The organism is Paraburkholderia acidicola, assembly GCF_002362315.1.
In the GTDB taxonomy this organism is placed as follows: domain Bacteria; phylum Pseudomonadota; class Gammaproteobacteria; order Burkholderiales; family Burkholderiaceae; genus Paraburkholderia; species Paraburkholderia acidicola.
Genome location: NZ_MTZV01000002.1, coordinates 1,033,476 through 1,090,196, shown reverse-complemented (window position 1 = coordinate 1,090,196; position 56,721 = coordinate 1,033,476). Strand labels below are relative to the sequence as shown.

Genomic DNA, 56,721 nt, shown 5'->3' with positions numbered 1-56,721 from the left:
GTTGCAGGTTTGCGCGAGCGCCGCGGCGGGTACGGTCGCGCCGATCACCGCACAGGCCGCCAAAGATCGAATCGTGTTCACAGTTGTCTCCTGATTTGTTTTTCGCTGTCCGGCCAATGCGGGTTGGATCGCATCGGTCGACTGCACTGTAGTGCTCAGGAAACGCTGTTCACCACTTCAAAAGAATCTTCGCAGTGGTACTTTTTGCGCAGCTTGGCGCTGCGTTGCACAAATTGTGTCGGTGGATTTTGAAGCCGGATGCAGGCTGCGCCGGCCGGCTTACGACGCGCCGCTATCGCTGCGGCGGCTTTGCTCGAAGCGCTCGATGATCTCGATCGCGGCCCTGCATTGATCGGCGTCGAGCTGATGGATGGTGCACTGGTCTTCGTCGATCTTCATTTCGCCGGCGAGCCATCGATAGCCCTTGGCGCGCGCTTCGAAGACATTGCTGCCGTCACGGCGCACCTTGGCCTTCACCATCGGTTCGAGCGCGGCATGCAGCCGCGCCTTCCAGTCGCGCAGCTCGGCGTTGGCGAGGCGGCCGAGCGGCACGCGCCGCGTGCTGCGCGGGAAGATGCCGATCCATGCCTCGCACGGCGTGCAGATCCATAACGGACCGTGATCGTCGCGGTAGGGATAGCCGTCTTCACCGGAGCTGACGAAGCGGGCTTTTGCGCCGCAGTAGTCGCAGACGGGTTGTGGCAGCGAGGGGACGGGGCGGCCGACGCGCATGGTGGCTGGGGTAGGAAGGTGGTGAGGTAAGGGGGCAATATAGCAAAACCGGGGGTGGGGGCCGGCGCCCTTCATATCGCTCATGTCGTTCGACGCGGCGTAGCGTGGCACTGAGAAATTATCTTTCGGTTAGCTTTCCGTTCGCCATTCTGTGCGTGCGACTCTGCAAGGCAGGCCGACGTTGCCACGCGACGATTGCTAAAAGAACTAAAAAAATTCCTGTGGCGCTGTCGATTCCTGTCCACGCCGTTCGTCGTCGGGTAAACACGACTTTTCCACCGAAGGTGACGACGATGGCCTTGAAACTCTACGCACACCCGTTTTCCTCGTATTCCCAGAAGGTTTTGATCGCACTCTACGAAAACGGCACGCCGTTCGAATGGCGGCAGTTGTCGCACGAGAACCCCCAACTGCTGGAAGACTTCGCCGCGTTGTGGCCTATCAAGCGTTTTCCGCTCATCGTGGACGATGGCCGCGTCGTGACCGAGGCGACGACGATCATCGAGTACCTGGGTCTTTACCATCCGGGACCGGTGCCGCTATTGCCCGCCGATCCCCGTGCCGCACTCGAAGTGCGCAGCATGGATCGTTTCTTCGACAACTACATCTCGACGCCGCAGCAGAAAGTCGTGTTCGACTCCCTGAGACCGGAGACCGAGCGTGATCCTCGTGGCGTCGTCGACGCGCGCGCGATGCTCGACACGGCATATGTATGGCTCGACAAGCAGATGGCCGATCGCGAATGGGCAGCCGGCGAGCGCTTCAGCCTCGCCGATTGTGGCGCCGCACCGTTCCTGTTCTATGCCGACTGGACCCATCGCATCGACCCGTCGTTGCGCAACGTGATTGCTTACCGGCAGCGGTTGCTGGCGCGGCCGTCGGTGGTGCGTGCGGTCGATGAAGCGCGTCCGTACCGCCCGCTGTTTCCGCTCGGCGCACCCGATCGCGATTGATCCGGCATTCAGCTTTGCAACGAATTCATTCACTCACAGGAGACTGACATGACGAATGATTCACCCCTCGTCCCCGCTGTCGAACTGGTGAAGCGCAACGGTGTAACGTTCCCGAACGAAAGCGCGGACTATCGTCGCGCGCGCAATGCGCTGCTCGCTGAAGAGATCGAATTGCGCCGGCACATCGAACGGGTTGCGGCGCAGCGTCGCGCGCTTCCGCCAGGCGGGCAGGTGACCGGCAACTATCGGTTCCAGGGCGAGGCAGGCGGCTTGCTCGATCTCGCTGGCCTGTTCGGCGACAAAGAGACGCTGGTCGTCTACAGCTATATGTTTGGTCCGCAACGCGAGCGCCCGTGTCCGATGTGTACGTCGCTACTCGGTGCATGGAACGGCGAAGCGCGCGACATCGGGCAACGCGTGGCGCTTGCGGTGGTGGCGCGTTCACCGATCGAGCGTCTTGTCGCGTTCAAGAAAGAGCGCGGCTGGCGCGATCTCAAGCTGTATTGCGATATCGACGGCCAGTACAGCCGCGACTATTACGGGCTTAACAGCGAGGGTGGCGACGATCCGGCGCTCAACGTGTTCACGCGCCGCGACGGTACGGTGCGCCACTTCTGGAGTGGAGAGATGGGCTCCGACATGGCGGATCCTGGCCAGGATCCGCGTGGTGCGCCCGATCCGATGCCGATCTGGACCATCTTCGATATGACGCCGGAGGGTCGCGGGACTGACTGGTATCCGCGGCTTGAGTATCCGGATTGAAGCAGGCCGCCCGAGCTACACAAACGCATCGACAATCTTCTGCCGGAACCAGGCATTAGCCGGGTCCGCATCCGCGTTCGCATGCCAGTAGAGATAGGCATCGGCGGATGCGCCATCGAGTGGACACGGATGCATTACGTTGTCGAACAGTTCGTTGAGCAGTTGGGCGTAGCGCCCCGGCATCGTCAGCAGCAGGTCGGTCTCGCTCACCACGCGGCAGGCCGCGAAGTAATGCATGCAGCGCAGCCGCACCTGCCGCTGCAAGCCGAGCTTTACCAGTTCCATGTCCTCCATGCCGAGCCCGCGGCGTCGGCTCGTGACAAGCACATGCTGCGCGCCGACATAGGTATCGAGCGTCAGACGCCGGCCTACCTGCGGATGACCGCGCCGGCTTAGTACGACGAGACCGTCGGAGGCGAGGTGGGCGGTGCGCACCGTCTGCGGCACCGGCAACAGCGCGTCGATCGCGGCATCGAAAGTCCCGGCCAGCAGATCGGCCTCCAGCGTGCGGCGATCGTGCTGCGCGGTGGCGACGTCGAGCGACGGGCTCGCATCGACGATCTGTTTCATCACCGGCGGCAACACGACCGCTTCGAGCACATCGCGCACCCCAAGAGAAAAACGCCGCACCGTCGATTCGACATCGAAGCGATCGGTTTCGTGCAGCGTGAGTTCGAGCGTGTGCAGTGCGTCGCGCACGCGCCCGATGATCGAGCGCGTGAACGGCGTCGGCACCATCGCGTGACCGTGCCGTTCGAACAGCGGGTCGCCGAGCAGCTCGCGCAGCCGGTTCAGCGCGTGACTGACCGCCGACTGGCTCAAATTCAACTGATCCGCCGCGCGCGTGATCCCGCCCTGCGCATAGATGCTTTCGAGGACCACGAAGAGATTCAGGTCGGTTTTGGATATATGCATGAAATGGGTTGAAGTGGATTCAATCTATTCATTTGACGCATTCTACCTGCCTCCTTAGTCTGTCGATAGGAGGCGGTACATGGCACAGCTTTTACTTATCAGGCATGGGCAGGCGTCGTTTGGCAGCGACGACTACGACCGCTTGTCCACGCTCGGCTTCGCGCAGGCCGGCACGCTCGGCCGCTGGTTCAGTGCCTGCGCGCTGCCGGTGGACCGCGTGGTGAGCGGCTCGATGCGCCGTCATCGCGAGACGGTCGAAGGCTGGGCGCGGCAGTTGCTCGAACCCGCAAGCGATGTCGTTGTCGCGAGTACCGTCGACGAGCGCTTCGACGAATTCGATCACGAGGATGTGTTGACGGTGTACCAGCGCGCGATCGGTGCGTCCGACATCGACACCGCGCCGGCCGCGTTGCAACGCACGTTCCTCAGTGCCGTGACGCGCTGGACGAGCGGTGAGCATGACGCCGATTACGTGGAGTCGTGGCGGCACTTTCGCGAACGCTGCCTCGATGGCTTCGCCTCGATTACCGACGACACGCAGCCCGCGAAATCGATCGTGCTGTTCACCTCGGGTGGCGTGATCGCGACGATCTGCCAGCACCTGATGCATCTGACCGACGAAGCGATGGGCCGGCTGAACTGGTCGCTTGCGAACACCAGCGTGACGCGCGTGCGGTTTACACGCGGCCGCCGCAGCCTCGATTCGCTGAACTGCACGGCACATTTCGACTGGGCGCGCGATCCGGCGTTGCTCACTTACCGCTAGGCGCTTCCACGCACGGCAATGTGCGGGCGCTTGACCAACACATTCGAACCATTCCAGGAACACGACAATGGACAACACGCTGTTCGATCTGACCGGCCGCGTCGCGCTGGTCACAGGTGCAAGCCGCGGCATCGGCGAGCAGATCGCCATGACGCTCGCCGCGCATGGCGCGCACGTGATTTTGAGCAGCCGCAAGGCGCAAGCATGCGAAGCAGTCGCCGAGCGCATTCGCGCCGCCGGCGGCAAGGCCGATGTCTACGCGTGTCATATCGGCGATCTTGAACAGATCGAAGGGCTGTTCGAGTTTCTCGACAGCCGCGGCCTCGCACTCGATGTCCTCGTCAATAACGCAGCGGCTAATCCGTACTTCGGCCCAACGGTCGACACCACCATCGACGCATTCAACAAAACCGTCGACGTGAACATCCGCGGCTACTTCTTCATGTGCGCGCGTGCAGCGAAACGGATGGCGAAGCAGGGGCGCGGCAGCATCATCAACGTTGCGTCGATCGCGGGCGTCGTGCCGGTTCCGATGATCGGTATCTATTCGATCACCAAGGCTGCGGTGATCTCGATGACGAAGACGTTCGCTGCCGAATGCGGCGCGCAAGGTGTGCGTGTCAACGCACTGCTGCCCGGTCCGACCGCCACCCGCTTTGCGTCTGCGCTAGTCGACGATCCGCAGGCACGCGATGAAGCGCTCAAGCGCATCCCGCTTGGCCGGATCGCCGCGCCCGATGAAATGGCGGGCACCGTGCTGTACCTCGCGTCGGATGCCTCTGCCTTTACGACGGGCGCGTGCATCAACGTCGACGGCGGCTTTCTCGCAACCTGAGGCCCAGCTATCCATGGAAGATCTCAAGAACAAGGTAGCCGTTGTTACGGGTGCGGCGAGCGGCTTCGGCCGCGAACTGGCGATTCTCTGTGCCGCTGAAGGCATGCGGGTCGTGCTCGCCGATATCGACGAAGCCGGTTTGAAGCACACGCATTCGCTGTTGCCCGATGGCGCGCAGGCACTCGAAGTGCATTGCGATGTATCGAAACAGGAATCCGTCGATGCACTCGCGCAAGCGTCTATTGCGCGTTTTGGCGCGGTGCATCTGCTGTTCAACAACGCGGGCGTCGGCACGACCGGTCCGTTGTGGAGCACCACGCTCGACGACTGGCAATGGGTACTCGGTATCAATCTGATGGGTGTTGCGCACGGCATCCGCAGCTTTGTGCCGGGCATGCTGGCGGCGGGCGAACCGTGTCACGTGGTCAATACGGCTTCGGCGGCGGGGCTCGGTGCGTATGAAGGATCGGGTGTCTACTGCGCGAGCAAGTACGGTGTCGTTGCGATCTCCGAATGCCTGTACCACGAACTGCAGACGCATGCGCCGCACGTCGGCGTGTCGGTGCTCTGCCCGGCGTTCGTGAACACCGGTATCGCCGATGCGGAAGACCGCCGGCCCGCCGAATTCGGTGAACGCAATCCCGGTGCCGCGCCGTACGCAGATCGTGCGCGTCAGGCGATCCGCGCAGGGCGGTTGAGCGCGGCCGATATCGCGCGCATCACGCTCGATGGGGTGAAGGCAGGAAAGTTCTACATCCTGACGCACCCGAAGATCAAGGCGTCGATCGAAACGCGGATGCAGGACATTCTGCTCGAACGCACGCCGACTCACGTCGCTGGATAACTTGATCCGTAATCGTATGACCGACGCTCTGCCTCTTGCCGCGACTGTAGACCCCGCACACCGCCTCGATATCGCGGCGCTCGCGACGTATCTTGAGCAACATCTCGACGGCTTTAAAGGGCCGCTCGAATACAGCCGCTTTTCGGGCGGCCAGTCGAACCCGACCTACCTGCTCACCACGCCATCGCGTCGCTATGTGCTGCGCAGAAAACCGGCGGGCCAGTTGCTGCCGTCCGCGCATGCCATCGATCGCGAATACCGCGTGCTATCGGCGTTGCGCGATACGGCAGTGCCGGTGCCGGAGGTGTTCTGCTATTGCAACGACGCGTCGGTGATCGGCTCCGAGTTCTATGTGATGGCCTGTGTGGACGGGCATGTGAACTGGCAAAACCGTTTGCCTGATGCAACGCCCGCGCAACGCAGTGCGATGTTCGACGAACTGAATCGCGTGATGGCCGCGCTGCATACGCTGGACGTGAGCGCACTCGGCCTCGACGATTACGGCGCGAAGGGCAACTATTTCGTGCGGCAGATCAAGCGCTGGACGCATCAGTACCGCGCGTCCGAAACGCAGCGCATCGAATCGATGGAGCGGTTGATCGAATGGCTGCCCGCCCATGTGCCGGCTAGCGAGCGCGTATCGGTCGTGCACGGCGACTTTCGCATCGACAACGTGATCTTCGATCCGGTCGATCCGCGCATCGTCGCCGTGCTGGACTGGGAACTGTCGACGCTCGGCGATCCGCTCGCTGACTTTTCCTATCTGTGTCTTGCATGGCATCTGCCTGCCGATGGCTTTCGCGGCCTCGGCCCGATCGACGATGCGCAGCTGCAGGCGCTCGGCATTCCGCTCGAACGCGATTTCGTCGAGCGCTATTGCGAGCGCACCGGTGTGCCCGCGGTGAGCGAAGCCGAATGGAATTTCTACCTTGCCTACAACCTGTTTCGCGGCGTGGGCATCCTGCAGGGAATCATGAAGCGGGCCATCGATGGCAACGCGAGCAGCCGGCATGCACGCGAAGCCGGCGGACGCGCTGCACAACTCGCCGATGTGGCCTGGCGTTGCGCGGAACGCGCAATGGCTGCCTGACCTGACTACACACACGGCCGACGCACGCTGCGCCAGCCGCGACCACTCAACCTCACCAGACAACGAGAGCAGACGATGAACTTCGAACCTTCCGCAAAAGTGGCCGCACTGCAGCAGCGCGTGTCGGCATTCATGAACGAGTACGTGTACCCGAACGAAGACCGTTACCTTCGCGAAATCGACGAGGGTGACCGCTGGCAGCCGATCGCGTTGATCGAAGAACTGAAGGAACGCGCCAAGGCGGCCGAACTGTGGAACCTGTTCCTGCCCGAATCCGCACACGGCGCAGGTCTGACCAACGCAGAGTACGCGCCGCTGTGCGAGATCATGGGGCGGGTGGTCTGGGCGCCGGAAGTGTTCAACTGCTCGGCACCCGACACCGGCAACATGGAAGTGCTGGCGCGTTACGGCACAGCCGAACAGAAGCGCCAATGGCTCGAACCGCTGCTGCGCGGCGAAATCCGTTCGGCGTTCGCGATGACCGAGCCGCTCGTGGCTTCCTCGGATGCGACGAACATCGAAAGTTCGATCGTGCGCGACGGCGACCACTACGTGATCAATGGACGCAAGTGGTGGACCTCGGGTGCGAGCGATCCGCGCTGCAAGGTGTTTATCTTCATGGGCAAGACCGACCCGCAGGCACCGCGCCATCGTCAGCAGGCGATGATCCTCGTGCCGCGCGACACCCCCGGTGTCACCGTGGTGCGGCCGCTGCCGGTGTTCGGCTTCGACGACGCGCCACACGGTCATGCTGAAGTGCTGTTCGAGAACGTACGTGTACCCGCCGACAACATGTTGCTCGGCGAAGGACGCGGCTTCGAGATCGCACAAGGGCGCCTCGGACCGGGCCGGATTCACCACTGCATGCGGCTGGTCGGGCTCGCCGAGCGCGCGCTCGAAGTGATGTGCAAGCGCAGTCTCTCGCGGGTCGCGTTTGGACGTGCGGTCGCGGAGCAGAGCATCACGCTGCAGCGCATTGCGGATGCGCGCATCCTGATCGACGAGACACGCTTCCTCGTGCTGAACGCCGCACACCGCATGGACACGGTCGGCAACAAGGTCGCGACGCGCGAGATTGCGATGATCAAGGTCGCGGCGCCGAACATGGCGTGCCAGGTGATCGACTGGGCGATCCAGGCGTGCGGCGGCTTCGGCATGCAGGACCGTTTCCTCGCGCATGGCTATGCGACGGCACGGTCGCTGCGCATCGCGGACGGTCCCGACGAAGTGCACCGCAACCAGATCGGCAAACTGGAACTCGACAAGTACCGCGTGCGCGAGGATGCTGTCTGATTCTTGCGCCATGACCGGCCACTACTAGAAGGAGCACGTATGACGCAGCGACCGTGGATCGATTCACTCGAACATCACTTTGCCGACGTGAACGGCACGACGCTGCATTACGTGAGCGCGGGCGAGGGGCCGACGCTGCTCTTCATCCACGGCTTTCCGGAGTTCTGGTTCGGCTGGGAGGCGCAGCTGCGCGCGCTGTCGGAGAGCTACCGCGTTGTCGCAGTCGACATGCGCGGCTACAACCTCTCCGGAAAATCGCCGGATGTTGCCTCGTACCGGTCGCGCGTGCTGGTCGAAGACCTGCAGCAGTTCATCGCGCACCTCGATGCGGGACCGATCTTCGTCGTGGCTCACGACTGGGGCGGCGTGATCGCATGGGACCACGCTGCGCGGCATCCGCAACAGGTGCGCAAGCTTGTCATCATCAATGCGCCGCATCCGTGTCTGATGTACCGCGAATTGAAGGAAAACGCGACGCAGCGCAAGGCGAGTGAGTATGTGCTCGTGTTTCGCCAGGAACGCGCCGAGGCATTACTGTCGGAAAACCGCTATGCGCGGCTACAGCGGATGTTCGATACGTGGGGGATCGATGGTCGCGAGGTGAGCGACGCGACACGCGACGCTTACGTCGAAGCGTGGTCGCAACCGGGTGCGCTGACCGGCAGCCTGAACTGGTATCGCGCGACGCCTCTGCATGCGCCGGGTCCGGACGACGCGGGTATCGATGGCTTTGAGATGAAGCCCGGCAACCATCACGTCGATGTGCCGACGCTCGTGATCTGGGGCACGCAGGACACGGCGCTATTGCCGGGGCTGCTGAACGGGCTCGATGAGTACGTGCCGGATCTGCGCATCGAACGAATCGAAGAAGGGTCGCACTGGGTGCATCACGAGTTCCCCGATCGCGTCAATGCACAGCTGCGTGCGTTTCTGCGCGACTGAGATTTGCCGTCGTTCCATTTATCGCCGACGGCGCCGCTGTGAGCGCTTTAACGTGATCGCGCAACCAGCGGTGCGCCGGATCGGTATCCATACGGCGATGCCACGCGAAGGCGACCGGGATCTCCGGCGTATCGAACGGTAGATCGAACACGGCGATGGCGAGCTGCAGGCGCTCGGCCCGGCGCGCCAGGTCGTCGCCGACCACCGCTACCAGATCGCTGTTTGCCGCGGCCAGCAGGGCCGCATTTGCGTGTTGCACGGCGAGCGCGATCGAGCGGGTCAGACCGAGTTGGGCTAACGCGGCATCGACGGGACCCGGCGTGCGGCCCCGGCGCGTAAATGAAATATGCCCCGCTGCGGCGAATTTCTGCGCCGTGATCGAACCCGCGAGCATGGGATGATCTGCCCGCACCACACCGACCAGATGCTCGACGTAGAGCGTCTCGGAACGAATCTCCGGCGCCACGTCGCCGAGCACACCGATCTCGAGATCCACCTCGCCGTCGCGCAGCGTGTCGACGGTGTCTTCGCCGTGCGTGACGAATTGCAGCGTGACGTTCGGCGCTTCGGCGCGAATCCGCTCGGCGAGCCGCGGCCCGATCGTTGCCGCGGTGGCATCGGTTGCGCGCAGCGTGAACACGCGGTTGAGCTGCGTGAAGTCGGCCGCGGTCGGGACCAGCATGCGCCGCGCTTCTTCGAGCAACGCGCGCACTTGCGGCCGCAGTTCTTCTGCGCGCGGCGTCGGCACGAGCCGGCTGCCGGCGCGAACCAGCACAGGGTCGCCGACCATCTCGCGAATCCGGCTCAGCGTGCGGCTCATGGCGGGCGGGCTGAGATGGACTCGCGCTGCTGCTGCGACGACGCTTCCTTCTTCGAGGAGGACATCGAGAGCCTGTAACAGGTTGAGATCCAGTGAGTGCATGAGGCAATCCTGCGCAAAGGTCGGTGCTGCAGATGCTGAGGCCGCGGTGGCTTCCGCGGCAGGCGACACAGCCGTGAAGCACGGTGTGCGTTCATTTTTTACAGGGCGTCGGGCCCTGCGTTCAACTGGTTGGTGTTTTCATTTTGCTCAGGTGCCCCGTCAGCGGAACGATGTCGCCTTACTTTGAGTGGTAAGGTCCCAGCCGTTTCCCGGCTTCTGCCGATATTCCCGAAATAACGAACTGAAATTATTTAACCCCGGCCGCAAATGTGACTCACCAGAAGAATTAGTCCAGATTGCTTTGTTTCAGGTCACAATCCTGGCGTGTTTTGATGCGATAAGCAAGACCATCTAGCGACGTTTTATAAAATATAAGTGACACCGGCGCCCGATGACGGGTTGCAGCGAGGGGAATGAGTTATTCAAGTAATCGCACTGGCGATGTTCATGCTCCTTCGCTACCGTGCGATCTGTAGATAAAGCGGTCGATTTTACGTGCCTGCTTTGAGCCTGCGCTGGGATCGGCTCGTGAAAGCACGCTGGACGTGGCTTCCGGGCTTGGCGCGTGAGCAACGTGAAGGCGCCCGGAAGCCATGACTGACAAGGCTCGACGCAGCCGGCTGTCCTGGAAGATGAGAAATGAGACTAATCGTTCTAGTTTATTGCAGGTGCCTGCAATGAAGGTCTCGTCCCGATCCCGTCAACTGAGATTCCAGATTCCCGGAAATTTCTACATCTGTATCAAATAAAGTTAGATTTAGGCGCTCATCAGGTTTTTGAAAATATTGGATCGATGGTCGTTATTGTTTTCAGATTCATCTTGAGACAGGCGGACGAGTCATCAATGTCATCGTTGAAACTTCGTCGGATGTGGGATTGTTAATTTTTTACCGGTAGTACGTCGACACCGCCGATGCCGGGTTTGCGGATCCTGCTTCCTGGCAAAGGCGTTCGGAACGAACAGGCTAATTACAACTTGGGGAAAAAGATGAATCCAAAGATCGTTGTGGTTGCAGCATGTCTGGCGCTGGCCGCCTGCGGGGGCGATGGCGTCAGTGACGGCTCAGGTTCGGGCAGCAGTCATACGGGAGGTGGCACGTCTGGCACCGGCACGTCGGGAACCGGCGGCACCGGCCCGACATCGGGCAACGGGTCTGTACGGACGATGACGTATGAAGCGCTGGCGGCTCCCAGCGACGCAACCTCGTTCCTCGCCCAGCTGAATGCGGAAGGCGCGAGGGGCTACCGCTATATCGTCGAGCAGGGCTTTTCGGGTGCCGTCACGAATGTCTTCATCAACGACGGTGCCAACACGTATAGCTACGAGTTCCAGAGCGCTGACAACACGCAGGCGGGTTTTCTTGCGCAGGCAAACCAGGAAGGTGCGAAGGGTTTTCGTTATGACGGCCCGGCGAGTTTTGGCAGTCTCTATCGTCACCAGGGCAATTCGTCTGCGACGTATACTTACGCCGCGGCAGCCCAGCCGACGAGTTCGGCTGCTTTCCTGACTCAGGCCAATGCGCAAGGCCAGAACGGATACTGGTACTACGGGCCGATCCAGCTGAATTCGGCGTTGACATCGCTCTATATCAAGGACAATTCGTCGGCTTCGACCTACACGTACGATGCCGTGACTCCACCGCAGAGCATCGGCGACTTCGTCACGCAGGCTAACAATGAAGGCGCGAAAGGTTATCGCTTCAAAGGGCCCCTGGGTTTCGGTACTGACGCGGCGGCGGTTTACGTGAAGGATCAGACGCAATCGCCGACGTTCACCTATCAGTCGCAGGCTTCACAGACGACGAGCGCCGCATTCATCCAGCAGGCGAATGCGCAGGGTGCGCAGAGCGAAGCGTACCTCGGTGACCTTGCGTTCGCCTCGACGCCTTCGTCGCTGTACTTCCTCGCTACCGGGTGCACGGGTTTTCTGTGCTCTTCGCTTAATACGTTCACTCAGAACTAGGCGGTTGCAGGCGGTGAATCGGCAACCACACGCCAACCACTCGCCAGTCTCGCGAACTGATTCAGTCAGATCGCGAGACTGGCGTCGTGTCGTTTAAACAGGGAGAAGCGATCATGCAGCGGACTTTGGCGCTCAAGCGGCGGCGGCTGATTGTCGGTGGTGTTGCGCTGGTATCGATGGCGAATTTCCGTTTTGTCGCTGCGCAAACGGCTGGGCGGGCTGCGTTTCACTTCAATGGGGCAGACTACTTCTTCCGCTGGAGCAACGACACGCTGTTTGAATTCACGCCGCCGGGGCAGACGAATCTCGACACGTGGACCGACATGGTGTCGGTCGTTGTCTTTCGCGGTGTGAAGACAGCGGATGATCTTGCCGGTGCCGCGAACTCGCTGCTCGATTCCACTAAATCGAAAGGCGCGGTGCTGAAGACCCGTTCAGTTCCGAGGACACCGGATCGTCCCGCCGAGCATTTCATCGCATCGATGATGGCGGGACCCGGTGTGGTCGAAGGCGTCTTTACGCGCTTCGTGCTGATGGATGGAATGGGCTATACGCTGATCTTCTCTCATCGGTTCTATGGCGAGGACCTGCATAAAGCCGCCCAGTTGCTCGGTGACTGGGAGAACGCGCATGGCGCGGATACGGAGAAGGCGTTGATGAGTTTTGCGCCGGTGCCGGGGGTGGGGGTGCTTGAGAAGTGGAGGGCGGTGGGTCCGTCGAAGGATTAGTGGAAGTGCCTGGCAGGCAGGAGCGAAGACCGCAAAGGTAAATCGCTCAAGATGCGATCAGCTTGACGAATACAAGCTCTGAATCTCCAACCTCGAGATTCTCGATGCGACCGCTCTCGATATAACCCAGGCGGTCCAGAAGACCACGCACGGGCATGTTCGACGCGTTCGTCGATGTAAAAACCTTGCTCCCGCAACATTGAGCTTCGAGCGCTTTGATAAGGGCCGTGGCGACACCTCGGCGTCGGACGTTTTCCTTTACCACTACGAGTGCGATGGAATTCTGTTCGAAGAAGGAGTGGTTCAAGATGCCGTAACCGAGCAGCAATGCTTGATCGTCTACACCTGTGGCGATCCAGCAATGTCCCGCCATGATTGCCTGTTCTATGAATGTCTTTCGACCTTCATCTCGCGGGGCTATCGGATCCAGTTGCGCCAGTTGGGCGATCCCGGCGCTGTTGGCAACTCTGGTATCCCGAACTCCCTTGCAGCGGTTTTCGCGAAGTCATCGGGATTCGAAAACGTGCTACGGAGTCTCTGCAATCGGTGCCAGGTACCACGTTACTACTTTAGCGCCGCCCTGAAGGTCGGCGTTGTCAATTGTTTACAGATGGCGATGTCAGCGGTGCTAGCGTGATGTGATGGGAGGGCGGGGTAGCCGTTCCCTGATAACGCATCCGTTAGAGGTTTAAATGGACCGACTTGTTGCAAAGGGTGACCGCACGTCGACGGGCGGCTGGGTCATTAGTGCGAGTTCTATGATGTTCGATGGGGGTAAGCAAATTGCCTCGAAGGGCGATCATGCGACCTGTGGCAAGTGCGAAGGATCTTTCCAGATTTATGGCACGGCTACCACATGGCTTGACGGAGGGACGCCAATGGTCAAGGACCGTGACCGCGTGATGTGTCCGTGCGGGCAAAACTATGTGCTGGCTGGTCCGGGCGTCGCACTCTTTATTGGCGACAGGGCTGACTCTAGACAATCGAGCGCTTCGATTCGATCCACCGCTGAAGGTAGCGCTCAAGTATCGGCGTTGTTCAACGATCGCTTTCAACTTGTTTCTGGCGATACCGAGGCGCCGTTAGCCGGCATTGAATATGCAATTGTTCGCGAGAGCGGAGCGATCGAACATGGCACGACTGACGCGAACGGATGCACGCACCTGTTATCGTCGACCGAATCTTCCGAAATTGTCGAAATTTTCATGTGAAAATGGCTAAAACCGAAACCGTAAAATCATCTAGCGGTAAGATCCTCAAGAGTGCGGGGAAAAAACCACCACGCCAAAAATGAACTCAAAGGCAAAAATAGTATTTGATGCTGACTATCAAGCATCCCGTCTTGCTGAGGGCAAAATTTATCTAAAACAACCTAACATGCAGGCCTTTTTAAAGGCGATCGGGGATGCGGAAGGCGCAGATTATAATCTGAAATATGGCGGCGTTAAGGGAAAGGTTCACGATAAATATTCTTTTGCCGACTTCTCGACACACCCAGGAGCGGGGTACGGTGGAAAAGCAACCCCCGCCGGGATGTATCAGATTACAAACGGGACGTGGGCAGATATCGGATCGAGAATCGGGTTGACGGATTTTTCACCGGATACCCAGGATTTAATGGCTGTCGAAATTCTTAGAATTATAAATTCGGCCGATGACATAGTTGCGGGAAATATTACCTCCGCATTGTTATCTGCATCACGCCGCTGGGCCGCCCTCCCCAAAGGCCCAGGCTTACCAAGCCGCTACAATCAACCGTATATGGAATATGAGCAATTCATAGCAAAGTATCATTCCTATGGTGGATTAGGGAAATGAGAAAACTAGCTTGGGCTGTTCTTCTTGCATGTGTCCCGATTCTGGCATATGCGTATATTATAAAAAACGGGATGACTCTTGCCGCGGCACGGTCAAGCCTATTTCATGATGGATGGAAGCCCATCGTCACAAAAAAATTGAATGCAAGAGATTCAGGTAACGAATTGATCGGGATTGAAAAAACGATAAGACGTGAAGGATTTAACGAACTGGAAGCTTGTGCAGTCGACAGATCACAATGTATTTTTAATTATAAAAAAGGTAAAAAATGTATCAGAATAGTGACCCAAGGTGAAGACATCAGCAGGCTGATGGTTCTATCGTGGACCAACGATTGCCCCGATTAGGCGCGCGTTGTGTAGGTGGTTTGAAAAGAACAGAATTATGATTGAATTGGTCAACCGGATTATTTGGAAACGATACCCCACCTGTCGGCATTACTTCGATCAAGGCATGGACATCGTCGCAGCACGACTAACCAGCGTACAGCCGCACGTCGCAGGGTGCCCATGCAATGCCGCCTGACCGCCGTTGAACAGACTGCTTTCGTCGCCTTCCGCAATAGTCTGAGCGCCGTGTTCGCTGCACACGACCGTATCGCCCTTACGCGCAATCGGGCTGCCGTCGACGAGGTCCGTGTTCGAACCTGCCGTCACGGTCCCACCATATGGGGCCAGCGTATCGCCCACCACAATGACCTGACGAACCATTTATCCCTCTCATCGAGTTGCGGTTGTTGTTTGCCCGCCGTCCGCTTACAGACCGATCGCGTAGATGCCAGGCATCCCCGTCTCCACGTTCGGGCTGCCCAGCCACGTCCAGTGAAGATCTGTTGCTGCGATGTCGACAAAGTGTGCGGTGGGGCTGGGGAAAACCTGGCCCTTCTCGACGAAGACCTGCCGGTCCCAGCGGTTAACCAGCACGGCCTTCGGGTGGTCTTCAGCCACGCGACCTTCCCATATTCCCGTCTTCGGACAGCGTCGATCCCCGGTGCAATGCAACGTTGATGGCGGTGGCGATATTTCTCGCAGCATCCTTGCGCGGATCAGGTTCGCCATGAAGTCCGCGCGCTGTGGCGGCAGCGGGTGTGCTTCGCCCAGGTAATGCCATTGCACCCGGTCTGGCGACAGCCAGTCGTATGCGGCCGGTTCGAATCGTTCGCCAGCGTCGTAGCGTTCGGGCAGTCCGGCGCGAGCGATCAGGCGCACATCCGGTTCCAGCGACGTACCGTGCAACGCGAGCCAGTAGCCCGTTTTCGGTACCCATTGATCGCCAGTGACCGCGAGCGTGCTGCTGTCGAGCGTAGCGACCGCATGGCCGTCCGGGATGAACGAGCGCCCCTCCTGCATGCTGCTTTTTAGTGGCGTAACCGGCAGGGTCACCGGTTTCGCGGCGTCGATCAGCGTGGTTACATTGCCATCCCATTTCGGAAGCGGAGCAGGCGGCAAGGGCAGAACCTTGTCGAGGTTCGGCAGTTTCAGACGTCCCTGATAGTGCTCGAGGACGTCTCCAATCTTGCTGTAACGCTCGGCGCGTGCCTTGTCGATCGCGGGAACCAGACCGGTACCGTCCGTGAGATACATGCCGTTAAATTCGACCGACAACTTGTTCGCGCATTTGTCGCAGCCGAGCTTCACGCCTTCGTGAAGCACGCGCAGGGCGCGAAGTTTGTCTTCCGGGGTATTCGAGCGCTTGTAGATGAATCCAAGCTTGTAGGCCGCCGGCCCATAGCCTTGGGCGACCGCGCATTCCAGCATCGGGATCGCGACGGGAAGGTTTCCCCAAAACTCGCCGTCCGGATCGTCATACGTGCCAGCGAGTTTTTCTCCGAGGAAGGTCATCGCCGATGGACTGCCCATGTCAGCGGCACGTTGAAAAAACGCGTAGGCGCTGGTTGCGTCGCCACCCTTGATCATTCCATTCTGGTGATAGGTACCCATCATGTCATAGGCATCGGGTACGCCTGCCTGCATCGCTTTCTCGACCCAGCCGATCGCTACTTCAGGATCGTGCTGCGGCACGCCTGGGTAGTTGCTCAGGATAAGTGAGGCGAGATTGAGCATGGCTTTCCAGTGACCGCGGTCGGCGGCCTGGACGTAGAGCGCGTAAATCTTTGCGTAGTCCCGCTTCTGGTAGTACACATCGGGATCGTCGAGTGCGAGGGCCTGCTGGAACCATAGCTCCGCCTGCGGATCAACCGGCGGCACATGCTCGCTCTGGTAGAGGCACGTGAAACCCTTTCGATGTGGGTCGAGCAGCGGCAGTTTTTGATTGCGTGGAAGATCAGACATGGCGACGGTAAGCCTGGTAGTGAGCGAGGGTAACGATCCGGCATACGCGCTGGACGTTAGCAAGCCCAGAACAACAACGATGGTCCGGAAGAAGAATGTGGCCGACTTCATAGAGAGTCTCTTCATGCCGTATTCGCAGTTTCGGTAGACGAAGGTGTGTCGATGGACGCGTGCAATACGGTTTTGCTCCGCTGGTCCATAAACGGAAGCAGGAACCCTTCCATCGGTTTCTGGTGTTGCCGTAGATCGTCGTTATGGTCCATCAGGTCGTTCCATGCCTTGAACACATCAGGGATGTGATCCCTGTCACAGGGAGCACTGATCTTGCCGTTCGACATCAGGGAGAATACCCGCTCACGCAGGCCCGATGCCAGTGCCTGTCCCGTCACGCCGACATTGATCTCGCTATCGACGGACATGCTGCGCTGGTCCATGTTCGCACTGCCCACGGTGACAAAGACGTCGTCGACGATCATCAGCTTCGCATGAATATAGATCTCGCGATACGCCATCTGACCACTGACCATGCCGCTCGTGCGCAGCCGCGCGATCGTGACTTTCAGGCCGATCGTATCCTGTAGCTCCTGAAGACTCTGCGGATGGAACGTGTTTTCGCCCCGGTCGTTCTTGTAGGTTTGATAGACCTTCTTCTTGCTGACCAGATCGCTTTGCCCCTTCATCGCATCGCTATGACCGAGTTCGGCTAACGAGTCATAGGTACGCGGGATCATGCCCGGGTCCTGCGGGTGCGGTATGACGACGAACAGATGCAACATCGGCGCGTCCTGCTGCGGTTTGTTCGCGAGCTTCGCCCACGCATCGTGGAATTTCTGCCGTTCCTGCTTCACGTGCCGGGCGAACTCAGGATAGAAGAAGTACTGGTTCTCCATGTAGATATAGTTGCGCGCGAAACTGGTTGCCTGATAGTAGAGCTTCTTGATGGTCTTTTCGCGCTCGTGCGCCTGGGTACGCACAATCTGCACTTGCTGCGCGGGGTTGTCCTCCCCGCTCGGAATTCTGGACGGCAGGTCCTTCAGTTCCGTTGCCTGCAATTTGGGTGGTGCGAAAAGATTCCAGCCCCCTACGAAATTCTGGTGCAGTCGCTTCAGTGCCTTGCCGACCAGCCGGCACGCATAGTCCTGGTAAGGATTCGTCTGCGAGTAAACGGCCGTGCTGAGCGGGCCTTTCGGGTCCTGGGTTTCCTGCTCGTGTTTGAGTTCGCTATCGACATACGACGGCTTCCAGGTCTCCCGTAGCGGGTCGTCGATCTGGTGAGCAGTTCGATCCCAATAGTCGGTGATCGAGTTCAGACCCATGACATAGCCGACTGCCTTGCTGCCGTCGTCGTAGTCGTAGTCGATCAGGATCGGCTTTTGATGATGCGATGGATACTCTTCGAGCAGCTTCTTCTCACTGACACCGCCAAGCCACTCGGTCGTTCCTTCCGTGTGCGTGCTGGGGGCGTCTTGCTCCTTCGGATCAGCCGCTATCAATGCCTGAACGTCCGCCTTCGAAATGCTGCGCAGGACAATCTGCAGTCGCGGATTCGACCCGCCGCCGCTCTTGCCGTCAGGCAAGTTCCGCTTCCACCAGTCGATGCAATATTGATTCCGTGTCGGATTCGTATAGGGAGGATCCTGTTGCATGCCGAGTCGCTGGATCGGATGCCATACACCGGAGACCGGCACATCGGTGAAGCCGGGCATGCTGTTCTGTACCTTGGACCCATCGCCGTCGTACCAGAGCAGAAGCCGTACCGTGACAGGATTGTCCGCACGCTTCGTGATCTCTTCCAGCAACGCGCCGTAGACGATTCCACGTGGCCAGACGCCAGGGTAAGGTTGCGCGCTGACGTGCGGGTCTCCGGCCCAGCACGCAGTCGGAGCGCTCATGCTGCGCACCAGCTCCATACCGGGATCAAACCCCCAGCAGCAGATGTCGACCGATTTTTTCGCCGCGATGAGGTCGTTGGCGATCGATTCAAATCCTTCCTGACCACAGACCAGGAATTTCACGTCGTTACCTGTGGTCGGCATGGCATCTTTGTCGATGTCTTTTTCAAGCAGCCATTGAACGGAACCTTGCGCGCTCTTGCCGGCTTCGTCGATCGCGACGTCCATTGCGCGGTGAGAGTCGAGAGTATCTGTCACGTTGTTTTTCCCTGGTCGTTGTGAAATGCGCCGCTATCCGGATCAGATCACCCGCTCGCCGCGGTTGGTGCGCTGGTCTGCATGATCGGGGTCGCCCTGAAGCGCGTCTTTCACTTTCAGATCGAACTGTCCACCGTTGATAAGTTTGACCTTGTAGGCCGGTGTACCGGACTGGTGATCTTTCACCACGACACGGCCGAATTCATCCGTGACGCCCTCACCGATCTTGGCGCCGCCCTTGTACAGTTCGTAGGGCTCGCTCACGTATTGATGCGCTTCGCCCGGCAATGCGCTCAGTGCAAAATGCAGTTGCTGTTTTCCCGGCGGCAAGGACGGAATGTCCGGCGTACTGACGCTGTCAGGCGCGACGAACATCCGCGTTGCCGAGTGAACCTCGAAGCTGCCCGCTGTGCCGCTCTTGATCTGCGCCGCGCTCCAGCGCGTGTAGCTGCCACCGCCGTTAATCTCGACCTCCTGCTGCGCACTGATCGTGATCTTCGTGGCCGTCACCGTCACGTTCAGCTTCGCCAGCAGGTTGATGTTGTCCTTCAACGCCTTCACGTCGATGTCGCCTGCCGCAGCAATGAGCCGCATACCCGCTTCGGAGACGAACAGGCGCAACGCTTTTTGCGCGCTGGCGAAGAAGCCGCCACCGGTGCTGACCGATACATGCTCGCCCGATGTCAGCGAGGTGGTCTTACCGCTGCTGAGATGAATGATTTCCGGTGTGCTCGCGGCCACACCTGCGGGACTGGCCAGCACGAGCTGCGGATTCTTGAACTGCTTGAGCGAACCGCCGCCCTGAATGTTTTTAGCCTGCGTCTTCAACGCAGCGGCGACCGCCTGCTGTTCTCCATCCTGCGCACCCGCCGACTGTGCCGATTGCGCGAGACCTGCCGCCGTATCCTGGGCATTCGCCAGTTGCAGGTTCACCTCGTCGACACTGAAAGCATCTCCGGTCGCGCCGGGGCGCGGGTGGGTTGTCAGCAGCAGCCCGCGTGCGCCGCGCACGGCAGCGTTTCCGTCGGTGCGCAGTTCCACCCCTTCGCCGCGCTTCTCGCCACGACCGGCCGGCTCGCTCACACGCGTGATGTAGCCCGCATGCAAACCCGATTCAAGGTGGTCGCTGCGAATCTGCGTCTGCACCTGTCCTTGTGTGTCGTCCTTGAGCCAGACGTTGTTCTGCGCACCACCGATTTCCTTGCTCACGAATCCGGACAGCATGTGCTGGTCGGGCAGATTCCACTGCGGTTTGTTCGCACCGTTACCGACGCGCGCTGTGATGAGGGGCCGGTCCGGGTCGCCATCCAGAAACGACACGACGGCCTCGTCGCCGACTCTCGGCAACTGGATGCCGCCGAAGCCGCCGCTCGCCCACGGTTGTGCCACCCGCATCCAGCACGAACTGCGCTCGTTGCGCTGGCCAATGCGGTCCCAGTGGAACTGCACTTTCACGCGGCCCATCGGGTCGGTGTAGATTTCCTGCTCGCCCGGTCCCACCACGGTCACTGTCTGCAACTGCATGACCGGCTTGTGATGTTCGAACGGACTATGAAACGGTACGGATTTGCGCTGCGTTTCAATCTGGACAACGAAGACACCCGTTGAACCGTCCGGATGCGTGACGCGGTTCGCGTTGCTTCCCTGACTGTCCGTCGCTTCGGCGAGCTCACCTTGCAGGCTGTGCGGAAAATTCGCGTGATGACTGGAGCCCGGAAGGTTGTTCTCGATCAGCCACACCGTTTCGATGATCGCGAACTGGCGTCTGTCTTCAGCATCGCGATCATGCTCCGGGTGCCCGGCCAGCTCGAACCATCGACCGGCATCGGCTGCTCGCAGACCACCCGTGCCATAGAACCGTTTCGCACGCGACTCCCATTCCTCCATGCGAACTTTCGACAGGTGGTCGCCGCGGTCCTGCTTCAGATAGCTATAGGGCCCGGTGTATTCGTAGACTTCAAGCTGCTCGGGCAGCTCCTGCGACACCGTCGGCACGCTCGTGCCCTTCGGATTGACGAGGGACGACGGGCTCTTGTAGTCAAATGTGCGGGTCGTGAGCGCAGCGCTGTGCAGCGTGCGGGCACTTGACCAGTGAACGAGTGCGTCCACTTCGTTATTCGTGCCGTGTCGGGAAAACTGCACCGTCTGAGGGGCGAGCGGCTCACAGGTATCCAGGCGGTCCGTGATGGTCAGGGTGTGAGATTTGCCGTCGCCGGCCTGTGTCCAGATGCCGTAGAGACCCTCGACTTCCATCAACCTGTGAACGAAGCTCCAGTCGTCCTCGTACTGTGTGCAATACGACCGCAGTTCAAGCGGTTTCGAAATCGCAAATTTGAACTGGCCTTTTGCCTGGGGGTGGGCGTTGAGTACATCGGTCAGGATGGCATCGACGGACTTGTCCTGCCAGATGCGCTGGTCGCGGCGGAACTTGAGGAAATTCATCCACGACGCAAAGCGGATCTGATAACTGGTGAGCCCGCCTTCCGATCCCAGACGCCGGACCGAATAAACGTAGCCGTGATGCGGGAGATAGGATTTATCGGTTTGCTGGAGCCAGAGCGTAACGGGCTGACCGATCAGCTGTTTAAGCTTGATATTGCCGTGGGTCGACAGGACATCGAGCGTGAATTCAAATTGACGGCCCATACGCGACGAGCCCGCGGCACGTTGTGGCAACAGCACGTCATGGCCCAGCGGCGTATCGAGTTTCAGCAACCGGTCCTGCTGGATGAGCCCGCCTTGAATGGCTCTGATGAGATCCTGCGCGCCCATTTCAGCCCTTTATGACTTTCTGCTCGCGGATGTCACCGGCATGGCGTGGGCGCGCGCGATCCTACGGACTACTCCGCTATCGATGGCGCTCCGTGCAATATGCCCTCGCGTGGCAAGTTGAAATACCCGGTGTCATTCGCGTGCTCTAGTTATCAAATGTCACGAGTTCGACCAAAGAGGAACGAACGACATTCGTGACATTTCAACAAGGCTGGAGCAGGTGGAATGGCCCCTCGACGCGAGATGGGGGCGGTCTGCTGCGATCGGGTCGGTCCGATCGTGAGACGGCGAATGGCGTTATTTGATGGATTTTGTCGCAGTAAACGGCAAAGGGTTACGCAAACGCGTAACCCTTTGATAAAACTGGTGGCGAATCAGGGATTCGAACCCCGGACCTGCGGATTATGATTCCGTCGCTCTAACCGGCTGAGCTAATTCGCCATATGAGAGGCGAGATTATGAAGACGACGCCGGGGGCTGTCAACCCCCGGCCGTCACATTGCAGAACTCCGCTCCGGGCCGCAGCCCATCGCCTTGGTCTCAATCGCTGGCGTAGATGTTGGAGTCCTTGGTCTCCTTCACGAAAAACAGGCCGATCACGAAGGTCGCCAGCGCGATCACGATCGGATACCACAACCCCGAGTAAATATTGCCCTTCGCCGCGACGATCGCGAACGCGGTTGCCGGCAGGAAGCCGCCGAACCAGCCGTTACCGATGTGATACGGCAGCGACATCGACGTATAGCGAATGCGCGTCGGGAACATCTCCACGAGCATCGCCGCAATCGGTCCGTACACCATCGTCACGAAGATCACGAGGATCGTCAGGATCACCACGGTCATCGGCCAGTTCAACTGGGCCGGGTCGGCCTTCGCTGGATAGCCTGCGGCCTTCAGCGTGGTGCCGAGCGTCTTGTCGAATGCCTTGGCCTGATCCTTCGCGTCGGCGGCCTTGCCGTCATACGTGTTGACGACCGTATCGCCCACCTTGATCTGCGCCAGCGTGCCCGCCGGTGCGGCCACGTTGTCGTAGTTCAGGCCGGCCTTCGAGAGCGCGCCCTTGGCGATATCGCATGAACTCGTGAACTTCGCCGTGCCCACCGGGTTGAACTGGAACGAGCACTCGGTCGGATCGGCGATCACGACGATCGGCGATTGTTGAGTCGCGGTTTCCAGCGCCGGGTTTGCATAGTGCGTGAGCGCCTTGAACAGCGGGAAGTAGGTCAGCGCCGCAATCAGGCAGCCGGCCAGGATGATCGGCTTGCGCCCGATGCGATCCGACAGCGAACCGAAGAACACGAAGAACGGTGTGCCGATCAGCAGGCCCAGCGCGATCAGGATATTGGCGCTGGTGCCGTCCACCTTGAGCGTCTGTGTCAGGAAGAACAGCGCGTAGAACTGGCCGGTGTACCAGACCACCGCCTGGCCGGCGGTCAGCCCGACCAGCGCCAGAATCACGATCTTCAGGTTCTTCCATTGGCCGAACGCTTCGCTCAGCGGCGCCTTCGACGTCTTGCCTTCAGCCTTGATGCGTGCGAACGCCGGGGATTCGTTCAGCTGCATCCGGATCCACACCGACACGCCGAGCAGGATGATCGAGGCGAGGAACGGCACGCGCCAGCCCCATGCGCCGAACGCCTCTTCGCCGATCGAGGTGCGGATGCCGACGATCACCAGCAGCGACAGGAACAGCCCGAGCGTAGCGGTCGTCTGGATCCACGACGTGTAGAAACCGCGCCGGTTCGCCGGTGCATGTTCGGCGACGTAGGTCGCCGCGCCGCCGTATTCGCCGCCCAGTGCGAGACCTTGCAGCAACCGCATCGCGATGAAGATCACTGGCGATGCAATGCCGATCGTCGCGTAGCCCGGCAGGAAACCGACCACGAAGGTCGACAGGCCCATGATCACGATCGTCACGAGGAAGGTGTACTTGCGTCCCACCATGTCGCCGAGCCGGCCGAACACGATCGCGCCGAACGGTCGCACCGCGAAGCCCGCGGCGAAGCCAAGCAGCGTGAAGATGAAGGCGGCGGTCGGATTGACGCCGGAAAAGAAGCTCTTGCTGATAAAGGCAGCCAGCGACCCGGCCAGATAGAAGTCGTACCACTCGAAAACGGTGCCTAGCGACGATGCGAAGATGACCTTCTTCTCCTCGCGTGTCATTGGCGCATGCGATATTTGTCCGCTAACGCTAGCCATGTACTGTCTCCATGTTGATATGCGTGCGCGTTCACCCCGGTCAGGCCGCACGTGCACCGATTATTGGAGCGGAAACTTACTGCCTACTGACGCGGTGTCTCAAAAGTCGGGGCGATCCTCCGGCTGCAAAGATGGTGCGATTTCCCGCGATAAATGTGTCTTGTTCGATGAATCTGCGCATATCACACCATTTTCGTCGATAGATGCGCAAGGGGTGTGCGGGCGGCTTAGGGTAAGTCCGATGCCCGTTTCAGCATAGTCAGGCTGACACGCACGAGCGTGCCCGCAAGCTGCGGCGCATGTTGGTACACGTGATCCTCGATGGCAAGCGAGCCGCCATGCATCGCGGCGATCTCCCGAACGATCGCAAGACCGAGCCCGCTGCCGTCTCCCTCGCGGCCGAGAATCCGGTAGAACCGCTCGACCACGCGTTCGCGCTCGGCAGCCGGAATGCCGATGCCGGTGTCCTCGACCTCGAGATGAACGCGCTGCGCCGCGGGTTCGGCGCGCACCCGCACGGTGATACGTCCACCAGCCGGCGTATAGCGAATGGCGTTGTCGATCAGGTTCGACAGCATCTCGCGCAGCATCACCGGGTTGCCGTCTACTGCAACCGGTTCGTCCGGGCCTTCGTAGCCGAGATCCATCTGCTTGGCGAGCGCCGGCTGCACCCAGTCGCGCACGGCGTGGCGGGCCACTTCAGTGACTTCGACCGGCGTGAAGATCTGTCCGGACATGCGGTTTTCCGCGCGGGCCAGCGCGAGCAGTTGCGTGACGAGCCGCGCCGCGTGCTCGGAACTCGTCGCGATCTGTTCGAGCGAACGATGGACTTCGGCGGGCGCGTTCTGGCGTAACGCCAGTTCGGCCTGGGTGCGCAATCCGGCGAGCGGTGTCTTCATCTGATGCGCGGCGTCCGCGATGAAGCGCTTCTGCAATTCCATGTTCTGTTCGAGGCGCGTCAGCAGATCGTTGAACGATGTGACGAGCGGCTCGATTTCCGGCGGCGCGCGCCGCGCTTCGAGCGGCGAAAGGTCATCGGGGCGGCGCGCGCGGATATGCGACTGCAGCGCATGCAGCGGCGCCAGCCCACGCGACAGCCCGAACCACACGAGCACGATCGCCAGCGGTAGGATCACGAACTGCGGCAGGATCACACCTTTGATGATGTCGTTCGCGAGCTGGCTGCGCTTGTCGAGCGTCTCGGCGACCTGGACGAGCACGGGTTGGGCGCCGGGCGTCTGCGGAAACTCGACGGTCGTGTAGGCGACGCGGATGTCGCTGCCGCGCAGCACCTCGTCGCGGAATTCGACGAGGCCGGGCTGCGGTCGGTCTTCTTCGTGCGGCAACGGCATGTCGCGGTCGCCGGCGACCAGCTCGCCGCGCGTACCGAGCACCTGGAAGAACACGTTATCGATGTTGTCCGCGCGCAGGAATTCGCGCGTCGAATCGGGCAGCGACAGCTCGGCGACGCCGTTCACCGGATGGATCTGGCGAGCCAGCACGTAAAGATCGGCTTTGAGCGCGGTATCGAACGGACCGTTGGCAATCGTCTTGGCCACCAGATACGTGACTGCGATGCTCATTGGCCACAGCAGCAGAAGCGGCGCGAGCATCCAGTCGAGGATCTCGCCGAACAGCGAGCGCGGGCGTGCCTCGGCGGCGGCTTCGGTTTCGTCGGGTGGGGCGAACGGGTTGGCGTAGCTGGCGTCGCGCGCTTCGTCGAGATCCGCCGAAGGGGCGATGGGCGCAGTGGCGCGGTCTGCGCGGGCGGGCATGAATGGCTTGCCGTCTATCTATAGTGCTGACTCGCCGGCATCTCGGGCGATGTGGGTGGCGCGGGATCGGCGGCCTGGGTGTCTGCATACGCCTGCGGTTCGCCCGCGGCGCTAGCCGGTGTGGCCTTCTCGAGGCAGTAGCCGAGGCCGCGAACTGTGGCGATGCGCACGCCACCCGGTTCCAGTTTCTTGCGCAGCCGGTGAACGTAGACCTCGATGGCGTTGTTGCTGACTTCCTCGCCCCATTCGCATAGGTGATCGACCAGTTGTTCCTTCGAGACCAACCGGCCGACCCGCTGCAGCAGCACTTCGAGCAGACCGAGTTCGCGTGCCGACAGTTCGAGCACCTGCTCGTTGATGCAGGCAATCCGGCCCACCTGATCGAACGACAGCGCGCCATGCCGCACCACGGTCGGACCGCCGCCTGCGCCGCGTCGCGTCAGTGCGCGCACGCGTGCTTCGAGCTCGTTGAGTGCAAACGGTTTGGCCATGTAATCGTCGGCGCCGAGGTCGAGGCCCTTGACCCGTTCGTCGACGCTGTCGGCGGCGGTCAGGATCAGCACCGGCAGGTTCGAGTTACGCGCGCGCAGGCGGCGCAGCACTTCGAGCCCAGACATGCGCGGTAATCCTAAATCCAGGATAAGCAGGTCGAAAGTTTGCATCGAGAGAGCGGTATCGGCTTCGACGCCGTTCTTCACGTGGTCGACGGCATAGGCCGATTGGCGGAGTGATCGAACGACACCGTCCGCGAGTATGCTGTTGTCTTCGGCAATCAGAATTCGCATGGTGCGTCCAGCCTGGCATTGCCGGCACCGAGGATGCACCTGGCGCGCAGCGGTCTCCGGAAATCTTGTGGGTAGTGTTGGCGCGCTCCGGTTGGACGCGTGCGCCGTAACGTGGCGTGCGCGCAACTTCAATTCCGGGCTTGCTAAAACTACTGTTTTTTTATACAGTATCTGCGTTTGGTGTGCAGCTTGATGAAACGGGCTGCTCCACCACCTCAGACGCCGATCATCATAGCAAAGGACGATTCATGGAAGAAAGCAAGAAAGGCCCGGCTGGACTGACTGCTGAAAAGAGCAAGGCGCTTGCCGCCGCGCTCGCGCAGATCGAAAAGCAGTTCGGTAAGGGGTCGGTCATGCGGCTCGGCGCTGGGGAAGCGGTCGAGGACATCCAGGTGGTCTCCACGGGTTCGCTGGGGCTCGACATCGCACTGGGCGTGGGCGGTTTGCCGCGTGGCCGGGTGGTCGAAATCTACGGGCCGGAATCGTCGGGTAAGACCACGCTGACGCTGCAGGTCATTGCTGAAATGCAGAAGATCGGCGGCACGGCGGCGTTTATCGACGCGGAACACGCGCTCGATATCCAGTACGCGGGCAAGCTTGGCGTCAACGTGTCCGACCTGCTGGTGTCGCAGCCGGATACCGGTGAACAGGCGCTCGAAATTGCCGACGCGCTGGTGCGCTCGGGCTCGATCGACATGATCGTGATCGACTCGGTGGCGGCACTGGTGCCGAAGGCCGAAATCGAAGGCGAGATGGGCGATTCGCTGCCGGGCTTGCAGGCACGGCTGATGTCACAGGCGCTGCGCAAGCTGACCGGCACGATCAAGCGGACCAACTGCCTCGTTATCTTCATCAACCAGATCCGGATGAAGATCGGCGTGATGTTCGGTAACCCGGAAACCACGACGGGCGGTAACGCGTTGAAGTTCTACGCGTCGGTGCGTCTGGACATCCGCCGTATCGGCTCGATCAAGAAGAACGACGAAGTGATCGGCAACGAGACGCGCGTGAAGGTGGTCAAGAACAAGGTGGCGCCGCCGTTCCGCGAAGCGATTTTCGACATTCTGTATGGCGAGGGTATTTCGCGTCAGGGTGAGGTTATCGACCTGGGCGTGCAGGCCAAGATCGTCGACAAGGCCGGCGCCTGGTACAGCTATAACGGCGACCGTATCGGCCAGGGCAAGGACAACGCCCGTGAGTTCCTGCGTGAAAATCCGGACATCGCGCGTGAAATCGAAAACCGTATTCGCGAATCGCTGGGTGTGAATGCGATGGCGACGGCTGCGCCTGTCGGTGCCGCTGCTGAAGTCGCCGACGAAGAGGAGTAGTCGTCGCGTGATACGCAAGGGCCGGCCGGTGTCCGATACAAGGCGCGTCGGTGGCCCGCGCGATGACGAGTCGCGTGGATCATCCGGTCCCGCGGCTGCGTCTGATTCATCGGCTGATCCATTCGAGTCTTTCGACGATCACGACCGCGCTGCTGGTTTGAACTCCGGTCGTAACTCCGATCGAAACACTGGCCGATCCTCCGGCTGGTCCCGGCCCACGCGAGATTCACGTCGCTCGGGCGAGGCGAGCGCTTCAGGCGCTGATGCCTCTGCTTCAGAAACGGTCTATAGCCGATCGCGCCGTACTCCAGGCGAATCAGGCTCGGCCCAAAACTCCACCGACACCGATACCGACCCCACCGCGCGCACCACGCGCCCAGGCCGCTCACTAAAAGGTCGAGCACTCGGCTATCTATCCCGCCGCGAATACAGCCGCGCCGAACTCTCGCGCAAGCTGATGCCGTTTGCCGACGAAGCCGATCCGCTCGAAGCATTGCTCGACGAACTCGAGCGCGATGGCTGGCTCTCCGACTCGCGCTTTGCGGAAAGCCTGATCAATCGGCGGGCGTCGCGTGTTGGCACGAGCCGGATCGTGAGCGAGTTAAAGCGTCACGCGGTGAGCCAGACGCTGATCGAGGAAACCGGCGCACAGTTGCGCGAGACAGAAATGGCACGGGCCCAGGCGGTCTGGCGCAAGAAGTACGGCGCACTGCCCACCACCGTCGCCGAGCGCGCAAGGCAAGCACGCTTTCTGATGGCGCGCGGGTTCTCTCAATCCATCATCGGAAAGATCCTGAAGGGAATCGATGAAGAGTGGAGTGGCGACTAACGGCCTCGCGTTGCCTTCCACGATGCTGCATCGCCGCAGACATCGCCCGAAAGTCCAGCCCGTCAGCCTCCCACGGCTGACTCCAAGATGTCTCAAATACTCGGTATGCTAAAATCAGGCGGTTTTCCAATCCGGCCTTCCGTCCCGCATGCCGCTTTCCCCGCCCGCCTCCCGTCAGTTGCGCCACCGTCGCGCAATCCATGCGGAAGCCTATGAGCGTGCCGATGGCTTGTGGGACATCGAGGCGTGCCTGACCGACCAGAAGCCACGCGATGTGGCGCTTGCGTCGGGTGTCCGGCCCAATGGCCTGCCGATCCATGAACTCTGGCTTCGCATCACGATCGATCGCAAGCTCACTGTCGTCGACGCCGCAGCGTCGTCCGACTGGGTGCCCTATCCCGGTCAGTGCGAAACCGCCAATTCCGCTTATCGGGCCCTCATCGGGCTCAATCTGCTCAACAACTTCCGTCGCGACGTTACCCGCCTGCTGGCCGGTACCGCGGGCTGCACGCATCTCACCGAGCTCTGCGCAGTTCTGCCCACGGCCGCCATTCAGGCATTTGCCGGTGACGTCTGGAACACGAAAAACGGTGGCCCTGACGGCAAACACGAGCAAGGCAACGAAGGCCAGGCAAGCAGCGGCACGGACAACGCAAGCAACACCACACCAACCACCAGTTCAATCGACAAACCGCCTTTCCAGCTCGGTCGCTGCCACGCGCTGCGATTCGATGGCGAAGCGGTTCGACAGTTTTATCCGCGCTGGCACGGCCACGCGCCACGCTCCGCCCGGGCCGAAACAGCCGGCGAGCCGTGCGCAAACGATGCAGCCAGTGCAACCAGCGCAAACGATACAACTGACACCAGCGATAAAAACAGCAATCAAGTTCAATCCAACTCTCAGACTGAAGGGAATCACGCATGAAGATTCACGAGTACCAGGGTAAGGAAATCCTGCGGAAATTCGGTGTCGCGGTACCGCGCGGCACGCCGGTGTTCTCGGTGGATGATGCGGTCAAGGCCGCTGAAGAGCTGGGCGGCCCGGTATGGGTCGTGAAGGCTCAGATCCACGCGGGTGGCCGTGGCAAGGGTGGCGGCGTGAAGGTGGCGAAGTCGCTGGAACAGGTTCGTGAGTACTCGAACCAGATTCTCGGCATGCAGCTCGTCACGCACCAGACTGGTCCGGAAGGCCAGAAGGTGAACCGTCTGCTGATCGAAGAAGGCGCTGACATCAAGAAGGAACTGTATGTCGGCCTCGTGATCGATCGCGTCTCGCAGAAGATCGTCGTGATGGCATCGAGCGAAGGCGGCATGGACGTCGAAGAAGTCGCAGAAAAGACGCCCGAGCTGATCCACAAGATCGCGGTCGACCCGGCAACCGGTCTGAAAGACGCCGAAGCCGACGAACTCGCCACGAAGATCGGCGTGCCCGCCGCATCGCTGCCGCAAGCACGCGCGATCCTGCAAGGCCTGTACAAGGCGTTCTGGGACACCGACGCATCGCTCGCCGAAATCAACCCGCTGATCCTGACCGGCGACGGCAAGGTGATCGCACTCGACGCGAAGTTCAACTTCGATTCGAACGCACTGTTCCGTCATCCGGAAATCGTGGCGTACCGCGATCTGGACGAAGAAGATCCGGCTGAAGTCGAAGCGTCGAAGTTCGACCTCGCGTACATCTCGCTCGACGGCAACATCGGCTGTCTCGTGAACGGCGCAGGCCTCGCGATGGCGACGATGGACACCATCAAGCTGTTCGGCGGCGAACCGGCGAACTTCCTCGACGTCGGCGGTGGTGCGACGACCGAGAAGGTCACCGAAGCGTTCAAGATCATGCTGAAGAACCCGAATCTGACGGCGATTCTGGTCAACATCTTCGGCGGCATCATGCGCTGCGACGTGATCGCGGAAGGCGTGATTGCGGCGTCGAAGGCCGTGTCGCTGAAGGTGCCGCTCGTGGTCCGCATGAAGGGCACGAACGAGGACCTCGGCAAGAAGATGCTCGCCGACTCCGGTCTGCCGATCATCGCGGCCGACAGCATGGAAGAAGCTGCGCAGAAGGTCGTCGCGGCCGCTCAGGGCAAGGCGTAAGCCAGCCCGGCGCTTACCACGGTCAACACGGATTACGAATGGCGGCGCGCACGCAGCGCAGGCGAAGAGCATCTCGCCGCGCGGCTCGCGGCGCCGGACGAACAGAGGTCAATACATGTCGATTCTGATCAACAAAGACACGAAGGTCATCACGCAGGGCATCACCGGCAAGACCGGTCAGTTCCATACGCGTGCCTGCCGTGAATACGCAAACGGCCGCGAAGCTTACGTCGCGGGCGTGAACCCGAAGAAAGCCGGCGAAGACTTCGAAGGCATTCCAATCTACGCAAGCGTCAAGGAAGCGAAGGCCGAAACGGGCGCAACCGTTTCGGTCATCTACGTGCCGCCGGCAGGCGCGGCCGCCGCGATCTGGGAAGCCGTCGAGGCCGACCTCGATCTCGCCATCTGCATCACGGAAGGCATTCCTGTGCGCGACATGATCGAGCTCAAGGCCCGTATGCGTGCGGAAAACCGCAAGACGCTGCTGCTCGGACCGAACTGCCCGGGCACGATCACGCCGGACGAACTGAAGATCGGCATCATGCCGGGTCACATCCACCGCAAGGGCCGCATCGGCGTCGTGTCGCGTTCGGGCACGCTGACGTATGAAGCAGTCGGCCAGTTGACGGCGATCGGCCTTGGCCAGTCGTCGGCAGTGGGGATCGGCGGCGATCCGATCAACGGTCTGAAGCACATCGACGTGATGAAGATGTTCAACGACGATCCGGACACGGACGCCGTCATCATGATCGGCGAGATCGGCGGTCCGGACGAAGCGAATGCTGCGACCTGGATCAAGGACAACATGAAGAAGCCGGTGGTTGGCTTCATCGCGGGTGTGACGGCGCCTCCGGGCAAGCGCATGGGCCACGCTGGCGCGCTGATCTCGGGCGGTGCCGATACGGCCGAAGCGAAGCTGGAAATCATGGACGCCTGCGGTATCAAGGTGACCAAGAACCCGTCGGAAATGGCGCGTCTGCTGAAGGCGATGCTCTAAATCAAAATAAGCCAGCGATTTGTCCGCTTCACTGGCGCACATGCTGGCGCATTTTTGATACTCTTACGAAACCCTTTCGTGAGAGCGAAGTCCTAAAGCGAGGGAGCGAGCCATTGCTCCCTCGCTTTTTTTGTTGGCTTCATCCGGCGCTTCCTTCTACTCTTCCTCCATGCTCGAATTCTTCGCGACGCTCCATTGGGGCGCAGTCATCCAGATCATCGTGATCGACATCCTGCTCGGTGGCGACAATGCGGTCGTCATCGCGCTGGCCTGCCGCAACCTGCCGCCGCAGCAGCGCGCCCGCGGCATCCTGTGGGGCACCGTCGGCGCGATCGTGCTGCGGGTCGCGCTGATCGCGTTCGCGGTCGTGCTGCTCGACGTGCCGTTGCTGAAATTCGCGGGCGGCGTATTGCTGCTGTGGATCGGCGTGCGTCTGATGGCCCCGGCCGAAGACGCACATGCCGGTGTCAAACCCGCCGACAAGCTGGTCGCCGCAATCAAGACGATCATCGTCGCCGATGCGGTGATGAGCCTCGACAACGTGATCGCGATTGCCGGCGCGGCGGAGCAGGCGGACCCGGAGCACCGCATCGCACTCGTGATCTTCGGTCTGGTGGTGAGCATTCCGCTGATCGTCTGGGGTAGCCAGCTCGTGTTGAAGCTGCTCGATCGCTTCCCGATCGTCGTCACGCTCGGTGCGGCGTTGCTCGGCTGGATTGCGGGTGGGCTGATCATCAACGATCCGGCCGGCGACCGCTGGCCCGCGCTCGATGCACCGGCAGCCATCTACGGGATGGAAATTGCGGGGGCGCTATTCGTCGTGATTGTCGGCTATCTGCTACGCCGGCGTAACGCGCGGCGCGCGGCCGGGCAGACGCCGCCCGGCACGCATTCCTGACGAAGACCGTTGACCGTTCGGCCAGCTAGGTAAGCAGCCGGCGGCTGGCTACGATCGAAGCGCCTGTTCCGATTCGCGGAGCAGGCGTTTTTCGTTTCAGGAGCCCGCCGATGATCGTTCCCGTCCTCTCGTTGTTTCCTCCGTCGCGCGCTTTGCAAACCGACGCCGCTGAGCGTGGTCCGTCACGCTTCGCACGACTCGTCCGGCATCTACCACCGGATTGCGTCGCCCCAACGATCGCAAGATTCACGCGCCCGATCGGTTTCACACTGATCGAACTGATGATCGTGCTCGCGATCGTCGGTGTGATCGCGGCTTATGCGATTCCCGCGTATCAGGACTATCTGGCGCGTAGCCGGGTGGGCGAGGGCCTGGCGCTGGCGACCTCGGCGCGCCTCGCGGTGGCCGAGAATGCCGCGAGCGGCAATGCATTCGGCGCAGGCTATACATCGCCTCCCGCCACGCGCAATGTCCAGTCGCTGCAGGTGGACGATGCCAGCGGTCAGATTGCGGTGACCTACACCGCCCGCGTCGCGCCCGCCGGTTCGAATACGCTGGTGCTCGTGCCATCGGTACCCGACAACGCCGATACGCCGACCGGGCGCGTCGCTCTCACGCGAGGCACGGTGCAAGCCGGCGCGACGACCTGGGAGTGCTTCGCCGGCGGCAAAACCACGTCGTCGCTGGCGGCACCGGGCGCAGGCCCCGCACCCGCCGATGCACCCACCTTGCCGTCGAATCTCGCCCCACCCGAGTGCCGCGCATGACCGGTCAGCAGGTTCAATCAGTTAAATACGGGTAATTTGGGTCGATTTCGGCCGTCCGGCGCACAGCACGAGGATTTTTTTGTATAGTGCGCCGGTTGCTGACGCCCCCGGTTACTCATGCCCACCCCATTCGCGCGCTCTCTTTCTCTCATTCTGCTTGCCGTTGCGTTGATCCTGCCTTACGCATGGGTCGGCCATACGTACCCGATTCCGACCTTCTACGCTGAGTTCGTCGCATTGGTGCTGTACCTGCTGACCGGTGCGGCGGTGGCGATACTCGTCATCAGCGCGCGACCGCGCGTGAAGTTCGCGTCGCCAGTGGTCGCGCTCGTGCCGCTCGCGTTCGGGTTGCTGCTGGCCGCGCAGTCGGTGGTATTGCCGGTCGCGCAACCTTCGATGAACTGGCTCGGCGCCGGCTTTCTGCTCGCTGCGTTCATGGCGGTGCATGCGGGTTACGGCTTTGCGCGGGCGCAGATGTCCGAGGAGGTGCTGGAGGCGGCGGCGGGCGCGCTGATTATCGGTGGGCTGTTCGCGGTGTTCTGCCAGGTGATGCAGCTGTTCCACCTCGAAGGGAAAGTGTGGCCGCTCGTGGTCGAGTACAGCGTCCTCGTCGACCGGCGGCCGTTCGGCAACATGGCGCAGGCGAACCATCTGGCCACGTATATCTCGTTCGCGATGGCCGGTGCGTTGTTCCTCGTGCAGACGCGCAGGCTGCCGGTGGTGATCTGGGCGCTGCTGTCGACGGTGTTTGCCGCGGGCCTTGCGTTCACCGTGTCGCGCGGGCCGTGGCTGCAGATAGGGGTGATCGTCGTCGCTGGTTTCTGGATGGCGCTTGCCGAGTCTCGCCGCAACATGGGCCGCGAGCGCGGCGGCCGCGCGTGGCTGATCCCGATCGTGCTCGCCGTGCTGTTTATCGCGGTGAATGCGGCGGTCCGCTGGGCGAACGTGCACTACCACCTCGAACTCGCGCAGTCCGCTGCGGACCGCTTCAAGGACGCCGGCCAGATCGCGCCGCGTCTCGCGCTGTGGAAGTACGGCTGGACGATGTTCCACACGCATCCGTTGCTCGGTGTCGGTTGGGGGGAGTTTCCGCGCTATCAGTACGACTTCGTCAAGCAACTGGGTGCCGTCGAGATCGCCAACAACTCGCACGACATCTTCATCGACCTGCTCGCGAAGACCGGTCTGATCGGTCTGGCGATCGTGCTGCTTGGGCTGATCGCGTGGCTCGTGCGGGTGCTGCGCGCGCCGCATACCGCGGCGCGCGTATTCGGTATCGCGCTGATCGGCGTGCTGGTGATGCACGCGCTCGTCGAGTACCCGCAGCAGTACATGTTCTTCCTGCTGCCGGCGATGTTTATCTTCGGTCTGCTCGAGACAAGGCCGCTGCGGCTCGTGTCGGGTCGGGTGTCATTCGGTGTGTTCTACGTGATCGTGCTGGGCGGGATTGCTGCGCTGTATCCGATCTATCGCGACTACACGCGCGCCGAAGTGCTGTACTACGGTTCGAAGCCGGCCGAGCAGTATCGTGCGAACCCGTCGTGGCTGTTCCGCGCGTGGGGCGAGTATGGCTATGCGACGCTGCTGCCGGTCAACGCGACGAACCTGCAATACAAGCTCGACATGCACAAGCAGGCGCTTGCGTTGCTGCCCGGCGAAACGGTGTTGCGCCGTTATGCGGTGCTGCAGGCGCTGAGCGGCGACACCAACGGCGCATTCGATACCGTCGAGCGCCTGAAGATATTTGCCGGGGAATTGCACGACTGGCCGTCGCAGTTGGGCTACCTGTACGACCTGTGCGACGACCAGAAGACGCTCGGGAGTTTCAAGGAAGCGCTGATGAAGAAGTACGGCACGCCGCCGAAAGACGTCAACGACGATGACGACGATAGCGATGATTGACTACGAGCGACACGTGAAGTGAAATGCGGCGCGTGCTGCCACATTGGCACGCGCGCCGTGAGCTCCGCTCAGTCCGCGCTCCAATCCCCCGATTTCCCCCCGCGCTTTTCCTGCACCTTCACATCGGTGATCGTCATCCCGCGATCGACCGCCTTGCACATGTCGTAGACCGTCAGCAGTCCCACCTGCACGGCGGTTAGCGCTTCCATCTCGACACCGGTACGGCCAAACGTTTCGACCTGCACGGTGCAATGCACGCCGGGGAGCGCTTCGTCGAGCGTGAAGTCGACGGCAACGCGCGTCAGCGCGAGCGGATGACACAGCGGAATCAGATCTGCGGTGCGCTTCGCGCCCTGGATCGCCGCGATTCGCGCGACGCCGATCACATCGCCTTTCTTTGCGTGACCGTCGCGGATCAGCGCGAACGTGGCGGGCAGCATGCGGATCGAACCACGCGCGACGGCAATGCGTTTCGTTTCCTGCTTGCCGCCGACGTCCACCATATGCGCCTGTCCGGCTGCATCGAAATGAGTGAGTTCGGGCATGGTCGGGCTCCTTCAGAGGGCGCCTATCATACAGCGACAGGCTGGGGTGCGACGCGACGATAGCAGGGAAGGCCAGTATCGCGAGTGTAGCCGGGCACCCACAAATCAACATGACGCAACGAGTGCGCTCGCTACAATAACTGCAAGCCCGGCTCGCACGTCGTGTGCGGCCTCGTCTTCGACTCCGCCATTCCTAACCTGCAATGCGCCCGAAACGGTTTGTCGCTGCCTTGCTGTGCGTCACGCTGCTCGCGCCACCGGGCGTTTATACGGTCGCGCAACCGATCACGCTGTCGGGCGATAGCCGCAGCGTGAGCGCCAGCACATCCGGCAGCGCATCCGCCAGCGGCCCACCACTCGAAATCGGCCCACTCAACTCATACGTAGTGTCGATCGTCCCACCGTCGATCGCCGACGGCGTCTTCGGCACCTACGGTGGTGCCGAAAGCCGTTTCTCCGGCAAGCCCGGCCCGAACGTCGGCTGGCGCGCACCGCTCGTTAGCCAGCAACTGCCCGATCTCGGCGACGGCTCGGGCGGCAAGCTCACGCCACAGGCCGAGCGCAGGCTCGGTGAGCGCGTGATGCGCGAAGTGCGGCGCGACCCTGCGTATCTCGACGACTGGCTCGTGCGCGACTATCTGAACTCGGTGGCGGCCCGACTCGCGGCGGCCGCGAGTGCACAGTACATCGGCGGTTATCGTCCCGACTTCGATCTGTTCGCGATGCGCGACCCGCAGATCAATGCGTTCTCGTTGCTCGGCGGCTTTATCGGCGTGAACACAGGGCTCATCGTGACGACGCAGACCGAATCCGAACTCGCCTCGGTGCTCGGACACGAGATGGGTCACGTGTTGCAGCGGCATATCGCACGCATGATCGCGACCGGCGAGCGCAACGCCTACGCCGCGCTGGCGGCGATGCTGTTCGGCGTGCTCGCAGGCATCGTCGCGCGCAGCGGCGATCTGGGCAGTGCGATTGCGTTCGGCGGACAGGCGTACGCGGTGGACAGTCAATTGCGCTTCTCGCGTTCCGCGGAGCACGAAGCGGATCGCGTCGGCTTCCAGTTGCTTGCCGGTGCCGGCTACGATCCGTACGGCATGCCGGCGTTCTTCGAGCGGCTCGATCGTGCGTCGATGGGCGATGCGGGTGTGCCGCCGTATGCGCGCACGCATCCGCTCACCGGCGAGCGCATCGCCGACATGGAAGACCGTGCGCGTCGCGCGCCGTATCGTCAGCCGCGTCAGTCGCCCGAATACGGTTTCGTCCGCGCGCGCGTGCGGGTGCTGCAGCAGCGCTCCCGCAGCGACTATGCGGACGAGATGTCGCGAATGCGCTCCGAGATCGACGAGCGGACCGCGGTGAACGTCGCGGCAAACTGGTACGGCGTGGCGTATGCACAGATGCTGCTCGAACGCTACGACGATGCGGCTGCGTCACTCGATACCGCGCGCAAGTATTTCGATGCTAGCGAGGCGAGCGAAGGCAGCACCGTGCGCAGCACGCCGAGCCTCGACATCCTCGCGGTCGATATCGCGCGTCGCGCGGGCCATAACGACGACGCGATGCGACTCGCGGAAAGCGCGCAACGTCGCTGGCCGCAATCGCACGCCGCCATCGACATGCGTCTGCAGACGCTGCTTACTGCGCGACGTTTCGCCGATGCGCAGACGCTCGCGTCACAGGAAACGCGTGCCGATCCGCAGCAGCCCGCGTGGTGGCGCTACCTCGCGCAGGCGAGCGCAGGCACCGGCGACGCGCTGTTGCAGCACCGCGCGCTGGCGGAGAAATTCGCGCTGGAGGGTGCGTGGCCATCGGCGATCCGGCAACTGAAGGAAGCGCGCGACGGCAAGACGGTCGGCTACTACGACCTGGCGACGATCGATGCGCGCCTGCACGACTTCGAGACACGCTACAAGGAAGAGCGCGAAGACGAGAAAGACAGCGGATGACACGCAGTGTCAGGCGCTGCCTCGCACTTCTTGCACAGCGAGAGCGGAACGAGTGATGAAGCCAGACGACGAGCACGACAGCGGATGAGACGCAGCGCGAGGCGCCGCTTCACACCTCTTGCATCACGAGAGCGGCACGAGTGACGAAACCAAAAGACGAGAAACACAGCCGATAAGACGCAGTACTAGGCGCTACCCCGATCCCCTTGCGCCGCAAGAGCCGGACTGGCGATAAAACCGAACCGTGCCGCGACCTCCGCACGTTGCACCGGTTGCAACGGCAGCACCGCATCGCCACGCCATTCGAAAGCACCGCCGCTACCGTCGTCGTTCAACGACGCATGCGCCGAGAACAGATCAAGATCGTGATCGTGCAGTACAGCGATGCGCGCAGGCGTCGCTGCGTCGCTGAACAGCACACTGCCTTCATCGTCGAGCCACGCGGCAGCAGGTTCGAAGGTGTTTCCCGCCTGATCGGTGAGCGCGAGCGGGCCCTCCGCGCTGACGGCGAGCCGCACGACCCACGGCGTATAACCGAGCTCCACATACACGCGCTGCGGTCCGTTCTGGAAGAACCATTGTCCGCGCGCGTCGCATTCGTAATTGCGGTTGATAAAGCCGAGCAGCGCGACATGACGGATCGGCTCGCCGGCGGCGCCACGTGCCTGCGCCGCTTCGTCGCGCATGCGCCAGTTCCCGCGCCGGTCGAGCAGCAGCCAGCCGGTGCAATGCGGCACGTTCGGCCATTTGACGAGCGCTTCGCGAACGATTTCATCCATGGCGGGTAACCGGGGCAAACGGCGCGAGATAGCCGAACACGCGCTGCGACAGCCAGTCGATGCGACCCGGAAACGGTCCGGTCATGAAGCCGACGTGGCCGCCGTCATGCGGCTGGTCGAGTTCGACGGCCGCCGATACTTCGTGCTGCGCAGGCAGCACCGCAGCCGGCAGGAACGGATCGTTGCGCGCGTTGAGCACGAGCGTCGGCACGGCGATGCCGGGCAACAGCGGGCGCGTGGTGGCACGTGTCCAGTAATCTTCGGTGTTGCGAAAGCCGTGCAGCGGCGCAGTAACGATGTTGTCGTACTCGTACATGTTGCGGCTCGCGAGCATCGCTTCGCGCTCGAACAGACCCGGATACTGCGCGAGCTTCTGCAGCGCCTTCTGCTTCAGCGTCTTCAGGAAGTTGCGCGTGTAGATCAGATTGAAGCCCTTCATTAGCGCGCGGCCACCGGCATGAACATCGAGCGGCGCGGACACAGCGGCGGCGGCTGTGATGAACGACGCGTCTTCTCTGCGTTCGCCGAGCCAGTGCAGCAGCACGTTGCCACCCAGCGATACACCCGCGGCGAAGATCGGCCCGCGATGCGTGGCGCGCAGCCGGCGCAGCACCCAGTCGACCTCGTTGCTGTCCGCCAGATGATAGAAGCGCGGCAGCAGATTCAACGGCCCGCTGCAGCTGCGGAAGTGCGGCACGACACCATGCCAGCCGCGTGCCTGCGCGGCGTACAGCAACGCGCGGGCGTAATGGGAACTGGAACTGCCTTCGAGACCATGAAACAGCACGAAGAGCGGTGCATCCGCATCGGCACCGGCGGGGGCGTCGGCCCAGTCGAGTTCGATGAAATCGCCGTCGGGGGTGTCCCAGCGCTCGCGCCGGTAAGTCACGGAGGGCGGTCGGCTGAACAGCGCGGGCACGATGGTTTGCACGTGGCGGTTCGGTAGCCAGAACGGCGCGCGATACTGCATATCGGCCGGTGCGTTTCCCGTCGATGCGGCGCGCGGCCCGGAGGAAGGAGAGTTGTCGTGCGTCGTGCTCATCGCCACATCTGAACCGTTACCTCGCGTCGATCGAATCAGTGCAGCGAGCCCTGGCCGTGACGCATCTTCGTGGCGAACTGGCTGGCTGTTTCGTTCGGCATCGTGCTCGCGTGAATGTGCGCGATGCGCCACTCGCCGCGTTCGTGAACCATCACGTAGGTGGTGAATACCATCGCCGGGGTGGCGGTCTGGTCGGCGGGGCGGTGGGCCTCCGCGATCGCGTAGACGACCGTGCCGAGGCTGTCGTACACGCGGATATCGAGCGGTTCGATCGACACCGGCGCCGCTTCGAGCTGCAGCGACAACCCCGCGCGAATACTGTCGAGGCCGTGCAGATGCGAGCCGTCCGCGCAGATGCAGCTGACGAACTCCTCATCGATCCACAAGCCCATCAAGCTGTCGATATTGACCTCAGCGATCGCCTGGTAATAGGCGTTGAGGGTATCCGCAGCGGCTTCGAAGATGTGGGCAAAACGTGGCATGGCGGGTCGGTCTCTTGTGCGCGGCGCGCGGTTGCATTCCAGTAGTCGGAGCAGTCTGCGGACTTCCGCGAGGATGTCCGTGCCGTATGGCATGGACATGATGCCGCGGGCGGACGCGGCAGCGGTCGGTTCAGCGTTGCGCGACGAGCATGCCGCGCAGATCGCCGAAAACCTGTTCGGCGCCGAGTTGCCGCAGACAGTTCAGATGCCCGAGCGGACACTCGCGCTGGAAACAGGGACTGCATTCGAGATGCAGCCATTGTACCTTCGCGAGGTCCGACAGGGGCGGCGTGTGGCGCGGGTCGGTCGAACCGTACACGGCGACGAGCGGCCGGCGCAGCGCGGCTGCCACGTGCATCAGCCCCGAGTCGTTGCTGACCACGGCGTTGGCGCGCGATATCAGCGCACAGGCTTCACCGAGCGCGGTTTGTCCGCACAGGTTGCGCACGTTCGACGCACGATCGGCGATGGCCTGCGCGAGCGGCGCGTCTTTCGGCGAACCGAGCGCGACGATCTGCGTGTACGGAAACGACTGGCCGATCATCTGCGCGAGCGCAGCGAAATGTTCGGGCGGCCAGCGTTTCGCCGGACCGTATTCGGCGCCAGGGCAGAACACCAGCAGCGGCACGCGCGTATCGAGGTTGAAGCGCGCCGACACACGCGCCGCTTCGTTCAGATCGGCATCGAGGCGCGGCGCCGGCAGATCGCCCGCGACTTTCGCGCCCGGTGCGTAGGCGAGTGCGGCGTACTGATCGACCATCGGCGGGCGTTCGTCTTTGCGCGGATTCGCGTGACGCACGTTCAACAGGCCGAGGCGATTCTCGCCGCTGTAGCCGATGCGTAGCGGAATGCCCGCCATCCACGGAATCAGCGCCGATTTCAGCGAATTGGGCAGCACGTAGGCGGCGTCGTAACCGACGTCGCGCAGATCGCTTGCGAGTTGCCAGCGGCGCCACAACTGCAGCTTGCCGTGCGCGAGATCGGTCGCGTAGACATCGCGGACCTCGGGCATGCGTTCGAGTACAGGTGCGACCCACGATGGCGCGACCGCATCGATCGCGATGCGCGGATGCAGTTTCACGAGCCGCGCTAGCAGCGGCTGCGCCATCAATACGTCACCGATCCAGTTCGGTGCGATAACCAGCGCGCGGCGCATCAGTGGGAGTGTCCGGTATAAAAAGGAAGCGCCGCGCGCAACGGCACGCGGCGTCCAGAGTGTGGCAGGAGAGAAGGTCGCGGCGACGGCGGATGCTGCGCTGTGAGTCCGCGCATCTGACCGATGCGCGGCAACGCGTGCACCGCGGCTGCGGCCCTAAGGATGCGCGCGATGCTCAGTGGCCCTTGACCACTTCGCCGGCACGCAGCTTGTAGCGCGTGCCGCAGTACGGGCAGCGCGCTTCGCCGTGGGACACGTCGATAAAGACGCGCGGATGGGTGCTCCAGCGCGGCATCGACGGGTTCGGGCAATAGGCGGGCAGGTCTTTTGCCGACAGTTCGACCAGCGGCATTTCCTTGATTTCGCTCATGAGGACTTTCTCTTTTTAGGCGGCGCGGCTCGATGTGATGTCGAGGCCGCGCGCGCTAGGTTCAGATCTTTGCCAGCCAGTGGGCATACTTCGGGTTCTTGCCCGCGACGATCTCGAAGAACGCCGCTTGCAGCTTCTCCGTAATCGGACCGCGTCCACCGTTGCCGATCGTGCGGTTATCGAGTTCGCGGATCGGCGTGACTTCGGCGGCGGTGCCGGTGAAGAACGCTTCGTCGCAGGTGTAGACCTCGTCGCGCGTGATGCGCTTTTCGATCACCTGGATGCCGGCGTCGCGCGCCAGCGTGATGATCGTGTCGCGCGTGATGCCGTCGAGGCACGACGCCAGGTCGGGCGTGTACAGCTTGCCGTTGTTCACGAGGAAGAAGTTTTCGCCGGAGCCTTCCGACACATAGCCGTCGACGTCGAGCAGCAGCGCTTCGTCGTAGCCGTCGGTGACCGCTTCCTGGTTGGCGAGGATCGAGTTCACATACCAGCCCGACGCTTTCGCACGAACCATCGACACATTCACGTGATGCCGCGTGAACGACGAGGTCTTCACGCGGATGCCCTTGTTCAGACCGTCTTCACCGAGGTAGGCGCCCCACGGCCACGCGGCGATCGCGACGTGAATCGTATTGCCCTTGGCCGACACACCGAGTTTTTCGGAGCCGATCCAGATCAGCGGACGGATATAGCCTTTCTCAAGCTTGTTCTCGCGGACGACTTCGCGCTGCGCGGCGGCGAGCGTTTCGTGGTCGAACGGGACGTCCATCTGGAAGATCTTCGCCGAGTTGAGCAGGCGCCTGGTGTGTTCCTGGAGACGGAAAATCGCGGTGCTGCCGTCGGCCGCCTGATAGGCGCGTACGCCTTCGAAGACGCCCATGCCGTAGTGCAGTGTGTGGGTGAGGACGTGGATCTGGGCATCGCGCCAGTCGATGAGCTTGCCATCCATCCAGATCTTGCCGTCGCGGTCGGCCATTGACATACGATTCTCCAGGCGGTGCGGTTGCTGTGTGACCGGGCTACCCCGGCGCGGGACTACCCCGGCGTCGCCGCGCATGCGTCCGGATCTCGAGAAGCGGTGCGTCGAGCCGGCGGACGAGCCGGGAACGCGGTGCGAGAGGCCGTCGCGAAGATCCGGCAGGCGGCGAAGAGCGCCATTTTAGCGTCTTTTGCATGCGTAACGGGCATTCAGACAGCTTTCAAACGCTATAATCCGGCGCGCATATCATACAAATCCGGGTGCACCAGCGGCTGATCGACGAGCTGGCGCCCACTTCCTGTCGTTCCCGTGCATCCGCGCCGGGACGTTGCTCCGATGCTCGCTCGCCTGTCCGCTCAAGACCGCCAAGCCTTTCGCCAGGGCTTGCGCGACTATTCCCCGACGCTGATGGCGATGCTGTCGTGGGGGCTCGTCACCGGTATCGCGATGAGCAAATCCGTGCTGACCACACCGCAGGCGCTCGGTATGTCGCTGCTGGTCTACGCGGGGTCCTCTCAGCTCGCGGTGCTGCCGCTCTTCGCGGCCCACTTGCCGGTCTGGACCGTCCTGCTTACCGCCACGATGGTGAATACGCGTTTCGTGATCTTCAGCGCCGGGCTCGCGCCGCACTTCTCGTACTTGCCGCTGTGGCGGCGCCTGCTGATCGGCTATTTCAACGGCGATGTGATCTATCTGCTGTTCCAGAAGCAGCGCTTCGCGCCCGGCCGCGTGCCCGGCAAGGAAGCGTACTTCTGGGGGATGTCGATCGCGAGCTGGCTGTCGTGGCAGGTGTCGTCGATCGTGGGGATCCTGCTCGCCAGCTTCATTCCGGATAACTGGGGCCTGTCGCTTGCCGGCACGCTCGCGCTGATTCCGATCATGGTGTCGGCGATTGTGACGCGCTCGACGCTGGTGGCGGTCAGCATCGCCGGCGTGGTCGCGCTGCTGGCCTTCGAACTGCCGTACCGGCTCGCCCTGCCGATTGCCGTGCTGACGGCGATCGCCGCCGGCAGCATCGCGGACCTGCTGGTCGAGCGCGCTGACTTGCGCCGCATCCGCCGGCGCACCGGAGATCCCCAATGACCTCAATGTCCAGCACGCAGATCTGGCTCGCCATCCTCGGTATGACGCTCGTGACTGCGGTCACGCGCGCGCTGTTCCTGATCGGCGGCGAGCGCACGGTGCTGCCGGAGCGCGTGCAGCGGATGCTGCGCTATGCGCCCGCGGCGGCGCTCGCCGCCGTCGTGCTGCCGGATGTGCTGGCAACCCCGAGCGGTCTGTCGTTTGCGCTCTCCAACCACGAGTTCTACGCCAGCGTCGCCGGGCTCGGCTGGTATTTGTGGCGGCGCAGCATGGTTAGTACGATCGTGGTCGGAATGATCGTTTTCACGATTCTGCGGATCCTCGTCTAGGGCCGCACGGTGCGTGCTGCGCTGCGGCATCGATAGTGCACTACCCAGATACAGGACATTCGCGCCGACACGGGTTAGAACGCCATGGGTATCGGTTAAAATGGCGGTCCTCCGGATTGCTGCGCGCCGTGCTGGCCAACAGGCGGCAAGCATCATCCGCAACCGCCTTCCACCCAACCCGCATACACACGCCCATGAACCAGGTATTGCGTCTCACCGATCTGATCGCCGCCGGCAAGCTGTCCGGCAAACGCGTGTTTATCCGTGCCGACCTGAACGTGCCGCAGGACGACCAGGGCAACATCACCGAAGACACCCGCATCCGCGCCTCGGTGCCGGCCATTCAGGACGCGCTCGATGCGGGCGCCGCCGTGATGGTCACGTCGCATCTGGGCCGCCCGACGGAAGGCGAGTTCAAGCCCGAAGATTCGCTCGCGCCGGTCGCGAAGCGCCTCGCTGAGCTGCTTGGCCGTGACGTACCGCTCATCGCGAACTGGGTCGAGAACGGCGTGCAGGTCGCACCGGGCCAGGTCGTGCTGCTCGAAAACTGCCGTGTGAACAAGGGCGAAAAGAAGAATTCCGACGAACTCGCGCAGAAAATGGCGCAGCTCTGCGACATCTACGTGAACGACGCATTCGGCACCGCACACCGCGCGGAAGCGACGACGCATGGCATCGCGAAGTACGCGCCGGTTGCCTGCGCGGGCCCGCTGCTCGCCGCCGAGCTCGACGCGCTCGGCAAGGCGCTCGGTGCGCCGAAGCGGCCGCTGGTGGCGATCGTCGCTGGCTCGAAGGTGTCGACCAAGCTGACCATTCTGAAATCGCTGGCGGAGAAGGTCGATCAACTGATTGTTGGTGGCGGGATTGCGAACACGTTCATGCTGGCGGCTGGCCTGAAGATCGGTAAGTCGCTGGCGGAAGCCGATCTCGTCGAAGACGCGAAGGCGATCATCGAGCAGGCGAAGGCGCGCGGCGCATCGGTGCCGATTCCAACCGACGTGGTCACTGCCAAAGAGTTTTCGGCGACCGCGAAGGCCGAGATCAAGGCAGTCGCCGACGTGCAGGACGACGACCTGATCCTCGACATCGGTCCGGATACGGCGAAGGCGCTGGCTGCGCAACTTGGGACGGCCGGCACGATCGTCTGGAACGGCCCGGTCGGTGTGTTCGAGTTCGACCAGTTCAGTCACGGTACGAAGACACTGGCGGACGCGATTGCGCAGTCGCCGGCGTTTTCGATCGCCGGCGGCGGCGATACGCTCGCGGCGATTGCGAAGTACGGCATCCACGACAAGATCAGCTATATCTCCACCGGCGGCGGCGCGTTCCTCGAGTTCCTCGAGGGCAAGAAGCTGCCGGCGGTCGAAGTGCTCGAATCGCGGGCTTGACGTGAGCGCACGCGCTCCGGCAAAACCGGCGAAGGCTCGGTCCGCAGCGGCACGTGGTGCGCGCTCCGCGAGCGGCGGTGTCCTGCGCCGTACCGCACCGGCCGGCGCCGCGCCGCAGGTCACCGCACCGGTGGCTTCCGACGCTCAGGCGGCGACCGCGGCGGTAGCCGCGCAGGCCATCCACGAAATTTCGTCTTCATCCGCTGCGCCGGTCCCCACCGGCGCCCCGGCAGCACCCGTCGGCGCGCAGCCCACGCATCCGACTCCCAGCGCTGACACCAGCGAATCCATTCAAACGAGGAGACTCATGCATCGCGCCACCAAGATTGTCGCCACCATCGGCCCGGCTTCCAGCACGCCCGAAATCCTGCAGCAAATGATCGATGCCGGCCTCGACGTGGTGCGGCTCAACTTCTCTCACGGCACCGCCGACGATCACCGCCAGCGCGCCGAATTCGTCCGCGAAGCGGCTCGTCTCGCCGGTCGCGAAGTCGGCATCATGGCGGACCTGCAAGGCCCGAAAATCCGCGTCGGCAAGTTCGAGAACGGCAAGGTCACGCTCGTGCCGGGCAATGCGTTCATTCTCGACAGCGATTGCGAACTCGGTAACGACGAACGCGTCGGCCTCGACTACAAGGACCTGCCGCGCGACCTGAAAACCGGCGACATCCTGCTGCTGAACGACGGCCTGATCGTGCTGAACGTCACGCGTGTGATCGGCAACGAGATTCACACGACGGTGAAGATCGGCGGTGAGCTGTCGAACAACAAGGGTATCAATCGTCAGGGCGGCGGCCTGACCGCACCGGCGCTGACCGCGAAGGACATGGAAGACATCCGCACGGCGATGTCGCTCGGCGCGGACTTCGTTGCGGTGTCGTTCCCGAAGAACGCGACCGATATGGAAATGGCGCGCCAGCTCGCCAACATTGCCGGTGCCCCGTACGGCATCAAGCCGAAGATGATCGCGAAGATCGAGCGGGCCGAAGCGATTCCGGCGCTGCAGGGCATTCTTGATGCATCGGACGGCATCATGGTCGCGCGTGGCGATCTCGCCGTCGAAGTCGGCAACGCCGCGGTCCCTGCGTTGCAAAAGCGCATGATCCGCATGGCGCGCGAATCGAACAAGTTCGTGATCACCGCGACGCAGATGATGGAGTCGATGATCTACGCGCCGGTGCCGACGCGCGCCGAAGTGTCGGACGTGGCGAACGCGGTGCTCGACGGGACCGATGCGGTGATGCTGTCGGCGGAATCGGCGGCGGGCAAGTACCCGGTGCAAACCATCGAAACGATGGCCGCGATCTGCCTCGAAGCCGAGAAGTCCGAACACGTCGAGCTCGACAAGGATTTCCTCGACCGGACTTTCACACGGATCGACCAGTCGATTGCGATGGGCGCGCTGTTCACCGCGTACCACCTCGGTACGAAGGCGATCGTCGCGCTGACCGAATCGGGCTCGACTGCGCTGTGGATGTCGCGTCACTGGACCCATGTGCCGATCTTTGCGCTGACGTCGCGCATCGGCAGCGAGCGCGCGATGCAGATCTATCGCAACGTGCGGCCGCTGCATCTGGACAGCAGCAGCGATCGCGACATCGCGCTTCAGCAGGCGCTCGAAGTGGTGGTCAGCAAGGGCTATGCCGCTCGCGGCGACATGGTGGTGCTGACCGTCGGTGAGCCGATGGGGCAGGCCGGCGGGACTAATACGCTGAAGATCGTGCGGGTCGGCGAGCCGTATTGAGCGGTAACGCGTGATGGGCGTCGCGCAAGCGACGCTGCATGACCGGCGTACGTACGCGGCATTGCATGACCGCGTTACGCAAGCGGCGCTGCACGAGCAGCGCTGCTTGTAACGGCACGGTGTGAACTGTGCTGCATGAATGACGTGACAGAAACGGCGTGACAAGCGGCATGACATAAGCCGCGTTACGCCAACGATCGGCACCACCTGAAGCGCGCTGACGAGAGGCGTGCGCAAGGGGTTTCGCGCAAAACGCAAGACAGGCGAGCCCCTCTGCGCCCCAGCGCGCAACAGGCATCGCGATAACCTCGCGCAAAGAGATGCCGACGACACAGGATTCGTTTTAAATCAAAGGAGTATCGCAATGCCTCTCGTGTCAATGCGTCAATTGCTGGACCACGCCGCCGAACACGGCTACGGCCTGCCGGCATTCAACGTGAACAACCTGGAGCAGGTGCAGGCCATCATGGCCGCCGCCGACCAGGTGAACGCACCGGTGATCATGCAGGCCTCGGCGGGTGCGCGCAAATATGCGGGCGAGCCGTTCCTGCGGCACTTGATCGAAGCAGCGGTCGAGTCCTACCCGCACATCCCGGTCGTGATGCATCAGGATCACGGGCAGTCGCCGGCGGTGTGTATGGCGGCGATCCGCAGTGGCTTCACGAGCGTGATGATGGACGGCTCGCTCGAAGCGGACGGCAAGACGGTGGCATCGTACGACTACAACGTCGACGTGTCGCGCAAGGTGGTCGAAGCGGCGCACTCGATCGGCGTGACGGTCGAAGCGGAACTCGGCGTGCTCGGTTCGCTGGAAACGATGAAGGGCGACAAGGAAGACGGCCACGGCGCAGAAGGCACGATGACGCGCGAGCAGTTGCTCACCGACGTCGAACAGGCCGCCGACTTCGTCCAACGCACACAGTGCGATGCGCTCGCCATCGCGATCGGTACGTCGCATGGCGCGTACAAGTTCTCGAAGAAGCCCACCGGCGACATCCTGTCGATCTCCCGCATCAAGGAAATTCACGCACGCATTCCGAACACGCATCTCGTGATGCACGGCTCGTCGTCGGTGCCGCAGGAACTGCTCGCGGAAATCCGCGAGTTTGGCGGCGACATGAAGGAAACCTACGGCGTGCCGGTCGAAGAGATTCAGGAAGGCATCAAGTACGGCGTGCGCAAGATCAACATCGACACTGACCTGCGTCTTGCGATCACCGGTGCGATCCGCCGTTACATGGCGCAGAACGCAGGGAAGTTCGATCCGCGCGACTATCTGAAGCCCGCGCGCGACGCAGCGAAGAAGGTGTGCGTCGACCGTTATCTGGCGTTTGGCTGCGAAGGGCAGGCGGGCAAGATCAAGCCGCTGCCGCTCGACCGGATCGCCGAAAAGTACAAGGCCGGCGAGCTCTCACAGGTCGTCCGTTAAAATACTGGCTTTGCCGACTCGGCCGCCGGTCAAGCGAACGGCCGGGTCGTCTGGCGGTTGCCTGCGCATCGCCGTTCCCGCATGATCATGGGGAACGGCGTTTAGCTTTTGATTTTCCATAGGTTTTTGCGGTTTTTTGCCGATTTGTCCCGTCCCGGACCCCACTTTTAGCGAATCACGACGATGTCCACCCTCTACGAATCCACGCTCCGCTCGCTGCCGCTGCTCGGCCGCGGCAAGGTCCGCGATAACTACGCGGTAGGCAACGACCGCCTGCTGATCGTCACCACCGACCGTCTGTCGGCGTTCGACGTGATCATGGGTGAGCCGATTCCGGGCAAAGGCCGTGTGCTGAACCAGATGGCCGACTTCTGGTTCGAGCGTCTGAAGGACATCGTGCCGAATCACCTGACTGGCGTCGCGCCGGAATCGGTGGTCGCGGCCGACGAAGCGGAGCAGGTGAAGGGACGCGCGGTGGTCGTGAAGCGTCTCGAGCCGATTCTGGTCGAAGCCGTGGTGCGCGGCTATCTGGCCGGCAGTGGCTGGAAGGACTATCAGGCCACGGGTTCGGTGTGCGGCGTGCAGTTGCCGCCCGGCCTGCAGAACGCGCAGAAGCTGCCCGAGCCGATCTTCACGCCGGCCGCGAAGGCCGAGATGGGCCACCACGACGAGAACATCACGTACGACGAGATGGAACGCCGCATCGGCACCGAACTGTCGGCGACGATCCGCGACATCTCGATCAAGCTGTACCAGGCCGCCGCCGACTACGCCGCAACCCGCGGCATCATCATCGCCGACACGAAGTTCGAATTCGGTCTCGACAATCACGGCAAGCTGTACTTGATGGACGAAGCGCTGACGGCGGATTCCTCGCGCTTCTGGCCCGCCGACCAGTACCAGGTGGGCACCAACCCGCCATCGTTCGACAAGCAGTTCGTCCGTGACTGGCTCGAAACCCAGCCGTGGAAAAAAGAGCCGCCGGCGCCGAAGCTGCCCGACGACGTGGTCACGAAGACGAGCGAGAAGTATCAGGAAGCGCTCGAACGGCTGACCGGCCAGAAGCTCGCGTAACCCGCGCATACGGAAGCCAGTACGATGAGTGAAGTCCAGACCGTCCCGACTGCCCATACGCACGATGCGCCGCTCGTCGGCGTGCTGATGGGTTCCAGTTCCGACTGGGACACCATGAAGCATGCCGTGGCGATCCTGCAGGAATTCGGCGTGCCCTACGAAGCGCAGGTTGTCTCCGCGCACCGCATGCCCGACGAGATGTTCGCGTACGCCGAGCGCGCGCGCGAACGCGGGCTGCGCGCGATCATCGCGGGTGCGGGTGGTGCCGCGCATCTGCCGGGCATGCTCGCCGCGAAGACCACGGTGCCGGTGCTCGGCGTACCGGTCGCCAGCAAGTATCTGAAGGGCGTCGATTCGCTGCATTCGATCGTGCAGATGCCAAAGGGCGTGCCGGTCGCGACCTTCGCCATCGGCGAAGCAGGCGCGGCGAATGCGGCGCTGTTCGCGGTGTCGATCCTGAGCGGCACGTCGACCGATTACGCGGACAAGCTCGCTGCGTTCCGCGTGCGCCAGAACCAGGCGGCCCACGCGATGGTGCTGCCCGCGCTGTAAGCGCAAACGGGTTTTCAGCCCGAACCTGTGACCCCGGTTGACCGCGCGTGTGCGCATCGGCAGCCGGGGTTCACCATTGAGCCGACCACTGAGATGAACCCAGACAACACCCCGGTTTCACCGATTCTGCCCGGCGCATGGCTTGGCATGGTCGGTGGCGGCCAGCTCGGCCGCATGTTCTGTTTTGCCGCCCAGGCGATGGGCTATCGCGTCGCCGTGCTCGATCCCGATGAGGCGAGCCCGGCGGGCGCCGTCGCGGATCGACATCTGCGTGCCGCTTACGACGACGAAGCGGTGCTGACCGAACTCGCGCGGTTGTGCGCGGCGGTATCGACGGAATTCGAGAACGTGCCGGCCGCGAGCCTCGATTTTCTCGCGCGGACGACCTTCGTGAGCCCGGCCGGTCGCTGTGTCGCGGTTGCGCAGGATCGCATCGCGGAGAAGCGTTTTATTGCTTCGTCGGGCGTGACGGTGGCGCCGCACGTGGTGATCGAATCATCCGATGCGCTGGCTGCACTCAACGATGCAGCGCTCGAAGCGGTGCTGCCCGGCATCCTGAAGACCGCGCGGCTCGGCTATGACGGCAAGGGTCAGGTGCGCGTGCGCAATGCCGAGGAAGTGCGCGAGGCGCATGCATCGCTGGGTGGCGTGGCCTGCGTGCTCGAAAAGCGGCTGCCGCTGAAGTTCGAAGTGTCGGCATTGATCGCGCGCGGCGCGACCGGCACGACCGCGGTGTATCCGTTGGCGCAGAACACGCATCGCGACGGCGTGCTCTCGCACACGATCGTGCCGGCGCCCGACGCGAGTGCAACGCTCGTCGCCCAGGCGCAGCAGGCGGCGCTGCAGATCGCTGCGAAGCTCGGCTATGTCGGTGTGCTGTGTGTCGAGTTCTTTATTCTCGAAGACGGCTCACTGGTCGCCAACGAAATGGCGCCGCGCCCGCACAATTCCGGCCACTACACCGTCGATGCCTGCGCCACCAGCCAGTTCGAGCAGCAGGTCCGCGCGATGACCGCTATGCCGCTCGGCGATACGCGCCAGCACTCGCCGGCGGTGATGTTGAATATCCTCGGCGACATCTGGTTTCCCGACGACGCGAATCACGTGAAAGGCGCGCAGGGCAATGCGCCGCTCGGCGCGCCCGTTACGCCGCCGTGGCATGAAGTGGCGGCGATGCCCGCTGCGCGTTTGCATCTGTACGGCAAGGAAGAAGCGCGTCCGGGCCGCAAGATGGGCCACGTGAATTTCACCGCGGCGACGCTCGACGAAGCCCGCACGGCCGCGCGCGATTGTGCGCGGCTGCTGCATATCGCCGTCGGTTGACGCAGGGTTTATCGCTGCCATGCCCGATCAGACACCCGCAGGTTTCCCCGCTGCCGCCGTGAGTGCGGCGGATATCGAGCGCGCGGCGGCCTTGCTCGATGCGGGCGAACTCGTCGCGTTTCCCACCGAGACCGTGTACGGCCTTGGTGGCGATGCGGAGAGCGCGGAAGCGGTGGCGCGCATCTACGCGGCGAAGGGACGTCCGGCGAATCATCCGGTGATCGTGCATCTGCCGCCGCAGGGGGACCCGGCGTATTGGGTCAAGGACTTGCCGCCGGATGCGCAGAAGCTGATCGATGCGTTCTGGCCGGGGCCGCTCACGCTGATTCTCAAGCGCGCGGCGCACATTCCGCCGGCGGTGAGTGGTGGTCAGGATTCGGTCGGCTTGCGCTGTCCGTCGCATCCGGTTGCGCAGGCGCTGCTTGCCGCGTTTGCGGCACTCAGAGGGGGCTACGGCGGAGTGGCCGCGCCTTCGGCGAACCGCTTCGGTCACGTGAGTCCGACGACCGCGCAGCACGTGCGCGAGGAATTCGGCAGCGCGATTCATGTGCTCGACGGTGGGGCATCGGATGTCGGCATCGAGTCGACGATCGTCGATTTGTCGAGGGGTTTTCCGGCGCTGTTGCGACCGGGACGCGTGACGCCGCAGGATATCGCCGACGTACTCGGCGAAGCGCCGCGTCTGCCGGATGGGTCGGACGCCACTGCGCCGCGCGCATCGGGCACGCTGAAGGCGCACTACGCGCCGCGCACGCCGCTCGCGTTGCTGCCGTTCGAGGCACTTGAACCGCTCCTCGCTGGACGCGATACCAGCGAGCGGATCGCGCTGGTATCGCGTGTGTCGCGCGCGGGAGCGTGGGCTGGTGCGACGGGCGTGCACTTCATCGCTGCGCCCGAAGATCCGCACGTCTACGCACGCGAGCTATACGGTTTGCTGCGCGCGCTCGATCGCGCGAATGTGACGCGTATTTTGATCGAGAAGCTGCCGGATACGATCGAATGGATCGCGGTGAATGACCGGTTGGGGCGGGCGGCGGCGGCGTTTGAAGCGTTGCCGTAGTGACTTGCAGCAGACCTGAGCTTCGTCGCAGAGGTCGCTTATTCCAATGGTCGAAAAATCATTAAGTTATTGAATAATATGGATTTACGGTATATTTTGTGAAAACACAAATATATGCCGAACATTCCATGCTTGAACTCCCGGATGATCTACTGAGGCAGTACATCGACGCCTCGTCTTCCTTTACCGCGCTAGAGGAAGCCGAACGGGAGCAGTCGCATGTACGGGGAGGAATGTACTGGCACAAAGGGCATCACTCCGCGCCCGCTAATTTCTATCTCATGCGCACCGCACCGTCTGGCAGCGAGAAAAGTCTGGGCCCACGATCCGAGGATACCGAGCGGATTTACGAGGCGTTCCAGGCGCGCAAGCGTGAAGCGCAGACGCGAGTGTCCGGCCTACGTGACGCTGTCGAAAAGCAGAGCCGGATGAATCGGGCTCTGCGCGTAGGGCGGGTGAATCCGCTGATTGTCGACCTGCTCAACCGGCTCGTTACTTCCGGGTTGCACGATCACTTTCGGGTGGTTGGTACCCACGCTCTTTACGCATATGAGTCAGCGGCGGGAGTACGCGTCGATAACGCGACTATTGCGACCCAGGATATTGACTTGCTGTGGGATGTCCGCAAGCGTGTCCAGTTCTCCACCGCATTGAAGAGGCTCGATAGCTCGATGCTCGGGGTCCTGCGCAAGGTAGACCCCACCTTCAGGGTGCGAGACTCGCAAAAATACACAGCGGTCAACAAGGATGGCTTCGAGGTGGACATCCTCCGGCGAGAGACGACAGCCGATGACCCGCATCCTGTGCAACTCAGCGACGACGAAAACGACTTCTGGGTGACTCAGGCACCACGTGCGCAAGAGTTGCTCGATTGCGCGGCTTTTTCTGCGGTGATTGTGGCGACCAACGGCAACATGGCCCGAATGGAAACGCTCGAGCCGATGGCGTTCGTCCGGTTCAAGCGCTGGATGGGTAGTCTAAAAGACCGCGACATCCTGAAGCGCCGGCGGGATGTCTCCCAGGCAGAGGTGGTTGAGAAGATGGTTAGAGACTATCTTCCCCAGTGGGATAAAAAAGCGAGCCTCGAATGAGGCTCGCAATAACCCTGTTCTAGCTGTGCCCAACACGTTCATCGTGTAGGCAGCCAAGCCAACCGGGCTTATTCAATCCAGCCGCGCAACCTAACGCTACCCGGCTGCACGACATCACTTGCCAATACCCGCCGCAGCAATCTGCTTCTCAACCTGCTGCGCGAACAGCGCATGCAGATGGGTAGTCGGATGCACTGTGTCGGCGAACATATAAGTCTGGTCCGCACCGGCAACCGTATAGGTATCCGGCGAGCAGAACAGCGACGATGCAAACGCCGTCGGATTCGGCATACCGTGCTTCGCTGCGGCCGCGGCCATCGCGGTCAGGTTACAGGCCGTGCCCGTATTCGATACGGTGAAGCCGTTCGACTGGTAGTTCGCCATGACACCGTCCTGCCACTGATCGGCTTGCACGTAGATCACCTTGCTCGCGAGACCCGCTGCGTTCAGCGTCCCGATCAACGTCTGGTTGAACGCTGTCACGAGACCGGCGAACAGTTGCTGACCCGACGTGCCACCCGATAGACCTTGCGGCGTCTGCGCGATATCGGGGATGTTCGACACGACGACCTTCGTCGCGCCATTCGCGAGGATCGGCGCAATCACGTTCTGCACGAGCTGCGTCGCGGCGAGCCCAATGGCCTGCACGGCCGCATTGACCGCCTGGGTCTGCGCGGTGGCCGGATCGACACCGGCCGCGACCGCTGCGGCAATCGTCGCCTGGACGACGCCGGCCTGATAGAAGATGTCGTTGGCGCCGCCGTTCACGAGCACCAGCTGATTCGCGTTGAAGTTGGTGTGCGCGGACAGGTAGTTCTGCAGTTGCGTGACGATCGGTACGGTCGTCGCCTGCGCGTACGACGGCTGCGAGGCCGGCGCGTGGCCGATGCCGTTCGGGTCCGTCACGCGCGAGCCGCCCTGACCGTAGCCGAGGCCCGTCGATGCCTGCAACGGTTGTCCGAAGCCGCCGAGATAGGCCGGCGTCAACGTGCCGCCGTAGTATTCGGCGACCTTTTGCGTCCAGATTTCACCGGGGTTCGTGGTGAAGCGGCCGCCGCCGAAACTGGCGGTCACGACCGGTGAATACGTGCCGACGTCCGACAGGCTGTCGCCGAACGATACGACCTGCAGCTTCACGCCGCCGGCCGGGGTGCTGCCGCTCGAGCTGCTGTTATCGTCGCTGCCCCCGCAGGCGGCGATCAGGGCGAACGCCGCGCCTGCGATGCCGATCTGGGCGACGCGCGTCAGGCTCCGGTAGTGTGGTTCCCTGTATTTCATGTTCACTTCATCTCCTCGTTTGTGTGGCCATTGCCATGTGATGCAGGCAGCGTCCGCCGCTCTGACGGCGTGACGACAGCTTACAGAATATTTTGTGGATTGCGCGGCGTTTGAAACGCACCTCTAAGGTGGGTGCGAAAGGGCGTGTTAATGGTGGCGTAGAGCGGAAGAGCAAAGAACCGCGCGATCCTGTCCGCGCGCTGACGCGCCATCGCGAGCAAAGGCAATTCGGCGTCGAATCGCATGGGCGTCCCCCTCCGTGGTCTCGAGCTGCCGCAGCGAATGGGCAGACGTTGTCGTTTTCGTTCGATTGGTGCCGCGCAGCTGAATCGTGGCGCGGCAGCGCATGGGTAGCGGGCGTTTCATACCGCCCCGTCGAACACTGCCCGACAGCGTACACGCTCCGCCGCGTTGCGGCGCGGGGGTTCGCTAGAAGGAATCCTCAATGCTCGCTGTGCCGATGCGGGTTTTTCCTGGGCTTGCCTTTGCCCTTGCGCGAGGTGGCGGCGGGTTCGGGCGCGGGCGGCGGTGCCATGCCCGTGTAGACCCATTCGAGCAGCGCATCGTGTGCCGCCTGTGCGCTTTCGGCGTGCGGGCTGTTGATGAGACTCACGACGATATAGCTGACGCCGTCTTCGGACGCGACATAGCCCGCGATAGCACGCACATCGCGCAGCGTACCGGTCTTGATGTGTGCATTGCCGACCACCGGTTGCGTGGTCAGGCGGTGACGCATCGTGCCGTCCACACCGACTACCGGCAATGAATCGACGAACACCTGCGCGACCGGGCTCGCATTGGCCGCCTGCAGCAGGTCGGCGAGTGTTAGTGCAGTGACATGCTCGCCGCGCGACAGACCCGAGCCGTTGTCGAGCGCGAGATCTTCGGTGGGGATCGCGCTGCGTGCGAGGAATGCGTCGATCGCGCTCACCGCTTTTTCGGGTGTCCCGGGCGGCTTGCCGGACATGGCGCCGATCGTCAGGAACAGATTGCGCGCCATCGGGTTGTTGCTGAACTTGTTGATGTCGCGAACGATGTCTGCGAGCGGCGGACCGTCGTGTGTCGCGACGAGGTGTGCCGTGGCGGGAACGGGGCCGTCGCGCGTCGTGCCCGTGAATGTGCCGCCGGTCTGTTGCCACAGCGCGAGGAAGCCGCCGCCGAAAAACGCCGTGTGATCGAGCACCGCGACGTTGATCGTGCGTGCGCCGCAGCGCAGCGGGTAGTCGCCGGTGAACGAAGCGATTACGGTGCCGTTCGCATCGGGCGTTACGCTTGGCGCGAGTGCCGACGATTCGCCGCGGCACGGCCCGCGTGTCGCGCGCAACTGGTTGTCGATCTGCAGTTGCGCGAGGGCGGGCAATACGTCGATTGCAACGCTACCGTCGGGCGCTGGCGTCAAGGTGAACGACAGCGACTTGAACGCATAGAGCAGCGGATCGGGACCGACGTTGTACGGCGCGGTGACTTCGTCGTCGAATGGCGGCAGGTCGCGCGTCGACGGATCGAAGTAGCGCTTGTCGAGCACGAGCGCACCATCGATTCCGTTAATGCCCGCCTTGCGGATCTTCTGCACGAGATCGATCAGTTCTTCCGGCACGAGCTTCGGGTCGCCGGTGCCCTGGATGTACAGATTGCCGTGCAGGATGCCGTTCGCATCGAGCGTGCCGTCGGTATAGGCGCTCGTGCGCCAACGATAATCCGGGCCGAGCAGCGACAGG

At 62.3% G+C, this 56,721-nt stretch carries 54 protein-coding genes and 1 tRNA gene (2 of these 55 running past the window's edge); 32 read left to right on the top strand and 23 right to left on the bottom strand.

Going from position 1 to position 56,721, the window contains the following annotated elements:
- On the bottom strand, positions 1 to 81 hold the 5' end (the start) of the coding sequence (locus BWP39_RS06955; RefSeq protein ID WP_096718631.1) for an ABC transporter substrate-binding protein. Its footprint begins 1,194 nt before the window's first position; only the first 81 of its 1,275 coding nucleotides appear in the window; the start codon lies at positions 79 to 81; its stop codon lies beyond the left edge, outside the window.
- Positions 82 to 279: 198 nt separating this feature from the next.
- Positions 280 to 732 carry a zinc-finger-containing protein gene (locus BWP39_RS06950; protein ID WP_096718092.1) on the bottom strand — a complete coding sequence of 151 codons (453 nt, stop codon included), beginning with the start codon at positions 730 to 732 and terminating at the stop codon, positions 280 to 282.
- 293 nt (positions 733 to 1,025) lie between these two features.
- Here BWP39_RS06950 and BWP39_RS06945 point away from each other — a divergent pair, with 293 nt between their 5' ends.
- Together BWP39_RS06945 and BWP39_RS06940 are read left to right on the top strand one after the other, a co-directional pair.
- Positions 1,026 to 1,685, top strand: coding sequence for a glutathione S-transferase family protein (locus BWP39_RS06945; protein WP_096718090.1), 660 nt, complete (start codon positions 1,026 to 1,028; stop codon positions 1,683 to 1,685).
- A 48-nt stretch (positions 1,686 to 1,733) separates the two neighbouring features.
- On the top strand, positions 1,734 to 2,447 hold the full coding sequence (locus BWP39_RS06940) for a DUF899 family protein (protein WP_096718088.1): 714 nt from the start codon (positions 1,734 to 1,736) through the stop codon (positions 2,445 to 2,447).
- Between the two features lie 15 nt (positions 2,448 to 2,462).
- Here BWP39_RS06940 and BWP39_RS06935 read toward each other — a convergent pair whose 3' ends face one another.
- Positions 2,463 to 3,362 (bottom strand): LysR family transcriptional regulator, encoded by a 900-nt coding sequence (locus tag BWP39_RS06935; protein WP_096718086.1) that lies wholly within the window; start codon positions 3,360 to 3,362, stop codon positions 2,463 to 2,465.
- 79 nt (positions 3,363 to 3,441) lie between these two features.
- Here BWP39_RS06935 and BWP39_RS06930 point away from each other — a divergent pair, with 79 nt between their 5' ends.
- The 6 genes from BWP39_RS06930 (at position 3,442) to BWP39_RS06905 (ending at position 9,132) form a co-directional block, all read left to right on the top strand.
- Positions 3,442 to 4,128, top strand: a complete 687-nt coding sequence (locus BWP39_RS06930) for a histidine phosphatase family protein (RefSeq protein ID WP_096718084.1) — start codon at positions 3,442 to 3,444, stop codon at positions 4,126 to 4,128.
- Between the two features lie 67 nt (positions 4,129 to 4,195).
- The gene (locus BWP39_RS06925) at positions 4,196 to 4,963 is read left to right on the top strand and encodes an SDR family oxidoreductase (RefSeq protein ID WP_096718082.1); all 768 of its coding nucleotides are present in this window, start codon (positions 4,196 to 4,198) and stop codon (positions 4,961 to 4,963) included.
- A gap of 13 nt (positions 4,964 to 4,976) precedes the next feature.
- Entirely contained in the window at positions 4,977 to 5,807 is an 831-nt protein-coding gene (locus BWP39_RS06920; RefSeq protein ID WP_096718080.1) for an SDR family NAD(P)-dependent oxidoreductase, read from the top strand.
- Between the two features lie 16 nt (positions 5,808 to 5,823).
- Positions 5,824 to 6,897, top strand: coding sequence for a phosphotransferase (locus BWP39_RS06915; RefSeq protein WP_096718078.1), 1,074 nt, complete (start codon positions 5,824 to 5,826; stop codon positions 6,895 to 6,897).
- A 75-nt stretch (positions 6,898 to 6,972) separates the two neighbouring features.
- Positions 6,973 to 8,190 carry an acyl-CoA dehydrogenase family protein gene (locus BWP39_RS06910; protein ID WP_091011100.1) on the top strand — a complete coding sequence of 406 codons (1,218 nt, stop codon included), beginning with the start codon at positions 6,973 to 6,975 and terminating at the stop codon, positions 8,188 to 8,190.
- A 39-nt stretch (positions 8,191 to 8,229) separates the two neighbouring features.
- Complete coding sequence (locus BWP39_RS06905; RefSeq protein ID WP_096718076.1) at positions 8,230 to 9,132, top strand: alpha/beta fold hydrolase; 903 nt, start codon at positions 8,230 to 8,232, stop codon at positions 9,130 to 9,132.
- On the opposite strand, the gene BWP39_RS06900 is transcribed toward BWP39_RS06905, so the two are convergent.
- Positions 9,098 to 10,054: a LysR family transcriptional regulator gene (locus tag BWP39_RS06900; RefSeq protein ID WP_096718074.1), complete on the bottom strand. Its 957-nt coding sequence runs from the start codon at positions 10,052 to 10,054 to the stop codon at positions 9,098 to 9,100. The two genes, BWP39_RS06905 and BWP39_RS06900, sit on opposite strands and share 35 nt — an antisense overlap.
- 988 nt (positions 10,055 to 11,042) lie before the next feature.
- Between BWP39_RS06900 and BWP39_RS06895 the strand changes: the two genes are divergently transcribed.
- Both BWP39_RS06895 and BWP39_RS06890 read left to right on the top strand, forming a co-directional pair.
- Positions 11,043 to 12,017 carry a hypothetical protein gene (locus BWP39_RS06895; RefSeq protein ID WP_096718629.1) on the top strand — a complete coding sequence of 325 codons (975 nt, stop codon included), beginning with the start codon at positions 11,043 to 11,045 and terminating at the stop codon, positions 12,015 to 12,017.
- Positions 12,018 to 12,130: 113 nt separating this feature from the next.
- Positions 12,131 to 12,745: a hypothetical protein gene (locus BWP39_RS06890; RefSeq protein ID WP_096718072.1), complete on the top strand. Its 615-nt coding sequence runs from the start codon at positions 12,131 to 12,133 to the stop codon at positions 12,743 to 12,745.
- A gap of 46 nt (positions 12,746 to 12,791) precedes the next feature.
- Here the strand turns inward: BWP39_RS06890 and BWP39_RS06885 are convergent, their stop codons facing one another.
- The gene (locus BWP39_RS06885; protein ID WP_268877166.1) at positions 12,792 to 13,133 is read right to left on the bottom strand and encodes a GNAT family N-acetyltransferase; all 342 of its coding nucleotides are present in this window, start codon (positions 13,131 to 13,133) and stop codon (positions 12,792 to 12,794) included.
- A gap of 304 nt (positions 13,134 to 13,437) precedes the next feature.
- On the opposite strand from BWP39_RS06885, the gene BWP39_RS32060 reads away from it, so the two are divergent.
- From BWP39_RS32060 to BWP39_RS31440, 3 genes are all read left to right on the top strand, one after another.
- On the top strand, positions 13,438 to 13,956 hold the full coding sequence (locus BWP39_RS32060; protein WP_207556624.1) for a PAAR domain-containing protein: 519 nt from the start codon (positions 13,438 to 13,440) through the stop codon (positions 13,954 to 13,956).
- Between the two features lie 79 nt (positions 13,957 to 14,035).
- Positions 14,036 to 14,563, top strand: coding sequence for a lysozyme family protein (locus BWP39_RS06875; RefSeq protein ID WP_170043838.1), 528 nt, complete (start codon positions 14,036 to 14,038; stop codon positions 14,561 to 14,563).
- Positions 14,560 to 14,910: a hypothetical protein gene (locus BWP39_RS31440; protein WP_133116837.1), complete on the top strand. Its 351-nt coding sequence runs from the start codon at positions 14,560 to 14,562 to the stop codon at positions 14,908 to 14,910. The genes BWP39_RS06875 and BWP39_RS31440 overlap by 4 nt, the downstream gene beginning before the upstream one ends.
- Positions 14,911 to 15,009: 99 nt before the next feature.
- On the opposite strand, the gene BWP39_RS06870 is transcribed toward BWP39_RS31440, so the two are convergent.
- The 8 genes from BWP39_RS06870 to BWP39_RS06835 form a co-directional block, all read right to left on the bottom strand.
- Positions 15,010 to 15,273 carry a PAAR domain-containing protein gene (locus BWP39_RS06870; RefSeq protein WP_096718066.1) on the bottom strand — a complete coding sequence of 88 codons (264 nt, stop codon included), beginning with the start codon at positions 15,271 to 15,273 and terminating at the stop codon, positions 15,010 to 15,012.
- 45 nt (positions 15,274 to 15,318) lie between these two features.
- Complete coding sequence (locus tag BWP39_RS06865) at positions 15,319 to 16,854, bottom strand: SEL1-like repeat protein (protein ID WP_096718064.1); 1,536 nt, start codon at positions 16,852 to 16,854, stop codon at positions 15,319 to 15,321.
- 122 nt (positions 16,855 to 16,976) lie between these two features.
- Positions 16,977 to 19,004 (bottom strand): phospholipase D-like domain-containing protein, encoded by a 2,028-nt coding sequence (locus BWP39_RS06860; protein WP_207556623.1) that lies wholly within the window; start codon positions 19,002 to 19,004, stop codon positions 16,977 to 16,979.
- A gap of 42 nt (positions 19,005 to 19,046) precedes the next feature.
- Positions 19,047 to 21,776, bottom strand: coding sequence for a type VI secretion system Vgr family protein (locus tag BWP39_RS06855; protein ID WP_096718060.1), 2,730 nt, complete (start codon positions 21,774 to 21,776; stop codon positions 19,047 to 19,049).
- Positions 21,777 to 22,140: 364 nt separating this feature from the next.
- Positions 22,141 to 22,217 (bottom strand) — tRNA-Met (locus BWP39_RS06850).
- A gap of 99 nt (positions 22,218 to 22,316) precedes the next feature.
- The gene (locus tag BWP39_RS06845) at positions 22,317 to 23,975 is read right to left on the bottom strand and encodes an MFS transporter (RefSeq protein ID WP_096718058.1); all 1,659 of its coding nucleotides are present in this window, start codon (positions 23,973 to 23,975) and stop codon (positions 22,317 to 22,319) included.
- Between the two features lie 227 nt (positions 23,976 to 24,202).
- Positions 24,203 to 25,750, bottom strand: a complete 1,548-nt coding sequence (locus BWP39_RS06840; RefSeq protein ID WP_096718056.1) for a sensor histidine kinase N-terminal domain-containing protein — start codon at positions 25,748 to 25,750, stop codon at positions 24,203 to 24,205.
- A 14-nt stretch (positions 25,751 to 25,764) separates the two neighbouring features.
- The gene (locus BWP39_RS06835; RefSeq protein WP_096718054.1) at positions 25,765 to 26,535 is read right to left on the bottom strand and encodes a response regulator transcription factor; all 771 of its coding nucleotides are present in this window, start codon (positions 26,533 to 26,535) and stop codon (positions 25,765 to 25,767) included.
- A 248-nt stretch (positions 26,536 to 26,783) separates the two neighbouring features.
- Here BWP39_RS06835 and recA point away from each other — a divergent pair, with 248 nt between their 5' ends.
- From recA to BWP39_RS06795, 8 genes are all read left to right on the top strand, one after another.
- Positions 26,784 to 27,863: a recombinase RecA gene (recA, locus tag BWP39_RS06830; protein WP_096718052.1), complete on the top strand. Its 1,080-nt coding sequence runs from the start codon at positions 26,784 to 26,786 to the stop codon at positions 27,861 to 27,863.
- Positions 27,864 to 27,870: 7 nt separating this feature from the next.
- On the top strand, positions 27,871 to 28,692 hold the full coding sequence (gene recX, locus BWP39_RS06825; protein WP_096718627.1) for a recombination regulator RecX: 822 nt from the start codon (positions 27,871 to 27,873) through the stop codon (positions 28,690 to 28,692).
- Positions 28,693 to 28,840: 148 nt separating this feature from the next.
- The gene (locus tag BWP39_RS06820; RefSeq protein WP_096718050.1) at positions 28,841 to 29,617 is read left to right on the top strand and encodes a DUF2889 domain-containing protein; all 777 of its coding nucleotides are present in this window, start codon (positions 28,841 to 28,843) and stop codon (positions 29,615 to 29,617) included.
- A complete protein-coding gene (gene sucC, locus BWP39_RS06815; protein ID WP_096718048.1) occupies positions 29,614 to 30,783 on the top strand; it encodes an ADP-forming succinate--CoA ligase subunit beta in 1,170 nt (389 codons plus the stop codon). The genes BWP39_RS06820 and sucC overlap by 4 nt, the downstream gene beginning before the upstream one ends.
- Before the next feature lie 115 nt (positions 30,784 to 30,898).
- A complete protein-coding gene (gene sucD, locus BWP39_RS06810) occupies positions 30,899 to 31,780 on the top strand; it encodes a succinate--CoA ligase subunit alpha (protein WP_096718046.1) in 882 nt (293 codons plus the stop codon).
- A 169-nt stretch (positions 31,781 to 31,949) separates the two neighbouring features.
- On the top strand, positions 31,950 to 32,678 hold the full coding sequence (locus BWP39_RS06805; RefSeq protein WP_096718044.1) for a TerC family protein: 729 nt from the start codon (positions 31,950 to 31,952) through the stop codon (positions 32,676 to 32,678).
- A gap of 236 nt (positions 32,679 to 32,914) precedes the next feature.
- Entirely contained in the window at positions 32,915 to 33,445 is a 531-nt protein-coding gene (locus BWP39_RS06800; RefSeq protein ID WP_328590118.1) for a pilin, read from the top strand.
- 117 nt (positions 33,446 to 33,562) lie between these two features.
- Positions 33,563 to 35,347: a PglL family O-oligosaccharyltransferase gene (locus tag BWP39_RS06795; RefSeq protein ID WP_096718040.1), complete on the top strand. Its 1,785-nt coding sequence runs from the start codon at positions 33,563 to 33,565 to the stop codon at positions 35,345 to 35,347.
- Positions 35,348 to 35,415: 68 nt separating this feature from the next.
- Here the strand turns inward: BWP39_RS06795 and moaC are convergent, their stop codons facing one another.
- A complete protein-coding gene (gene moaC / locus BWP39_RS06790) occupies positions 35,416 to 35,892 on the bottom strand; it encodes a cyclic pyranopterin monophosphate synthase MoaC (RefSeq protein WP_096718038.1) in 477 nt (158 codons plus the stop codon).
- Between the two features lie 203 nt (positions 35,893 to 36,095).
- On the opposite strand from moaC, the gene BWP39_RS06785 reads away from it, so the two are divergent.
- Positions 36,096 to 37,841, top strand: a complete 1,746-nt coding sequence (locus tag BWP39_RS06785; RefSeq protein ID WP_096718036.1) for a M48 family metalloprotease — start codon at positions 36,096 to 36,098, stop codon at positions 37,839 to 37,841.
- Positions 37,842 to 38,026: 185 nt separating this feature from the next.
- Here BWP39_RS06785 and BWP39_RS06780 read toward each other — a convergent pair whose 3' ends face one another.
- From BWP39_RS06780 to BWP39_RS06755, 6 genes are all read right to left on the bottom strand, one after another.
- Entirely contained in the window at positions 38,027 to 38,620 is a 594-nt protein-coding gene (locus BWP39_RS06780; RefSeq protein WP_096718034.1) for a DUF2946 family protein, read from the bottom strand.
- Positions 38,613 to 39,662, bottom strand: a complete 1,050-nt coding sequence (locus BWP39_RS06775; protein WP_096718032.1) for a hydrolase — start codon at positions 39,660 to 39,662, stop codon at positions 38,613 to 38,615. Before BWP39_RS06775 ends, BWP39_RS06780 begins: the two co-directional genes overlap by 8 nt.
- Positions 39,663 to 39,697: 35 nt before the next feature.
- The gene (locus BWP39_RS06770; RefSeq protein ID WP_096718030.1) at positions 39,698 to 40,144 is read right to left on the bottom strand and encodes a nuclear transport factor 2 family protein; all 447 of its coding nucleotides are present in this window, start codon (positions 40,142 to 40,144) and stop codon (positions 39,698 to 39,700) included.
- A 130-nt stretch (positions 40,145 to 40,274) separates the two neighbouring features.
- Positions 40,275 to 41,300, bottom strand: a complete 1,026-nt coding sequence (gene waaF / locus BWP39_RS06765; protein WP_096718028.1) for a lipopolysaccharide heptosyltransferase II — start codon at positions 41,298 to 41,300, stop codon at positions 40,275 to 40,277.
- A 175-nt stretch (positions 41,301 to 41,475) separates the two neighbouring features.
- Entirely contained in the window at positions 41,476 to 41,670 is a 195-nt protein-coding gene (locus tag BWP39_RS06760) for a zinc-finger domain-containing protein (RefSeq protein WP_096718026.1), read from the bottom strand.
- Positions 41,671 to 41,731: 61 nt separating this feature from the next.
- Positions 41,732 to 42,655, bottom strand: a complete 924-nt coding sequence (locus BWP39_RS06755; protein ID WP_096718024.1) for a branched-chain amino acid transaminase — start codon at positions 42,653 to 42,655, stop codon at positions 41,732 to 41,734.
- Between the two features lie 333 nt (positions 42,656 to 42,988).
- On the opposite strand from BWP39_RS06755, the gene BWP39_RS06750 reads away from it, so the two are divergent.
- From BWP39_RS06750 to BWP39_RS06705, 10 genes are all read left to right on the top strand, one after another.
- Positions 42,989 to 43,735: an AzlC family ABC transporter permease gene (locus BWP39_RS06750; RefSeq protein ID WP_096718022.1), complete on the top strand. Its 747-nt coding sequence runs from the start codon at positions 42,989 to 42,991 to the stop codon at positions 43,733 to 43,735.
- Positions 43,736 to 43,740: 5 nt separating this feature from the next.
- Entirely contained in the window at positions 43,741 to 44,064 is a 324-nt protein-coding gene (locus tag BWP39_RS06745) for an AzlD domain-containing protein (RefSeq protein ID WP_096718020.1), read from the top strand.
- A gap of 194 nt (positions 44,065 to 44,258) precedes the next feature.
- On the top strand, positions 44,259 to 45,452 hold the full coding sequence (locus BWP39_RS06740; protein ID WP_096718018.1) for a phosphoglycerate kinase: 1,194 nt from the start codon (positions 44,259 to 44,261) through the stop codon (positions 45,450 to 45,452).
- A gap of 307 nt (positions 45,453 to 45,759) precedes the next feature.
- Complete coding sequence (pyk, locus tag BWP39_RS06735) at positions 45,760 to 47,196, top strand: pyruvate kinase (protein ID WP_096718625.1); 1,437 nt, start codon at positions 45,760 to 45,762, stop codon at positions 47,194 to 47,196.
- A 364-nt stretch (positions 47,197 to 47,560) separates the two neighbouring features.
- Positions 47,561 to 48,625, top strand: coding sequence for a class II fructose-bisphosphate aldolase (gene fba, locus BWP39_RS06730; protein WP_096718016.1), 1,065 nt, complete (start codon positions 47,561 to 47,563; stop codon positions 48,623 to 48,625).
- A 183-nt stretch (positions 48,626 to 48,808) separates the two neighbouring features.
- Positions 48,809 to 49,699, top strand: a complete 891-nt coding sequence (locus BWP39_RS06725; protein WP_096718014.1) for a phosphoribosylaminoimidazolesuccinocarboxamide synthase — start codon at positions 48,809 to 48,811, stop codon at positions 49,697 to 49,699.
- Positions 49,700 to 49,723: 24 nt separating this feature from the next.
- Positions 49,724 to 50,251, top strand: a complete 528-nt coding sequence (gene purE, locus BWP39_RS06720) for a 5-(carboxyamino)imidazole ribonucleotide mutase (protein ID WP_091011138.1) — start codon at positions 49,724 to 49,726, stop codon at positions 50,249 to 50,251.
- A gap of 93 nt (positions 50,252 to 50,344) precedes the next feature.
- Positions 50,345 to 51,574 (top strand): 5-(carboxyamino)imidazole ribonucleotide synthase, encoded by a 1,230-nt coding sequence (locus BWP39_RS06715; RefSeq protein ID WP_096718012.1) that lies wholly within the window; start codon positions 50,345 to 50,347, stop codon positions 51,572 to 51,574.
- A gap of 19 nt (positions 51,575 to 51,593) precedes the next feature.
- Positions 51,594 to 52,634 (top strand): L-threonylcarbamoyladenylate synthase, encoded by a 1,041-nt coding sequence (locus BWP39_RS06710; RefSeq protein WP_096718010.1) that lies wholly within the window; start codon positions 51,594 to 51,596, stop codon positions 52,632 to 52,634.
- Between the two features lie 128 nt (positions 52,635 to 52,762).
- On the top strand, positions 52,763 to 53,725 hold the full coding sequence (locus BWP39_RS06705) for a GSU2403 family nucleotidyltransferase fold protein (protein WP_096718008.1): 963 nt from the start codon (positions 52,763 to 52,765) through the stop codon (positions 53,723 to 53,725).
- A 114-nt stretch (positions 53,726 to 53,839) separates the two neighbouring features.
- On the opposite strand, the gene BWP39_RS06700 is transcribed toward BWP39_RS06705, so the two are convergent.
- The 3 genes from BWP39_RS06700 to dacB all read right to left on the bottom strand — a co-directional run.
- The gene (locus BWP39_RS06700) at positions 53,840 to 55,003 is read right to left on the bottom strand and encodes an SGNH/GDSL hydrolase family protein (protein ID WP_096718623.1); all 1,164 of its coding nucleotides are present in this window, start codon (positions 55,001 to 55,003) and stop codon (positions 53,840 to 53,842) included.
- Between the two features lie 80 nt (positions 55,004 to 55,083).
- Complete coding sequence (locus tag BWP39_RS31715; protein ID WP_157915127.1) at positions 55,084 to 55,248, bottom strand: hypothetical protein; 165 nt, start codon at positions 55,246 to 55,248, stop codon at positions 55,084 to 55,086.
- Between the two features lie 197 nt (positions 55,249 to 55,445).
- Positions 55,446 to 56,721: the 3' portion of a D-alanyl-D-alanine carboxypeptidase/D-alanyl-D-alanine endopeptidase gene (gene dacB / locus BWP39_RS06695; RefSeq protein WP_407944781.1), read on the bottom strand. Its footprint extends 326 nt past the window's final position; the window shows 1,276 of its 1,602 coding nt (coding positions 327-1,602); the start codon falls outside the window, past its right edge; the stop codon is at positions 55,446 to 55,448.

Coding starts and splice junctions, on each gene's coding strand:
- moaC (WP_096718038.1), bottom strand. CDS start 35,892: ATGCCCGAACTCACTCATTTCGATGCAGCCGGACAGGCGCATATGGTG.
- BWP39_RS06935 (WP_096718086.1), bottom strand. CDS start 3,362: ATGCATATATCCAAAACCGACCTGAATCTCTTCGTGGTCCTCGAAAGC.
- BWP39_RS06915 (WP_096718078.1), top strand. CDS start 5,824: ATGACCGACGCTCTGCCTCTTGCCGCGACTGTAGACCCCGCACACCGC.
- BWP39_RS06845 (WP_096718058.1), bottom strand. CDS start 23,975: ATGGCTAGCGTTAGCGGACAAATATCGCATGCGCCAATGACACGCGAG.
- BWP39_RS06750 (WP_096718022.1), top strand. CDS start 42,989: ATGCTCGCTCGCCTGTCCGCTCAAGACCGCCAAGCCTTTCGCCAGGGC.
- BWP39_RS06770 (WP_096718030.1), bottom strand. CDS start 40,144: ATGCCACGTTTTGCCCACATCTTCGAAGCCGCTGCGGATACCCTCAAC.
- BWP39_RS06840 (WP_096718056.1), bottom strand. CDS start 25,750: ATGCCCGCCCGCGCAGACCGCGCCACTGCGCCCATCGCCCCTTCGGCG.
- BWP39_RS06700 (WP_096718623.1), bottom strand. CDS start 55,003: ATGAAATACAGGGAACCACACTACCGGAGCCTGACGCGCGTCGCCCAG.
- BWP39_RS06900 (WP_096718074.1), bottom strand. CDS start 10,054: ATGCACTCACTGGATCTCAACCTGTTACAGGCTCTCGATGTCCTCCTC.
- BWP39_RS06760 (WP_096718026.1), bottom strand. CDS start 41,670: ATGAGCGAAATCAAGGAAATGCCGCTGGTCGAACTGTCGGCAAAAGAC.
- BWP39_RS06875 (WP_170043838.1), top strand. CDS start 14,036: ATGAACTCAAAGGCAAAAATAGTATTTGATGCTGACTATCAAGCATCC.
- BWP39_RS06715 (WP_096718012.1), top strand. CDS start 50,345: ATGAACCCAGACAACACCCCGGTTTCACCGATTCTGCCCGGCGCATGG.
- BWP39_RS06705 (WP_096718008.1), top strand. CDS start 52,763: ATGCTTGAACTCCCGGATGATCTACTGAGGCAGTACATCGACGCCTCG.
- BWP39_RS06930 (WP_096718084.1), top strand. CDS start 3,442: ATGGCACAGCTTTTACTTATCAGGCATGGGCAGGCGTCGTTTGGCAGC.
- BWP39_RS31715 (WP_157915127.1), bottom strand. CDS start 55,248: ATGCGATTCGACGCCGAATTGCCTTTGCTCGCGATGGCGCGTCAGCGC.
- BWP39_RS06905 (WP_096718076.1), top strand. CDS start 8,230: ATGACGCAGCGACCGTGGATCGATTCACTCGAACATCACTTTGCCGAC.
- recA (WP_096718052.1), top strand. CDS start 26,784: ATGGAAGAAAGCAAGAAAGGCCCGGCTGGACTGACTGCTGAAAAGAGC.
- BWP39_RS06755 (WP_096718024.1), bottom strand. CDS start 42,655: ATGTCAATGGCCGACCGCGACGGCAAGATCTGGATGGATGGCAAGCTC.
- BWP39_RS06725 (WP_096718014.1), top strand. CDS start 48,809: ATGTCCACCCTCTACGAATCCACGCTCCGCTCGCTGCCGCTGCTCGGC.
- BWP39_RS06795 (WP_096718040.1), top strand. CDS start 33,563: ATGCCCACCCCATTCGCGCGCTCTCTTTCTCTCATTCTGCTTGCCGTT.
- BWP39_RS06805 (WP_096718044.1), top strand. CDS start 31,950: ATGCTCGAATTCTTCGCGACGCTCCATTGGGGCGCAGTCATCCAGATC.
- BWP39_RS06890 (WP_096718072.1), top strand. CDS start 12,131: ATGCAGCGGACTTTGGCGCTCAAGCGGCGGCGGCTGATTGTCGGTGGT.
- BWP39_RS06820 (WP_096718050.1), top strand. CDS start 28,841: ATGCCGCTTTCCCCGCCCGCCTCCCGTCAGTTGCGCCACCGTCGCGCA.
- purE (WP_091011138.1), top strand. CDS start 49,724: ATGAGTGAAGTCCAGACCGTCCCGACTGCCCATACGCACGATGCGCCG.
- BWP39_RS06865 (WP_096718064.1), bottom strand. CDS start 16,854: ATGTCTGATCTTCCACGCAATCAAAAACTGCCGCTGCTCGACCCACAT.
- sucD (WP_096718046.1), top strand. CDS start 30,899: ATGTCGATTCTGATCAACAAAGACACGAAGGTCATCACGCAGGGCATC.
- BWP39_RS06855 (WP_096718060.1), bottom strand. CDS start 21,776: ATGGGCGCGCAGGATCTCATCAGAGCCATTCAAGGCGGGCTCATCCAG.
- BWP39_RS06945 (WP_096718090.1), top strand. CDS start 1,026: ATGGCCTTGAAACTCTACGCACACCCGTTTTCCTCGTATTCCCAGAAG.
- BWP39_RS32060 (WP_207556624.1), top strand. CDS start 13,438: ATGGACCGACTTGTTGCAAAGGGTGACCGCACGTCGACGGGCGGCTGG.
- BWP39_RS31440 (WP_133116837.1), top strand. CDS start 14,560: ATGAGAAAACTAGCTTGGGCTGTTCTTCTTGCATGTGTCCCGATTCTG.
- BWP39_RS06780 (WP_096718034.1), bottom strand. CDS start 38,620: ATGGATGAAATCGTTCGCGAAGCGCTCGTCAAATGGCCGAACGTGCCG.
- BWP39_RS06870 (WP_096718066.1), bottom strand. CDS start 15,273: ATGGTTCGTCAGGTCATTGTGGTGGGCGATACGCTGGCCCCATATGGT.
- BWP39_RS06950 (WP_096718092.1), bottom strand. CDS start 732: ATGCGCGTCGGCCGCCCCGTCCCCTCGCTGCCACAACCCGTCTGCGAC.
- waaF (WP_096718028.1), bottom strand. CDS start 41,300: ATGCGCCGCGCGCTGGTTATCGCACCGAACTGGATCGGTGACGTATTG.
- fba (WP_096718016.1), top strand. CDS start 47,561: ATGCCTCTCGTGTCAATGCGTCAATTGCTGGACCACGCCGCCGAACAC.
- BWP39_RS06740 (WP_096718018.1), top strand. CDS start 44,259: ATGAACCAGGTATTGCGTCTCACCGATCTGATCGCCGCCGGCAAGCTG.
- BWP39_RS06910 (WP_091011100.1), top strand. CDS start 6,973: ATGAACTTCGAACCTTCCGCAAAAGTGGCCGCACTGCAGCAGCGCGTG.
- sucC (WP_096718048.1), top strand. CDS start 29,614: ATGAAGATTCACGAGTACCAGGGTAAGGAAATCCTGCGGAAATTCGGT.
- BWP39_RS06940 (WP_096718088.1), top strand. CDS start 1,734: ATGACGAATGATTCACCCCTCGTCCCCGCTGTCGAACTGGTGAAGCGC.
- BWP39_RS06835 (WP_096718054.1), bottom strand. CDS start 26,535: ATGCGAATTCTGATTGCCGAAGACAACAGCATACTCGCGGACGGTGTC.
- BWP39_RS06920 (WP_096718080.1), top strand. CDS start 4,977: ATGGAAGATCTCAAGAACAAGGTAGCCGTTGTTACGGGTGCGGCGAGC.
- BWP39_RS06745 (WP_096718020.1), top strand. CDS start 43,741: ATGTCCAGCACGCAGATCTGGCTCGCCATCCTCGGTATGACGCTCGTG.
- pyk (WP_096718625.1), top strand. CDS start 45,760: ATGCATCGCGCCACCAAGATTGTCGCCACCATCGGCCCGGCTTCCAGC.
- BWP39_RS06710 (WP_096718010.1), top strand. CDS start 51,594: ATGCCCGATCAGACACCCGCAGGTTTCCCCGCTGCCGCCGTGAGTGCG.
- BWP39_RS06895 (WP_096718629.1), top strand. CDS start 11,043: ATGAATCCAAAGATCGTTGTGGTTGCAGCATGTCTGGCGCTGGCCGCC.
- BWP39_RS06775 (WP_096718032.1), bottom strand. CDS start 39,662: ATGAGCACGACGCACGACAACTCTCCTTCCTCCGGGCCGCGCGCCGCA.
- BWP39_RS06925 (WP_096718082.1), top strand. CDS start 4,196: ATGGACAACACGCTGTTCGATCTGACCGGCCGCGTCGCGCTGGTCACA.
- BWP39_RS06785 (WP_096718036.1), top strand. CDS start 36,096: ATGCGCCCGAAACGGTTTGTCGCTGCCTTGCTGTGCGTCACGCTGCTC.